Origin of the sequence: Siphonobacter sp. BAB-5385 (assembly GCF_002261125.1) — a bacterium.
In the GTDB taxonomy this organism is placed as follows: Bacteria; Bacteroidota; Bacteroidia; order Cytophagales; family Spirosomataceae; genus Siphonobacter.
Genome location: NZ_NMPS01000172.1, coordinates 1 through 54,189, shown reverse-complemented (window position 1 = coordinate 54,189; position 54,189 = coordinate 1). Strand labels below are relative to the sequence as shown.

Below are 54,189 nucleotides of genomic sequence, written 5' to 3'. Positions count from 1 at the left end.
TCCAGAGGCAAAAAGGGAAAATTGACCTTTCAGAGTTTTACTCAACATAAAAGCACTTATACAACAGGGATTACAACCAATTAGTCATATTTAGAGTCATTAGCAGTAGTCAAGAAAAATTAACCTATTCGCTACAAAATCCATATTTCTATGAAAAACTATCCCTTTACTATACTGTTCTTTTTACTAACTCTGCTTTTAAGTTGCAAAAAAGAAGGCGTAGAGAAATCTCAGAAATGTGTTAAGGTTCTCTATAACAGAGAATATTGCCAAAAAGATCTTCACCAGGTACTTCTCCTTGAACCTAATGAAGATGCTACTGTATATGAACGTAGTGATACCACCAAAATATATTTGATGTCTTTAGTGAATCTTCCAGACAGTTTAATAAAATCAAAAACTCCTTTTTACCTAAAGTATCATGTTGATCAAAAAATTACTGATCGATATAAATCTTTGTTTTGTACCACCGATCTATATCCATCTACTATTAATGTGTTTAATGGAGCATCTTCAACATCTTGTCAGTGACTTTTAAACTCAATTGAAAGCATAAATTTAAAATACTGCTAACCGCATAGTCTCTTATAACCTTTTATAAACGACCCTTCAAGTTTTGTAATTTGAACTCAATCATCAGATTTTATTATATAAACATTAGCACCATCAATACATCTGATATAGCATTTCTCCCCCAAATCCTTTAAGCTTTGTAAGTATTAACTTATTTTGTAATTGTATACTTTCATTAGTACGGTCTATTCATGAATCAATGTTTTGTCGCTTATTATCGGGTCTCTACCGTTAAGCAGGGAAGATCGGGGCTGGGGCTCGAGGCCCAGCGACAGGCAGTCGAACGTTTCGTCGCGTCAAAAGGAGAAGTACTCCAGAGCTTCACCGACATCGAATCCGGAAAGAAGAACGAGCGGCCCGAGTTGCGGGCGGCCATCGCGTATTGCAAAACGCAGGGAGCTACCCTTCTCATTGCCAAACTCGATCGACTCACGCGTAACGTTGCCTTTGTCTTTACCCTTCGGGACTCGGGGGTAAACTTTATTTGCTGTGACATGCCCGAAGCCAATACCCTCACCATCGGCGTGATGGCTACCATGGCCCAGCACGAACGGGAGCTGATTTCTGAAAGGACTAAACGTGCCATGGCTCAGTTGAAGAAAAGAGGGGCTACGTTAGGTAATCCCGCCAATCTGACCGAGCAGGCCAGACGAAAAGGGACTCAGGCTAGCCAGATCAACGCCAGAGCTGATCAGAATAATCGGAGGGCGGGGGCTTTTGCCAGAAATCTTCGTAATTCCGGCTACAGCTGGGCCGAAATTGCCCGCCAGCTCAACGCCAACGGCTTTACGACACGAAACGGCGGAAACTTTCAGATTGTCCAGGTACAGCGAGTCGTTAAACTGCTGGATCACTTATAATATATTGGAGCAGAAACATTGGTCCAGCTCAAGCCACCGGTATATGGGACGGCATGAGCTGAACCGATTAAAGTATCATCTCTACCCGATAACTCAGCAAGAAAAGGCCCCTGTGCCTACGTTTATCGGACAAATGATTTGAGAAAATCCAGACTCGTCCTCCAGGTGAGATTGGGGTACCGTTCGTTCGCTAGTTGCGTATGCTGGGTCGTGAACATCGAATACATGTACTGCCCCTGTTGCCATTTGGCGTATAATTCCTGTTCGCCGGCCGGATAATCGGCTCGTTGCTTTTTGATAAAGGCGGCAAAATCTTCAAGACTGCCTAGCTGCTGCATTCTGAATTCCTGGCCCGTAAGCTGTTTGACCTCCTCCTGCAATAAGGAAGGGCTCACCTGAAAACTGGCAATCTGTAGGTTACGGGGGGCTTTTTCATCCAGAGCTACCTCGGCTGTGAAGGCGGCGGTATCATCCATCGTCGTGAAATCCAGTTTCCAGTCTGCCTTATCACCCCAGTACCCAATGCTTTTTTCTTTCAGGTTTAAAATCGGGGTATTGTATTGGAGAATATCCGCGAAAGCACCGTTGAAAACAGAAGAAGCCTGTATGGACGTGCGGTCCAGATACGTTCTGAATTCTCGCCGTAAATCAAAGTTTCTATTTTCCCCCGGCACCAGCTTTGTGTAATCGGTGCAAAAATCAGAAGGAATAAAGCGGGGCACACCGGCCTGAATCGCCCCATCCAGAATTCGGGCCTGTAAATCAACGATTACCTCGCGTAACCCGGCCAGAGCGATATGACACAATCGGCTCCCGTACTGGCCCTGGCCAGAGCATCCACGCTGTTCAGGTCTACTTCTTCAACCGTCGCTCCGCTTTCTTGCAACGCCTTTATTTTTTCCGGATCCGTAGCCGTACGAACGATCGCCTGTACGGCGGCCCCCTTTTGGATGAGTTCCCGCGTAATTCTGTTTCCCAGGTTGCCGGTAGCACCGAACACTACAATTTTCTTTTGCATGACTTTTTATAATAATACATTGGTAATGAGTTAATTTAGAAAACTAAAAACGGCATCCAGTACCTGCTCCGGTTGCTCTTCGAATAAATAATGACCACTATCCAGAATCCCAACCATTTCTAAATTCCTGGCCACGTGGGGTAAGCCCATCTTCATATACTGGTAACTTATATAACTACCAATTCCCAGTACCGGCATTTCAAGAGGACTATAGGTTTGGGCGTCCTGGATATCCTGACTAAACGTTTGGTACCAGGCATTCGAAGCCCGAATGCTCTCGGCATCGTTGTACGCCGCCGCGTAGTGATTTCTTTCCAAGGGCGTCATTTTGCTGTCGTCAATCATGACGTAGTGAAAAAGCCAGTCCAGCAGGTACTGAAACCGTCCGGCCAGTAGCTGTTCCGGCAAGCCTTTTACCTGATTGAATCCCATCCACCAGGCGTAGGGCCGGTTCGCATCCATTTTTTCCGTGAACGTGCCAACCGCAGGGATCAGACTCATCTGAAGCATTCCTTCGCTGGGGTGCGAACCGTCGAGCACAATAAGTTTTTCGGTGAACTGGGGGTAATTGAAGGCAAAGCTCATGGCGACCATCCCGCCAATGTCGTGCCCCATGATCTGCACTTTCGTCAACCCCAGTTGCTGTACCAGGGCCAGAATATCGGCTGCCATCGTTTTCTTATCGTAACCGGATTGCGGCTTTTCGGAACTACCCATCCCGCGGATATCTATAATCAACACCCGGTATTTTTGAGCCAGTGCTGCGGCAATGGGCTGGTACGAATACCAGGTTTGCGGCCAGCCGGGCAGACAAATCAGTGGGGTGCCGCTACCGCCTTCTACGTAGTGCAGGCGAACGCCGTTTACCGTTGCATACTGATTCGTAAAACCCGGGAGATGTTGAATTAAAGCTTCGTCAGCATATTGATCCTGAGAAGCTAAGGTATTTGGGTTCGCTTGAGTCATGGTTTCGTTTTTTAACGACTCAAAAGTACGGGGGCTGGAAAGGGTCAAAACTACCAAATGGTAGAGAATGACTACTATCGGATTTTTTTCCGAATCCGGCTCAGGGCATTGGGCGTGATACCCAGCACGGCGGCTACCTGCTTCACTGGTACTTTGTGAATGAGCTCCGAATGCGTCATGAAAGACAGATACCTTTCCTCGGCGGACATGGTTTGGAAATTCATGAGCTGGTCAATCATTCGTACCGTGGTTGCCTCCCAGATTTTTCTGCCAAACTCTTCCCAGGCGGCTACCTGCCCATACAGGAAATCCATATCCTTTTTATCGATCACAATCAACTTCGTCTCTTCGATGGCTTCAATATTAAACCGCGTGGGTTTTTGTGGGTGCAGGCTTGAAATTTCAGTGAAGAACTCATTCCTGAACATAACCCAGGTGGTATTTTCCTGATCATGAAGCTCATAGAAAAAGCGGATGCCCCCGGATACGATGAAGAAATACTGATTGGCGATTTGCCCCTTTCTTAAAATCAGCTTGTTTTTGGGAATCATCCGTTCTCTGCACCGGGAAAGGACCAGCTGTAGATCCACCTCATCAATCCAGACCATTTCCTTGATGAATTTTATGAATTCTTCCATGTGATTTTTGCAAGCAGGGCGTTGTGTAGCGGAGAATGTAGAAAACCTTTCTATGGACCGAGGCTCTAGGGTCGCACTTGGATAACTTCATTCGATGGACAGCATTAACCGATTCCATCGTAGCTAACGGGCGAGTAACAGGCTCGACTTAGTGATAACCTGATAACACGAAAAGACCCTTGGAATGTTTTCCGAAGGGTCTTTTCGTGTCAATGGTTCACCTGAAAAGTTATGGCTTCCCGGATGCTTTAAGCACTTAATTAATACGGATGAAACTCGTTTAATGAATCTTTACGCCGAAAGCTCTTCGATACCAAAGGCTGCTAATCCTTTGGTGTATTCAGCCTGCACGGCTTCATTCGCTGCTTTAACCAGTTGGCCTGTGGTTGGGTCAACTACGGTTCGTAGGGGACGTTGTCCCTGGGGTAAACGGATTAGATTCACCACGGCGTCTGCCACTTCCTGCGGATTCGGTTTTACCGTTTCAAACATCCGGCCAATGGCAGAGAATATTTTGTTTGGAATATGATCAATTGCCTGGTACCCCTCCAGAATGGATGCATCAGAGCCCGACTGCACTTTCTGGGACATTTCCGTAGGAAAAGAACCCGGTTCCAGAATGGCTACATCCACTCCCAGGGGTCGCAATTCGTAATGTAAGCCTTCGCTTAATCCTTCCAACCCAAACTTGGACGCAGAATAGACGGCTGAAAAAGGGAAGCCGAATCGTCCAAATCCGCTGCTAACGTTGACGATCAGGCCTTCGGACTGTTTACGCATATACGGCAGCACCTGCTTCATGAGTCGCCAGGGGGCAACGACATTGACATCAAACATTCGCTGTACATCCGCCGGGGTGCAGCTTTCCGCCACACCCATTATGGTATGAGCGGCATTATTCACCAGTACATCTATTGTACCTTCGGTAGCGATAATGGTGTCAATGGCCGTTTTTATACTGGTTTCATCGGTTAGTGTGACGTCCAGCACGGTTATGTTCTCTACCTGCGACAACGCGTGTGCCTGATCCGCGTTCTTTCCGGTAGTCTCTCGCATGGTCGCGTAAACTTTATGTCCTAGGGCGGCAACACTACGGGCCGTCAGCCAGCCAAAGCCGCTGTTTGTTCCGGTAATTAATACAATCTTTGGATTCATCATTTTCTTGTTTAAAGGAATGATGCAAAGGTTGCTCGCACCGGAAGCCGAACGTTTACCAATTGGTAAAAAGCGATTTTAACGAATGTTTTTTCGAATTCTGCTCAAGGATTGCTGCGTAATACCCAGATAGGAAGCCACATACGAAAGCGGGATGCGGTTGATAAGCTTCGGGAATTCTTCCATAAACGATAGATAGCGGGTGGTGGCATCTTCGGAAACCAGCGGGCTTCTGCGTTCAATCGCCTGAGTCATGCATTTCTGATAAATTTTGGCCTCGATCTTATCCCAACCTACAATGGTATTCAGAATATCTTCCCAATCTTTTCTTGAAAATGCCAGTATTTTGCAGTCAGTTACTGCCTGTATGTACTCCGAGGCGATTACCTGCGTGTGGAATTTTTGATAATCGACCACGAAGTTTCCCTCCTCCACAAAGTAATTAGTGATTTCTTCGCCTTTGTTATTGTAGTAGCAAAAACGAAAGACACCCTCCAGAATAAAACCCACCTGCTTCGGAATTTTCCCGGCTTCGGAAAAATAGTCGTCCTTGTGCAGGTCAAGTTTTTGGGCTTTGCTGGCAATAAGATCGGTTTGCTATTTGTTCAGATCACCAAATTGCAGGATATAATCAGTTAGTATTTCCATCGGCAAAAATTAACGCCAATCGTTAGCAGTTCATTTACCATATGGTAAAAACGAAGCGAATGGGTTTAACAGGGCCGAATCGCTGGTCTTATACGGAGGCTCACTGATCCGTTGAAGCTGAATCAACCCGGTTATTTCCTCAATCACCGGATTAAACCTGTAACTCCGTTTGTGAAGCAAACATTCATGAAATGGCTCCTGCAGAACGACCTCTTCCCCAACCTACGCTGTTCGGCTGGGGATACCTGAAAACCTAGTTTCTTACGGATTGGAGTCAGCATAACCTGCTTTCTGTTCTTTGTACTTCAGCTCCTGTTCATCTTCCTCACTGACATTGAAAAAATTTTCAGCCCGCAAACGTTTGCGGTAATGATGTCGCAAACGTTTGCATAAAAGTTTAACTAAAACGTGTTTTAATTACATTTTTCTTTTTATTTCTATTTGCTCCCCTTAGACAAATGAAATAAAAGATGAAAAAATTATTATTTGCTTTGTTGCTTCTAGGGGGATATACCAGCTTCGCACAATCAGTAGTAGCAACCTTGAAGGGACGAGTAGTAGGTTCCAAAAATGAACCCCTTCTGGGGGCCTCCATTGCCTTATTACCGGATAACAAATACTTCATTACCGATCAGGACGGAAACTTTACGCTGGAAGGTCTCCCTGCCGCGAGGGAGGTACGGCTTAAGTTTTCATATTCCGGCTATACCGCTACGGAACGCGTAGTGGATTTAAGTTCGGGAACGGCCCCGGATCTGGTGGTGGTTCTGCAGGATGACCCGCTGGAATTATCCGCCGTTGTGGTTACGGGAGTGGCGAATCCGGTTTCCAAGCTTACATCCAGCGTCTCGATTAGTACCATTAAAGTAGATGACATTCAAAAGTCATCGCCTCGTACTACGGCTGAAATCTTTCGGACCATTCCCGGTATCAAAGCCGAAGCTTCGGGGGGTGAAGGAAACACCAACATCACCGTTCGGGGAGTACCCATTTCTTCGGGCGGTTCCAAGTACCTGCAACTTCAGGAAGATGGTTTGCCTGTCTTACAATTCGGCGACATTGCTTTCGCTACGTCCGATATTTTTCTGCGGGCGGATCAGACCCTGGCTCGGGTGGAAGCCATCCGCGGGGGTTCTGCTTCGACGCTGGGTACCAACTCACCCGCCGGTATCATCAACTTCATTAGCAAAACGGGTCAGAAACAGGGCGGAAGCATCGGCATGAGTGCGGGTCTGGATTACGGCAATTTCCGCACGGATTTCAACTATGGAGCACCCATCGGCAATGGGTTTCATTTCAACGTGGGTGGTTTTTACCGACTCGGTGAAGGTCCACGGACGGCGGGTTTCACCGCGAACAACGGCGGTCAGCTTAAATTGAACCTGACTAAAAACTTCGCGAATGGGTACGTTCGTCTGTACGCCAAGTATCTTAATGACCGGGCGGCTTCGTACATGCCCACGCCCCTCCAGGTAACCGGAACGAACAGCCGCCCTACTTATTCTGCCGTAGAAGGGTTCGATCCCAAGCACGGAGCCCTGCAAAGCCCTTACCTGCTGCACGATCTGGGTTTGGGCGTTAACGGAGCTTTACGTCAGGCCAACGTAGCCGATGGGATGCACCCGGTTTCTTCTTCCATTGGTGCGGAATTTAACTTTGATTTGGGAGAAAACTGGTCCATCGAAAACCGGGCCCGTTATTCACTCAACAAGGGTCGTTTCATTTCTCCCTTTCCGGCTACAGCGGGTAGTACCTCGGCGATGTTGAGTGCGATTGCCGGTGCTCAGGGCTGGAATCTGACGAATGCACGCCTCACGGATGCCGCCACGGGAGCTGCTTTTACGGGTAGCCAGGCGATGCTTATTCACATGTTTGACGTGGAGCTGAACAACTTCAATAATTTCGTTAACGACTTTAAACTCAAGAAGGATTTTGGAGCGGGTTCGGTAACGTTTGGTTTCTACAAAGCGTACCAGAATATCGCCATGTCCTGGCTCTGGAATTCTTATCTGACGACTTTATCAGGCAAGGGATTACGGCCACTGGATATTACGAATGCCAGCGGTACGAGACTGACGCAAAACGGCCAGTTTGCCTACGGTGTTCCGTTGTGGGGCAATCTTCAGCGAGATTATAATACGGCTTACAATATGTCCGCTCCTTACGTGAGTACCTCCTGGGAAGTTACGCCAGCCCTCAACGTGGATGCCAGTGTACGCTGGGATTTTGGCCGGGTTAACGGTACCTATAGCGGCGGAACCACCGTACGCAAGGATATGAACAATGATGGCGTCATTCTTGCCTCGGAAGAAAAAGTAGCCGCCATTGACTACGCCAGCACCAAGCCCGTCAACTATCGATACAACTACGGTTCGTTCTCGCTCGGAGCCAATTACAAGCTTCAGGATAATCAGTCCGTATTTGCCCGCTACAGCAGCGGTGCCACGACGAAAGCAGACCGCATTCTTTTCACCAACAACGTATTAGCGGACGGTAGCATCCGGGGTGTCAAAGATCAGATTGATCAGGCGGAGCTGGGCTACAAGGGAAATCTGGGCTTCGGGGGCTTATTCGTAACGGCTTTCTACTCCCGCGTGAACGAACAGGGTGGTTTTGAAGCCACTACCCAGCGAGTAATTGCCAACCACTACCGCTCGTTTGGTCTGGAGATTGAAACCATCGTCAAGCTGTCTACAGCCTTTAGTATCAATGCCAGTGCTACGCTGACCGATGCTAAAATTACACAGGGTGACAATCGGGGTAACTTCCCCCGCCGTCAGTCGCCCTTGATCTTTACCTTCCTGCCCAGTTATACGGCGGGTCCGCTGTCCATCGGCGTAAGCACCATTGGAACGGCAGGTTCGTATACGCAGGATGTCAATCAACTGAAGATGAAAGGATACGTTCTTTTCAATCCGTACATCAACTACCGATTTAGCTCCTTCCTCACGGGAACGGTCAGTGCCAATAACATTACCAATACGCTGGGGCTGACGGAAGCCGAAGAAGCTTCCATTACGGATAACGCTACCAATATTATTCGGGCCCGATCCATCACAGGTCGTACGATCTCCGCCAGTTTACTGTTAACTTTCTAAGCATTTAACCGGGTGGGGGAGACGTCCTCCGCCTACTTTATTTTTCGTTTCATCCCCTTGCCTTCCAGCACGTATGGCATTCATTAAGCCCCCGCTCAGTTTCAGGTCCATCATCAATATGAATGTGGGCTTTTTTGGCATTCAGTACAGTTTTGGTTTACAGCAAACCAACATGACCCCACTGTATTCCTACCTGGGAGCCAATCCGGATGACATTCCCCTGTTAAATCTGGCGGGTCCCATGACGGGGCTGATCATCCAGCCCATTGTGGGGGCCATGAGTGACAAAACCATCAGCCGCTTTGGCCGACGGGTTCCCTACTTCATGATCGGGGCCGTTTTCTGTAGCATTTGCTTACTGCTGATGCCGTTTAGCCGAACGCTCTGGATGGCGGCGGGATTACTGTGGATTCTGGATGCGGCGAATAACATCACGATGGAACCGTACCGGGCGTTCGTCAGCGATAAACTTCCGCCTGAACAGCACGCCACGGGTTTCCTAACGCAAAGCTTTTTTACCGGCCTCGGCATTACCCTGGCCAACCTTACCCCTAGCCTGCTGGTCGCTTCAGGACTGATTCTGGAAAATAGCCGCAGCAGCAATCACATTACGTACACTACCTACGCGGCCTTTCTTATTGGAGCCGTAGCCTCGCTTACCTCAGTTTTTTACACAATTTTTACGACGAAAGAATACCCTCTGACTGAGCAGCAGATTCTGCACATCAAACAGGAAACCCGTCAGGGCATCGGTTACATTTTTCGGGACATTGCTCAGGCCTTTCAGGACATGCCTCCGCTAATGCGACGCCTGGGAGTGGTGTATCTTTTCAACTGGTACGCCATGTTTGTGTATTGGCAATTCATTACGCTATGTCTGGCCAGAACGATTTTCAATACGCAGGACCCCAATTCGCTGGCGTTTAGCTCCGCTCAGCTCCTCACGGGCAAGGTCAATGCCACCTATAATATTGTCACCTTCTGTACCGCTTTCCTGCTGGGCTGGCTGGCCAAGAAAATTAGTCCGGTGGGTATCCACGCGTTGAGTTTGCTGCTGGCGGGTTTGGGTTTGCTTGCATTACCGCTGATTTCCAACACCTCCCTGCTCTTTCTGCCAATGATCGGTTTCGGAATTGGCTGGGCCAGTATGATGGGAACGCCGTACGTGATTCTGGCCGGAAGCATTCCCGAAGAAAAAACGGGCATTTATATGGGTATCCTCAATATGTTCATTGTACTTCCAATGATGCTGGAAACCCTGACCTTTCGCTACATCTACCGGTATGTACTTCAGGCGAATCCGGTACACGCTATCTACTTTGCGGGTCTACTGATTACGATAGCGGCAGTGCTGACCCTCACGCTACGCATGGGCCGTACCCGTCAGCCGGAACCCGCGTATGCTTCACACTAACTGACTTCTTTCATGCTAGATACTTCCGCTTACGAACGTAGTTTGCACCTGTTGCAGCGAGCGGCGACTCCGGTCGGATTTACCGCTGCCGTGCACGAACACGACAACTACAAACGCGTCTGGACCCGCGATGGTGTTATCACGAGTCTGGCAGCCCTGGCCAGTCAGAACCCTACCCTGATCCAAACGGCCAAGGCGACGCTTCAGACGTTGTTCGATCACCAGCACCCGGTGGGTTTTATGCCCAGTAACGTCACTCCCGGCACGCACGCCGTTAGCTACGGCGGCACTGTCGGGCGGGCTGATAATCCTTCCTGGGCGGTGATTGGGCTGCTGTTTTATACCCTTCATACGGGCGATTCGGAATTAGCCGACCAATACCACACTCAGGTACAAAAGTGTCTGGCGGTACTGGAAGCCTGGGAATTTAACGGGAAAGGGCTGATCTACGTCCCCCAAAGTGGCGACTGGGCCGACGAATACATGCAGCACGGCTACATTTTGTACGACCAATTGCTGCGACTCTGGGCTTTGGAACTGGCGGCGGCTTATTACCGGGATGAAGCCTACCGCGAGAAGGCTCAGCAGATTCGCTCGCTTCTACAAGTCAACTTCTGGTATAGTGAGCGAACCTCCGGCCTGTATGCCGCCAACCTGGTACACCAAATGCCGATGGTACAGAAACCGTACTGGTTGCTGGGCTTCAATCCCGCCCGGATCTATCCGCAATTCGATTTACAGGCGAATGCTCTGGCTCTTCTTTTAGGCTGGGTACGCCGGAGCAGCGGGTGACGCTGATTGACTTCATCCGAGCATCTTTACAGACCCAGCAGGACTTGCTGGCTTCTTTTTCCCCCGCTATTGAAGAGGATACGTTTTTCATGGAAGAACTCCGGCATAATCATGCTTATGGGTTCAGGAATTTTCCCCACGAATTTCATAACGGAGGTTTATGGCCCGTCTGGAATGGCTTTCTCGTAGCTGGTTTGATGGCCTCTCACGAAGTAGAGCTGGCCCGGCAGGTAACCGCCTACATTCACCGGGCAAATCAGAAATCTCCCGGTACAGAATCCGTTGGTTTCTACGAGAACCTGCACGGTTTAAGCAAAGATCCCATTGGTGTTCCCCTGTGTACCTGGAGTGCCGCCGGAGCCGTAATCGCTGAATTAAGCTTGTCCGGATTTTCCTTTTCGCTTACCTAATCCACTACATCATGCCATCCTACGTCCTTGTCATCGGGGAATTACTCATAGACGCCATTAGCTGTGAATACGTAGACCATTTGGGTCAGGCGGCTTCCCTGAGCCTTCATCCGGGCGGCAGTGCCGCAAACTTCTGCCGCTTCCTGCATACCTATCAGGTTCCGACGCGACTGGTGGCCGCAGTGGGTCAGGATGGACTGGGTCGTCAGCTGCTTGATCATTTACGAACCATCGGACTGGATACCTCGCACGTAGCGACGGTGGCTCAACACGCCACGACACTCATCGTGGTAGGTCGCACAAAGGGTACGCCCGACTTCATACCGTATCGGGATGCCGACGCTCAGATTGCTCCCATTGCCGACGATTTGATTGCCCCCGCAGGCCTGCTCCATACTTCCGCCTTTGCCCTGAGCCAGCAACCCGCCCGCGACGCCATTTTACAGGCCTTCGACCGAGCCGCCCAGCAAGGCATTCCGGTTTCGGTTGACTGGAATTACTCCGAGAAAATCTGGACGAAGCCCGCGGAAGCCCGCCACACGCTGGAAAAGCTACAGATGTTAAATCCTCTGCTCAAATTCAGTCTTGACGATGTCAATCGTATGAAGGGCGAATCTTTGAACATTGAACAGGCAAAGGCTTATTTGTCTACCTTACAATCAAGCGTGACGTGTCTGACCTGCGGCGGGGATGGGGTTTGGTACAAAGCAACTCAGGAAGACTGGCAATTCCGGCCCGCTCAGGTAATTACGGATATCAAAGATGCGACGGGGGCGGGCGATGCTTTCTGGTCAGGTTTCGTCCGGGCCTATTTGGGACAAAGTTCCCTGGCGGTCTGTGTCGAGCAGGGTATTCAGACCGCCTCCCAGCGATTAAAAGGTCTGCTTTAAGTAAAGTGAGCTAATGTATTATGCTAAAATTTATTTATTTTGCACTATTTTTCACTAATGAATTTCCTTTCGCTGGAAGCGGTTCTTACCCGTAAGTACGGGTAAAATAAGCCGTAGCTACCTGAGTCATGAAGGCTGAACCTACCACACTTCGCAAACTTTCCGAACTTTTAGGACTGAGTATCAGCACCGTATCCCGGGCCCTTAAAAACCACCCGGATATTTCCGAAGCTACCAAAAAGAAAGTCTGGGAATTGTCAGCCGAACTCGACTACGAACCCAATACCTACGCCGTTAACTTGAGGACCAATCAGAGCAAACTCTTTGGAGTGATGGTCCCTTCCATCTCCAGTTACTTTTATAATTTCTTTCTGGCTTCGCTGGAAGAAGAAGTAAAAAAACAGGGCTACTCGCTGCTGATTTTACAGTCCGGAGACGATCCGGTCATGGAGTTATTTAATCTAAAGGTATGCAAGGAAAACCGCGTAGCCGGAATCTTTGCTTCCCTGACGTCCGAAACTAAAGACATCAGTGCCTTTCTCAAACTGGCCGAACATTCCATTCCGGTACTCTTTTTCGACAAGGTTCCTACTTGGGAGCCTTGCCTGAAGGTTTGTCTGGCTGATGAACAGGCGGCTCGTCTGGCAGCCCAGGCATTGATTACCCAGAAAAACAGCAGGTGCTGGCCTTGTTTGGGCACCATAACATGTCCATTTCCGTGATTCGCCGACAGGCGTTTCTCGATGAACTGGAGAGCCACGGCGTAGCATATCAGGCTCTGGAAGTCACCAGTCCGACGCACGCCCATCAGCAAACGTATCAGGTGCTTACTTCGGACCCGTCTTTTGATGCGATTTTTTCCATGAGCGACGAAATTCTGCTGGGCGTACTGAAGGCCGTTCAGCAATCGGGTGTTCAGGTTCCGGCTCAGGTAGGGATCATTGCAATCAGCGACGGCACCATTCCCCAGAATTATTATCCCGAAGTTTCTTACGTAGAAACCAGTGGCCGCAAGCTGGGAAAACAGGCCATTACCGCCATGTTCGAATGCATGCATTATGGACTGTCCGCCCGGCAGTGGATGGTTGAATCCGTGTATGTACCCGGCGGAACGCTGTAACGGATCATCACTTCATCCAGTCCTGTTGCTTTAATAACGCTTCGTTGGCAGGCAGATCGTACTGGTCAGCCCAAAAGTATTCTCTGATCGCACAACCTGCACCTTGCCAAAGACACGACCATGGCCCAGTATAAAGCCATGGGTTTTTATCTGTACCACCATTACGGCTCCCGATACTAGGTCATTGGCTTTGATACGTACAGCGGCCGTGTACGTATGCTGAACGAGGGCACCTTTGAAAATCAGGCCTTTACGGGAGATGCTCATACGTTCTCGGCCTTTTCCATTCCGCCCGTTATCCCACCTTTTTTATTGATTTCCGTAAAACGCCCAATCCTCTGTTACGCCGCCGAAACCGGATTACTAATTTTTATTCTAACTGGCAAACGCTCAAACCTTTACCCATCGTAAGTGGGGTGGCTTTGATGGGCTTATTTTCATTCGCAATACAATAGCAGCAAAAATATATATAGGTGATTAAGCGGGAACGTTTTATTGGCGAATTGATATCCGCAACGGAGACAGTACAGGCCTTTTCCGCCATTATTGGTGTTTAACGTATCGTCACTGATTTCGTAAACCGTTGTTGGTATTACATGTAACAATACCAACAACGGCTTGGTCTATGCTTCTAACAGCGGTGGTTAGCAGATTATTGAAATATGCTTTAAATCAAACAATCCGCTTGTGAGCCTAAAGAAATCGTTACTCCGTTACCAGCACAAAACCACCATTGGCTTTCACTGTCACAACAGTTGCGTTGGAGGGAGTAACAGACTGCTGGGTAAACATGGGTTCGCCATCCGTTATCAGGGTTGCTTTGGCCTTTGAAAGAAAGGAAAGGTCCAGCTTGAGCTCTTTTTCTTTTGCTTCTCCGTTGATGCCTGCCACGTACCAACGATTGCCCGAACGGCGGGCCACTACGCAAAGTTTTCCGGGATACCCGTCGATGAACTTCACATCCTCCCACTGATTGGGTAGCTGGCGAAGCAGCTCCTGAGCAAAAGCGGGCACGTGAGCCATACCTTCGGGTGACTCGGCGTAGTGCTGAATGCCGGATAAGAACACGATGCTGGTGGCCAGTTCAAAAGCACTCGTGGTTTTACGTTTGACCGAGGTAGGAATTTTATAAAGATTCATGGGCGTAAAGTCCATGGGGTCAAAGGCATTCCGCGTGAAAGGCAACAGGGCTGCGTGCGTAGGCTGGTTATCAGCATCCTTCTGCTCAAAAGTAACCATCTCAAAACCCCTCACAGCCTCCGCCGTCATCAAATGCGGATACGTGCGTGCCCAGCCACGGGGCAGCGTGGCTCCGTGAAAATTTACCAGCAGGTGATAATCGGCCGCGTCGAGTAGAATGTCCTGATAATATTTGATAACCGACTGACCATCTCCACCGAAAAAGTCGATTTTGACGCCCTTGATGCCCATTTTCTCAATCCGTGCGAACTCATCGCGGCGGCCCTGTCTTTCGAGTAATTTCCCTTTGGGGGTGTACTTGACCGTGTTCCAGTCCCCCGCCGAGTTGTACCAGAGGATTAATCCCACGTTTTTGGTTTTGGCGTACTGTGCCAGCTCCGCTATTTTTTCGTAACCGATTTTCTGGTCCCAATTGACATCAATCAGGCAGTAAGGCCAGTGCATATTAGCCGCAAAATCAATGTATTTTTTCTGTTCTTCGTAGACGATAAAGTCATCCTTGGAGTTAATCCAGCTCCAGGAAGCACGGCCCGGTTTGATAAAATCCGCATCGACTTTCTGGGCGGGCAGGGCCAGATCGGTTCCGGCCGTAGATTCAATCAGCGTAGCTAGATTCCCAATCGTCAGTACTCGCCAGGGAGACTGGAAAGTACCCCGGGCTCTGGGTTTTAAATTTTTGTCTTTAATGACTTCACGGGCATCCGGAAAGCCAATGAAATATTCGCCCCGGGGGATTGATCCTGCAAACGCGTGGCACAATAGGTACTGTCCAGGCCAGCTTCCGTAAGTAAAATCCAGGTATCCTTTGTTTTAAAAAGGGCCGGATACACCCAGCCTGCTCCCTTGGTGGAAGGCGTCCCGACGGCTATATCTTGCTCATACGTTTCTTCGTAGGACGGATTCGTGGCCTCCCAGCCCGATTTGGCAACGGCCATGGGTTGCAGCCAGGCCCGGCTTTCGGCAAGAAAAGCAAAACTGGTCGGTTCGGATTCGACCTTGGAAATCGCCTCTTTCGGTCGCTTGACCCGATAGCGGAAAGCCACAGCATCATTGCTAACCTGAAAAATTATTTCGAGTGATTGTGCCGTAGGCGTTGCCAATGTCCAGCTGCGTTGCTTGGCCTGGTAGCGAAGATTGGCTTTTTTCGCATTACACATCGCATAAGTCTGCGTGATGGTCTTCTCCGGACTTTTGCTTACCTCTTTTAAGTTTTTGCTCAAGTCTACATCCGTCAGTACCAGGCCTAAAGCCGAAGGTGCTAACAAAGGCTGATTGTTTTTAAATACCTGATAACCAGCTAATCCATCTTTCAACGTCAGTTGCACTGAAAGGTGTTTATCGGGACTTGTAACAAATGCCCCAGGTACCTGAGCGGAGGCTGCCCATGAAAACAGGCCCAATAAAATGATTAAAGAAGTAATTTTCATAGAAAGTAAAAGGGATTAAAATGCCTATTGTGTTCAAGTGACACAATATGGATTATACACGATGAAACGTGTGAAGATATTCATAATCTGACGCACATGAAAGCTCTGGGTAAGGGGGGATCAAAGGAAATAGTCGGTGGGCGTAGCAGGAATTCATTCATTCAGTGCGGCTTCATCGCCTGAACCGCTCCACCGCCGTTGTTGGTGACGCTAGGCTAAACATCAGCAATCGCGGCGGAGCGAACTCAAACACTCATGTACTTTTAACAATAACGTGAAACTTCAAGCTGGCAGGATAAATAGAAGTCACTATACTATTTATCCTGCCAGCTTTTAAACCTTATTTATTTGGACACAGGCAATGTTGGCAACAAGGCTAAGTTCTCCGGTGATGGTTCATACACAGTAAAGGTAAGCTTCCCTTTTTTAGCCAGCTTATGACGATACATTATATATAACGTATCATAGTAGGAATCAAACCAGTCTTGTTTTACCCAAACTGAATCGGGCGGAAGCTTATAATGAACTTTATCATCTTTATAAAGTTGCAAGAATGATTCATTAAGTGGTCCACTTCCATAAAGAATAAATCCCGAGGAGTCATCCTGATACCCTTTCACGGTTACCGCTGCTCGGCCCGAGCCATTGCCGTTTCTGCAGAAACCGATTGCCAATATCGTATCTTTTGAGGCGTCAATCGTTACTTCTACCTGGTATGGGCAATTAGAACTACAGGAAATGAACCCGATCATTAACCCTGCCATTATGATTAATACTATCCATTTCAAACTCATCGCATTATTGATTAAAGGTTCGTTTGGCAACGGTTGAACGCGTTTGTCCTTTCACTATCCAAACATACAGTTCTCCATTTTGAGCTTTCGGCAAAAAAATATTAAAAAGTTCAGTAGATGCAAAATTACCGTCTCCAGGAGAATACTGTAATACCTGAGTTAAGCCCATTTCATTGTTTTGTAAATCCATTAATCAGTAGTATATTAATAAGGATTACTTTAAAAAAAAGATTAACGGAAAAGCTAATAACTGTGTCATGAATCTGAATTGACCGTGCTACGGATCGTTTGAAAACAGATGGTTTTTCGAGTAAGCCGTTTCACACGAATTAGAAGGATAAGGTGTTTACGTTCCAGTGATTGCATGAGCGACTTGTATTGGATTCGTTTTGATGGATCTAGACAGTCATCATAGGCCCACCGTAGCGACGGTCGCCATACGTCCGTGATTCATGATTTAATGGCAATCTCTCACTCAATTAACAAATCTTGTAACCGCCTGAAAGTTCGATTAGTACGACGTCCTAATACAAAAGCAACTACCTGATGAGTAAGTGCGTCTTCTACCTACGGCAACGGCCGACCACCAAAGCCAGCGTTGTTGTTAGTTTCTATTTATTTTAGGACTGCTCCGGCGGCCCGGCAATTCTCGTCGACGTTGAGACTGATGGTCAAATGTTTATGACAATATTTAGGATTCAAATAAGTAACGTCTTTACCTTTTTTGAAATGAGCCGTAACGCTATTCGGACCAATGCCTAACACATGATGGGACCGCCCATCCAGCGGTATCTTGCACTGCATTACCTTTCAATACCAATGAAGTCAGAGTCCTGAGCTTCATTGGTATAATTTCTGATGAACGTTTTACCGTGCGACGGTCGCCATAAATAACAGTTTGCCTGTGCGGGTTATTCCAAATTTTAAATGGAATCAACATTACCGTTGCCACGGTGGCCACAAAACTTGCAACTCACTGCTTCTTGGATCATTCACAACTATATAAATCAATCTCTTTGCGATACTACCGAAGTATGTATAATACATATGTCTATTTAGGTAATTTTTCTAAAACCTCATAATTCTTACTATTAGCGTAGTATAAGGTAAACGTAAGGGTTCCTTTAGTTACTTGTTTACTTTTATAGAAAATATAGGTTGTATCAGCAAAGGCATCAAACCAGCCACTATTATTCCAAGCAGAATCTTTAGTTATCCTGTAAGGAGGATTGTCCGTATTGAATTGCTTCAAGGCCTGCAAAGTAAGCGGGCCACAATAGATATTATACATAGACTCATTATCCTGATAGCCTTTTACAGTGACTGCATTATGATTAAATTTAAGACCACTGCAGTCCGGAAATACTAGGGTGGTATCTTTTGATGCGTCTACAGTAGCAGTAATAATATCAGGACAATCTGTATGTTCAGTTGTACCACATGACTGAATTCCAGCAATTAGTAAGGCAAGCATAAGCAATAACAAAACGATTTTTTTCATATTCTATTTATTAGAGCTTATTGATTAAAAGTACGCTTAGCAACGCTACTTCTTTGGTGTCCCTGTACTATCCATACAAACATTTCTCCAGCCTGAGCTTTTTGCACAAAGGTTTCACGTATAGTTCTAGCACCAAATAAACCATAAAAATTAATGGATGTAGCTCCATAACCATACCCTATTCTATTATTTTGCAAATCCATTAAGACGTTCAGCCCAGTTATATCATCATTGTTAGGATTAAAATTTACAGTTTGTAGGGTAGCACCGAGTTCATGAGCGTACCTAACTTTCTAGCTAATACTTCACCAAAAACTTGTGTATCTAAAGTTGCTCTTATAGCATGTTTGATTGCATTAGGGTGATCCCCGTTTCCAATTCCTCTTCTGTTATAACCATACGTAGTTAACCAATCTACGTCTTCTTCTACCACATAATGAGCACTTGCTGCATTCGCTACATAAACACCTATTTGGATAACACTCATAGAATTAACCATGATTTGATTTTCCTGTGGAGTGAAGCTTGATTTGGCAATAGCATAGTTATCTAAACAGTCTATTACTTTGAATGAATTTTTTAGTACGCTTTCCTCGGGCGGCTTTAGCCTGCGTTTGAATTTCGCTTTGCACCTGCTGAAAACGCTTCTTGGCTTGTTGAATAGAAAGCTCATTTGCTTTTTTTTCAGTAGTGCTCTCTGTTAGATCTTTACTGCAGGCTAAGACTAAAACTACCAATAGTATAGTAATTAAATATCGATAATGCTTTAGCATTCTAAAAAGTGATTAAGATTAAAGAAAGGAATTAAAATTATAATACATAGATATATACATTATCAATTCCAATTAGATAATATCCCAGGCATTTATTTAACGATCCTGGTTTCCTTTACTAGTAGCTACTCTGAGTACTGATTATTTAAGGTTTTCTAGAATCTTATTGTATTATTAAACCACCTTTGTATAGCGAAATGTTGTCAACTTTCCTATAAGCAAAACTGGATGTAACTGCTACGTTTTAGATGAATAGTGTTTCTTCTATAAAGGTTACAATGACGTTCCTATTAAACCCCAAAAACGGCTTGCGTTCTCCCATATATAAAATGAATATCAACCATCGGGGAGAGCACTAATTGGTATTCGATGCGGAGTCACGGTGGGTTTCTCTACCCTTACTGATCGGATTACGTATGACAGTTGGTGACGCTACACAGCAATAAAAAGCCTGGAGGGCAATTCCTGTTAAGAAATGCCCTCCAAGCCTTCATCCATGGATCGATTATAGTTCCTGCATCATCAGCGTAAAGCCGCCCCGGGGTAAACACTTCACGTCCAGGGTATCTCCGGCTTTTATGGTAAGGTATTTTACGTTGAAACCTGAGTCGTAATCAGCATCAGCCATAAGTTCAGCCCGATAGGTTTTGCCTTTTTCAAGCACATGGAAAGGAATCGATACATTCTTCGATCGATCTTCTCCGTTAATGCCTGCCACGTACCAGCGGGCTGCTTTCCTTCGGGCAATCACGACTTCTTTTCCGGGATAGCCGGCCAGGAATCGCGTTTCATCCCAGGCCGTCGGCAGCTCGCTGAGCATAAATTTCGCGGGATCCGGTAACTGATCAAAGCCCGCCGGGCGGTCCGCCAAATGCTGGATGCCTGATTCAAAGACCACCGCCAGGGCTAATTCGTGGGCGTAAGTGGTCGTATGCGAATGCTGGGAGTTGGTAAAAGCCACGGGCGTATAATCCATCGGACCGATAACGTTACGGGTGAAGGGCAACAGGGTATTATGCCAGGCTCCTTTCGAGGTCATGTACTCCTGATTATTATATTGCTCACCGCCGTACACGGCTTCCATACTCATCAAATGCGGGTAGGTGCGGCTCCAGCCCCTCGGAACCGTACTCCCGTGAAAATTGACCATCAGTTCATAGCGAACGGCGTCTTCCAGAATGTCCAGATAGTACCGCATCATCTCCTGCTTGTCACTTTCAAAAAAATCTACTTTGACACCGTAGATTCCGATCTTTTTTAACCAGGCAAATTCTTTCGCTCTGGATTCCGGCGTCGTTAGCCGATCCCGGGGACCGGAGGAAACCTGATTATGGGCTCCCCCCGAATTATACCAAAGCAACGGTTTCACTCCCTTCGATTTAGCGTAGGCTACGGCATCTTCGAGCGTGCCTCCGTTCGTCATTTCGTCCCATTCCCAATCCATCAGCGTATAGGGCCAGCCCATCCGGGCGGCTAAATCAACGTATTCACAGAGTTTTTTATAATCTTTCGTTCCGTGATTATACGCCCAGTACACCCAGGACGAAACTCCCGGTTTGATCCAGTCGGTTTTTGTGAGTTGGGAAGGTTTACTGACATCTTCAACCAGCGTAGACTCAACAATGTCAGCCAGTTGACCAATAATCGCTACTCGCCAGGGCGAGCTCCAGGGTAAAGTCAGGGTAGGGTTTACCGGTCCAGTATTGTTTCCATCCGTAGCGGCCGGGTATTCCAGTTGGTAACTGGACTTGTTCTGTCGGTTGCTCAGCTTCGTCGCACAGTAGTTACGATCTACGTTGGCTTCGGTCAGTAAGGTCCAGCAGGGGTTCTGATCTCCAGTTTTGAACAAAGCCGGATAGCCCCATTCGCCGGTTTGGATCGTTTCTTTTTGAGCGGGGTAAAAGCCCTCGTAACTGGTAACGAATGCCTGTAACCAGCGTTCCGCCTTTTCCTCCACCACAAATGCGGTTGCTTCGCGTTTCATGACCCAGGTGCCCTCGCTTTTTTCGGGAAACTCATATTTGAAAGCGATGCCATTGTTGTAAGCCCGGGCCACCACGTTCAGCGTACTGCCCTTCGCATTTGTGAACGTAAAGGTGATTTCCTGGGCTTCATTCGCCCGTTCCAAGCGTTTGCCGTGAAGGGTTGTGTACTGCTCGTGAATGGGGACGGGCTTACTACTTTTCTTCAGCGAAAGTTGGTCCGTAAATGATTGATCCTGTGTTTCCAGCCCGAGCTTGATTTGAGAAAAAACGGGGGTTTTCGTTGCCCCGTGATAATAAACGGACAAAAACCAATTACCTGGTTTTTCAGTGGATTGGGATAAGCTCAGTTCTATTTTTTTGTTGGGGGAATACAGTCGCTGTGCGTGAACAGAGACCGCCATCGCGACCAGAAAGACAAGAAACGTGTACCGAAAAGTATTCATACATCCGTTAAGTTTTGGGGTAAGCAGAATCACGCTTTCATTAATTCTGCCTGTTTTAATAAAGTCTTACAGATTAACGATTAATAATATACGTTAATTCATAGGGCGTTTATCCAGGCTACTTGGCAATCGTATGGTGGAGGTAGTCAATATCTACGGACCCTTCTTCTCCTTCGTTATTGAAGGAATAAATACCGATGCGGTCACCGCGGTAATAACTCCAGACCAGAGTATGAGACTCGCCGAAAGGTGTGTATTGCTTGCCATCCAGACTGTACGAAAAGGTCGACTGACCATCCAGGCCCCAGACGGACCGAAGCCAGATGAGTGATCCGGTGATGGTTTCGCCCTTCAGGGTTTTCCCGTTTTTCTGGTATTCGATCCGGCGGTTTGTGCCTTCCTGCGTCACGCCAATGGTTGCGTATTTCTCCGATAAATGACACAAGCCGCTTCGCTGACCAGGTGCCATCCGCGAAACATCCATTTTTACAATCACTTCGTTGGAAGAAGTTCGGAAACAACGTTGCGTCAGGGTATTGCCAGCCGTCAATAATTCATTGTTCTTTAAGGGCTTATAGGCTTTGAGTCGTAGCCAGCCCTTTCGTTCGCGAAGCGAATACTTTTCTTCCCGGGGTTGATAGTTCCACTCCCACTGCGGGCCTAGTACGGACGTACTGAACTCGTCGCTTCGGGCCAGGGTATAACCGCCGGAAGTAGCGGAGGGCATTTTTCCCTCCCAGGCCATCGTGCCAATCGAATCTCCGATAACCTTACCTATGATCGGCCAATCCTTGATCCAGGTAACGGGCAGTAAACTCACGATTCTGCCTGACCAGTCCCCCGAACCGTGGTGGGTGAGAAAATACCATTTCCCATCTTTGCCTAATACGATTCCGCCCTGATTGGGTTCCATGGCTTCCTGACTGGTCAGGGCGAGCTGCTTTTCTTCCGTGTACGGGCCGTTTATGTTTCTGGACCGTTTCGCCATTACGTACCGCCCTTTATCAGATTTGTGTTCGCTGAAGACGAGGTAATACCAGTCCTTCACTTTGATCAATTTACTCGCTTCCCGTCCGGACCCGGCGTTTACGAGAACGGCCGATTTCCGGTCAATGGATTTTCCGTCGGCGGACAGGTCGAACAGATAGGTTTTGTAGCCATCGGCGAAGTGAGTCCCTACGAAATAACCTTTCCCTTTTTCGTCCCAGATCGCCGAGCAGTCATCCCAGCCCGACTCCTTCAATACGGGTGTCAACGGTTCCCAGGGTCCTTCGGCTTTGGCGGCGGAGGTCATGAAATACCCTTCGTCAGGCGTGCCGAAATACAGATAAAAGCGACCTTTATGATGCCGCAAAGACCCCGCCCAAATACCTTTCCCGTACCGATTCATTTTTTCCAGGATAATTCATCGGAAATCTGGGTAAGGTCCGTCACGGCATGACCGCAGATTTTCCAGTTCACCAGGTCCTTGGATTCCAGAATGATCATCCCCGGCGAGTACTGAAAGGTGGAAGAAATGGCGTAATACGTGTCGCCCACCCGAATGCAGTCCAGGTCACTGTAATCACTGGGAATGATGGGATTTCGGTACGTGCCATTTTTCTGATCGCCCCAGTGCTTCCAAGCTCCCCATTGAACGGGATTCTGGGCAATCCCTGTGCAGTGAGCCAGCATGACGCTCATGGTCAGGCAAAGCATTTTTCTTAAGATGTGTCTCATGCCGTTCACTAGCTCAAATCAATTAGTGCTTTGATTACTTTGTTTTCAGGCTTTAAAAAATCTTCAAAGCGATCTTTTACCTGGTTAAAGTCTACACGGTGCGTAATGTAATTCGCGGGCGAGACCAAGCCTTTTCGCAGGCAGTCCATGACGTGCACAAAATCGGCTCGGGTGGCATTTCGGCTGCTCATCAACGTCGCTTCCCGCTTATGAAATTCGGGATGACTCAACGTTATAGCTTCCTTTTGCAGGCCTATCAATACGTACCTGCCGCCATGAGCCAGGTACGAAAAGCCCGAGTTAATGGCGTTGAGATTGCCGGTGGCATCGATCACTACGGTAGGCATCTCTCCATTCGTGATGCGGTTCAGTTGATCCAGCGGATTCTCTCGTTTCGGATTTAGGGTGTAATCGACGTGTAAGGTCTGACGGCAGAACGAAAGTCTATCGTCGTTCACATCCATGGCAATGACTTTCGCACCCGCAATCCTGGCAAATTCCATCGTACCCAAGCCAATAGGTCCAGCACCGATCACCAGTACAAATTCCTCCGGGGTGACGTTAGCCCGGCGAATGCCATGGGCTCCGATCGCTAGCGGCTCGACCAGGGCAAGTTCATCGTAGCTAAGTCCTTCGCTTTTGACCAGTGCGTACGAGGGAACCAGCAGTTGTTCCGTCATACCCCCATCGATGTGCACTCCACTGACCTGCATCTGTTTACAACAGTTGGTTTTGTCCTTTCTACAGGCAATGCAGGTTCCACAGTGGAAGTAAGGAATAATCGTTACCGCATCACCGGGTTTAAAGTCAGGATGATCCGTCGTTAAGACATCGGCTGAAAGCTCATGCCCCAGAATACGCGGATAGCTAAAGAAGGGTTGATTGCCCTGGTAGGCGTGTAAATCCGTACCACAAATTCCGATGCGTTTAATACGAAGCAGGGAAAAGCCCGGCTGAGTGCTAGGCGTTTCAACGGACTGATACTCAAATTGCCCCGGTGAAAGGCACACTAATGTTTTCATACGCTAGTTAATAACTCTAAACATCTAAAGAACCCAGGCTCCATCGTTCAAGAGGATGTACTATTGCCAACCCATTACTTCCTGAATTTCAATATTTTATTACTCCTCCCCTGACTGACTCCAGGTGAGTAGATGAGAGGGTCGTTAAAACTGATGATGCCCCCTGAAAAAGGGCATCATCTGGGCTTATATCTGTTGGAAAGGCCCTGGATCATACTGTCCATGAGGCCTAATCAACCACTTATGCTATAGAGTTCATCGTCGCCACAAATCTATTGTTAAATAAAATATTCAAATTATACAAAATGGCTTTTAATTTTAACAAATCGGGTTTTAACGTCTTTGTAAAACTTTTACTATCTCTACTCTTAAAAGCTATTTATCAGTGGTTTACGTATGCTAATTGGAGTAGAAACGTTTTTTTTAAGTATCTAGGGCTTAGGAGGAGTTGAACAAACCGTGGAATAAGCCGAATGGAAAGTCCTTTTTGCAGGAATTTATTCCAGCAAACAATCCGCTCATCGTTCCGGGCACTTTTATAAAAAAGCACCAGGTATGGCCTCTGATTGAGGCCATACCTGGTGCTTTACTTTCTGTTATTCAAACGCTTGATTACTTCTTGATAATCGTCAACCCGTACTTTTCGGTCGGGTGCGTAATGACTACCCGGTACACACCTACGGGCAGGTTACCCATCTGAAGCTGTACGTTACCGTTTACGGGAGCGTACGCTTTATCTTCATGAACGATCTGACCGATGGTGTTCAGCACGCGGAGATGCACGGAAGAAAGATCACGGTCGGGTAACTCTATCGTCAGTTGTGCGGATACCGGGTTGGGGAAGGCATTCAGAGGGCGTAAGGTCCGATTGTCAACCGCAATGGCTCGACTCGGCTCCGTTTTCCCATCCGTATCTACCTGTACCAGTCGGTAATACGCCAGGCGTCCCTTTGCCTGCGGATCGAGGAACTGATAATTACTCGGCAGACGAGTGGTACCGTTTCCTTTCACCTGAGCAATGGCTTTGAAGTTAGCCGGCGTGTTCAGGGACCGCTCCAGAACGAAATGATCGTTGTTTAACTCCTGAGCCGTCTTCCAGGTCAAAAGGTTTCCCTCATTGGTTGCTTTTCCTTCGAAGGAAATCAACTGTACCGGTAAGGCACTGGCATTAGCAGCGTAGCTACATTCTCATTGGAAAAAGCGTAATTGTAGATGCGGAAATCACCAAAGGTGAGGTCGGCATACGGATCGCTGTCCCACATCGAACGTCCCAGGTAGTTTTGCGTCGTTACCCCCAAATCCAAAGGTTTCACAGTAGCCTTATTGTCGGTAGTAATCAGCTGACCGTTCACAAAGAACTTGAACGTAGTATCTTTTTGTGAAATAGCCACGTGAATCCACTGATCGGTTGGCAGAGTATAGGGAATAGTAACGCGATAATTTACTCCGGGACGCTTAATCTCGTAGTACAGATTCTGACCAACTTTGGGTGACAGGGCCATGTAGGTACCCGTACCCGTACCAAAGTCGAAGATACGCGAATTGTCACCTATTCCCTGGGGTATCTTCACCCAGGTTGCCAGCGTAAAATCGGATAAGGTGCTAATCACACCCGAAGGCAGTTCCAGGTACGAGGAAGTGGCTTGGGAAAGAGCAACAGCACCATCAGTAGCAGCGGCAGTTGCCGTAGTGGCCATCTCCGACAGGATTGCTACATCGGAAGGGGCGGTCATACCCGCCGTCCAGGCTGCACCATTTTTCAACTGAGCGTGGTACCCCCCCCAGTCATCGTGAGCAATCGTTCCGCTGGTCTCATCGAAGGCCAGGTGCAGGTGCTGCCCTTTGACCGGTTTACCAGCCAGGCTGACCGACGCCGGACCACTGCCGAGCTCATTGTAAGCTACCATCTTGTAATAGTACTGCTTCCCGTTTGATGCGGTAAGGTCTTCATAACGGCCAGAAGATAACTCTTTAACCAGACTGGTGTACGTACCATTTTCTGATTCTGAACGCAACACTTCGTAAAGCGTACCGAAGGCCGGATCCCAGGTGATCGTGGTCTTATTATCACCCGAAGCGATATACATGTTTTTTACTGCCGCCGGAGCCACCATCAGGGAGTCAAATGATTTTACCTGGTCCTGCGTAAAGATCAACCAGCGTTGAGCGGTAGCGGCGTCCGTAAAGTCGAAAGGTACTGTACTGATTGATTCAGGGGAACTGGCCGCCAGCGTAGGCGAGGAATAACTCTTCTGCGGTACGGTAATCCAGTACGCTTTCGCCATGAAATTCTTTTCGTCCGTGCCGACCTTTGTATTATAACGGGCTCCCAGGAGCTGCAACGATTCCATTCCAGTGGCTGACAGCCCAATGCTGTTGTTCTGATAAGTAAAATACTTACCCGTAGCGGCATTACGGAGTTGATATAACGCCGTAGCAGGATCGAACTCAACGTACCAGGCCGCACGATCATCGGACAGCACACTGGCCCCGGAGGCTTTCTTGTTTACGAGTTGTCCGGATTCGTTTTCGGCCAGGAACGAGGTGCTGAGTCCCACTTTACTACCTTCTACCTTGAGGTAATACTTCTGGGAAGGCGTATGCTCGAAGGTGTACGCAGGGGTCGTAAAGCCCCGTGAGGGATTCGCCAGACCATCTTCACCCAGGGCCTGCGTAACCAGGGCGTGACCGGTATACAGAAACTCGTCGCCGCTGTCTTCGTGTGCACCATTGATGCCGAAGGGCCACATGTGTACGGCATCACCCGTCATGAACCCATCCGTATTGTTTTGCAGGAACTGTACTACTTTATTGGCTCGTTCACCCAACCATTTGCCCCGGCTGCCTTCTGCCCGCAGGGGAGAGTTCCCGCCATACCAGATCCAGTGCTGTCCGACCCCAATGGTGTGATTCATTTCGTGCAGGGCCGTTCCCGTTCGCTGATAGCTCGGGTTGGCACCAAACTGCATGTATCCACCATAACTGGCTTCTGCGGTTGGCGTGCCGGCATTGTAATTCACCGACAAATGATGATCCTTAACGCTGGTCAGGTTGTTGTAATAATACACGCCTGATTTCACCGCCTGATCGATGCGATCACGGTTATCCGCTCCCCCATTTATCACACTTTCCCGCAATTCGTACGTGACCGTACCCATCGGAATCGTGATCACTTTCAGTACTTTACCGTAACCTACCGCGAAATTCGGCCCGATGGCGTAGGCCCGCATGTAGTAAATAGTTGCGGGTTGCAGGTTTTCGAGTCGGTAAATGGCCCCATTGCTCGAGAAGAATTTGGTCGTCCGGTTATCAAAAATTTTCGGATCCGGCGTGGTACTCCAGCAGAAACCCTGTTCGACAATATCCTTTTGAGCAACGCCGGAAACGGTACTACGTCCGAAGGCCATCGTAGCTCCGCGAGCAAACCGTGGATCCGTAACTACTACCGGAGCGGAGCCAGTTGCGTTGGCAACTCTGAACATGAGCATAGCTTCATAGAGCTCACGGGGAGTTTTCTGCACATTGCTCAATTCGGCGTCAAGGTTGTTGACCAGCGTTGTACTCTGGTCAATCACTGCTTTGAACGCAGCCGCTCCACTACCTGTACCATCCCCGTATACGCCAAGGGCCGAATCCACAGCGATTTGTAATTTTCCATACGCGTCAACGGAGATCCGGGCCGTTTTCAGATCCCTTTCCAGTTGAGCAATTCGCCCCGCTACATCCGTTCCATTCTGATCCAGCGTCGCTTTACCGGCGGCCACGGACGCTTCGAGGGCTGAGCGATTGCTATTCCGCATTTTGTTAGCCAGCACGCTTGTTGCTGAATCAATCACAACCTGTAGTCGTGCTCTCATTTCTTCGAGAGCCGCACCCTTGTAGTAAAGCCGGAAATTATCGCAGGCCATCCAGTTGCCTTTGGAGTTTTCCGTTTTAAAACCCACCACAGCGGTGCCATCCACGACCAGGAAATCGACTGAATATTCACCTTTGGCTTTTACTTCTGACTGGGAAATGTTACCAAATACAAAACCGCCCGGTTGCCCCGTCGTGGGACTCTGAGAAATGTTCTGTCCTCCAATGGTTAAGGTATACTTTCCGGTGGGCAGGTCCGTTACCCGCTGGGAAATGCTTACGTTGGGCAAGGGCGGGCGGCTCACCCACCGTTCGGCATAGGTATTGCCCGCTTTCTGAGGACTGAAATCATTGTTTCCCTGCGTATATAGTCCATTGTTGGTCCAGCCCGTAAAACCCGATTCAAAACTGGGATTGACGATTCGTTGCGTCAAATCCAGCGGCGTAGTATTCGACGCGTTTGCGTAGCGGTACGCTAAAATGGCCGCCTTAATTTCATCGGGAGCCTTTTGTAGGTCAGTCAGTGAGGCATCAAGATTCGTGGATAAAGCCTTCTTTTGATCAATCACCGCCCGTAATGTAGCGGCTTCCTTCCCACTGCCATTGCCGTACTCAGCCTCAGCGGCGTCAATAGCTGTTTGTAGTTGGCTATACGCATCGATGGATGTCACGGCTCCCTTTAGGCCTGCCTGCACTTGCTTGATGCGATCATACAATTCACTCCCTGCATTACTGTCAGACAAACTTTGCTTGGCAGCGGCAACGGCACCTTCGAGGGTTGCCCGACTCGTGTTCTGCATTTTTTTACCCAGCAGAATCGTAGCCGAATCTACCAGGGCCTGCAACTTTTCTTTCACCGCTTGCTGAGCAATACCCTTGTACTGAAGCCGGAAGTTATCACAACCCGCCCAGTTACCTTTGGAGTTTTGGGTTTTGAAGCCAAGAGTCAGCGTACTGTCCACAACCAGAATGTCAACCGAATAATCGCCCCTTCCGGTTACTTCCTTCTGGTTGTCATTGCCGTAGATAAAGGCACCGGGTTGTCCAACCTCCGGATTCTGGGAAAGATTCTGTGCACCAACGGTTAGCGTGTATTTACCGTTTGGTAAGCCCGTTATAGTCTGGGATATGCTTACGTTCGGCAGCGGCGGCACGCCTTGCCAACGCTCAACGTAGGTATTCCCCTGTTTGTACGGATTCAGGCCGTCATTGGACTGCGTATACATGTCGTTGTTAGCCCAACCGTTAAAACCCGACTCAAAACTGGGGTTAACGATCTGCTGCGTAACGTCCAGTGGATTGGCGTCCGAAGCATCCGCCAGTATAGCTTTTGAAATGGTTTTCGCTCGTGAAGAACTCTTGGTTACCTGGTTTGTCCTGGCCTTACTTACTGATGTAATACCAGGAAAGCTTCTGCCGAACGGACGGGTGTTTGGTCCGTATTGCATGGTCTGGGCTGTCGCCTGAAAGCTGCAAAAGCCGACAAGCCAGGTAAAAAGAAAGAAAAAAAGAGGTCTAGAATGTATCATACATAGAGAGGTTTGTGAAAAAAAGCAGCGTACGTACGAAGAAGAGCCGTACAGGTGATCCATAAACTAGGAGCGTAGAACTAGCCGTCAGGGAGTAGTTTCATAAAGAATAGAGGTTTGGCGAATTATATTGAAATGGTTAAATAATTACTTCCCATTGTACAAAACAAGGAGTTTTAGAAGAGAAGCAGGAGGTCCTTTTCGGTCAAAAGAGGGACTCATTTTCGGAAAAGGCTGCTAAATGTCAGTCAGAAAGGGGTTTCCGCTGAGATCGCGAGTAAAGCAGGCACTAGATAATTGATGAGAAGATGAGAAAAGTAATAGTCCAGCAGGTCAGTGACTCATTACTTTGAAACTATGAATGAAAAGCAAAATCGAAGTGTTTATAATTTAACGTATTTATATATACGTAAATTCATAAATGAAAGAGTGCTTTACTCTAGCGATTCATGGCAGGATCCGTTTGTACCATTGAAGCTACCCCTTAATGACTTACTTCCATAATAAGAGAAGGCTACTCCTGTTACGGATGTAGCCTTTCCCTGATTCATAGTTTTGGGGTGCACTAATTTTTAACTCAGATAATTTAATTAATAGCCTTTAGTTCCTGCGTTTAAATCCCACTGGTCCGTCCATCGAATGATTGGCTGATCCTTTTCGAAGGATACAGGCAACCACAGGTATCGACTGTCTTTCAAATCCTTGGGATTCCATCGATCCGCCATAAACAGAAAAGTGTCAGGTTTCCCCTGAATCGGCTGCACGTACGTGGACTGTCCACCGAATGTGGTCTTGGCGGAAGGTCCCTGCATGGGATCGCCCAGTAACTTCCAGGGGCCAAAGACGGAAGAAGCTTCGTGAACGGTCGCCTCATTCGGGTCCCATCCGGTACAGCCACTGGTAATCAGATAATACCGGTTATTTCGCTTGAAAAGAGCCGGAGCTTCCCGGTGTGAACTAAACAACAGGGAATCCTGCGTCGTAGCAGTGAGGTAATCATGGCTCAGTTTCACCACCCGCAAATCGTAATTGTCACGCGAAGAATACATCTGGTACGCCGAGCCATCCTCATCCACAAACAGCGTCATATCCCGGGACATGTTTCCGTTCGGCCGAAAGCTGGATACAAATCGGTACGGTCCCGCAGGCGTCGCACTCACGGCCACTCCCGCCCGGGCGGCGTCGTATCCTTTTCCCGCCAGTTCCAGGTGAAACCACATGACGTACTGCTTCGTTTGGGGGTTATAAATGACCTTGGGTCTTTCCATGAGGCAACCTACCGTGATGTCGCTGGCAGGTTCCTGGGACTGAGCCAGGGCTAGTCCTTCGTTTTTCCAGTGAATGAGGTCTTTTGATGCATAGACGTTCACTCCCTCCGACGCAACTTTCCCGCGTTTTTCACCGAACCAGTAATACGTATCGTTGACAAACAGCAGGCCTCCGCCGTGAGCATTGATGATTTCGCCGTGATTATCCAGCCAACGCTCGCCCGGCTTAATGACCGACGGACCCGTTTGTGCCTTTGCTACCGGAGCAGCCAGACCGAACAGCATGGCCAGTACAAGCAATCTCTTGTGTCGCATCATATTACAAATGTTTAGGGTACGAATAAAGGTGTACAGCTTTCGTTTTGAATCCCTGCTGATCCTGCACATAGTTGACCACAACGCCCACCGTTACCTGCGTGGTAGCGGTCAGTTTGAACGTAACCCTTGGCTTATCGAAAGTGGCCGATAAGACCGATGTGCTGCTGGCGATATTGGCATAGTCCGGCAAGGTGCTGGCGTTAGGTGCTACGACCACGTACGACACATCTTTCGTTCCCTGCCAGATCCAGGGCGAAGGATCGAACGCGTAGGTACCGGCGGGCAGGGTGATGGTCTGGTAAATCTTTCCATTCTTAATAGCTGGCGAGCCCCAACCGGACTCCATATTCATGGAAGGACCATCTCCATCCTTAGAGAAGCCGCCTATGCCGTTGTGACTCATGGCCCCACTGTTGGCTACCCAATCGGCCAGCGTACCCCAGCGTCCTCCCGCATCCATGGTTGACGCGACAAAGGGATTACCCGAGTTCTTAAGGTATTTGCTGGTGATTTCAATGGCTGGTCCAATCACCAGTGCATCGACGTCCACAATCACAATCGTTTTACTGGCCGTTGCACTTAGCCCGTAGGGCGAAGGATTCGCCAGACCGACCGCCAGAGCCAGCTTTTTACCCGCATACTCTGCCTTTTTTAACTCATTGATGTTCAGCGTCAGGTAAAAAGTCTTGGACACACTATCTGCCGCCACCCGGATGTTTTTCGGTAGGGTGTACATGGAAGCGGGCATGAGCATCGTGTTGGCATCCAGCGTCTTGTTGGCAATGAGTCGCTGAATGGTATCCGTATCGACCTGCAGGTCAACCGAATAGCTTGCAGGTTTCATGCCTGAGAGACTGACTCCGAGAATGACATTGAGTCGCTGCCGCTCAATCTCCAGGGTGTAGTTGAAGGTGGAGGAATCCGTTCCAACCGGAACCGTGTAATTGATATTGACACCACCGGATTGATTTACGGCCTGAGGCATGTAAATTTTTGAAATCCCATAGTCATACAGGTTCTCTTTTTCACAGGAGCAGAGCATGCTCATCAGAAAGAGAAGCACCCCGAGGCGAATGGAGGAGAGTAGTTTCATACGTTATTGAATGAATGGCTTCCGGCGTCTTACCAGCCCGGATTTTGATTCAAAACACCATTGGATTTATTGATCTCGACTTGCGGGATAGGATACAGATACATTTTGCTGGCATCGAATACCCGATTTTCAACGGTAATGGGCGTATAGATAAAGGTTCCGCCCGTTTTACTTACCGATACGCCTTTAACGGAACTATTGAGCACCGTAGCGGCCTGTTTCCAGCGAAGCAAGTCCCAGTAGCGGTGGTTTTCAAAGGCTAATTCCACCCGACGCTCCCGCCGAACAGCGGCACGAAAATCGACCGGGCTGGTTACGGTCACGTCAGGCATGCCCACACCGGAACGACTTCGCACCCGATTCAGAGCCTGGCGGGCGGTGAGCGTATAGCCATTGGCATTGTCCGGCCCGTAGGCCTCGTTCATGGCTTCCGCGTACATCAGCAATACATCGGCAAACCTGAATACCGGCCAGTTATGTACAACCGTCTGGTTTTGTACCAGATTCAATCCATCGGCCAGAAACTTTTTGAGGTAATAGCCCGTCCGGCTCGCGTTGGTTTTTCGCCGATCATCGGTTCCGCCAGCCGACTGATCGATGGTTCGACCATTCCAGCTGCTGTTGTTGGTGACGATACTAAGTCCCAGCCGGGGATCCCGGTTAGCGTACGGATTGAGGGAGTCGGGCTTGCCTTTGTATTCATAGGCCTCTACCAGATCCTGGGTGGGCGTAAGGCCACTGGCACCTCCGGCAGTGGCAATCGGATAGTTTCTGCGTTCCGGATCACTGCTTGCCGGATAACGAATCGCCCAAATCGTCTCGCCACTGGTTAGGGTGTTATTTCGCAGAAAGTAATCGCGGTAGTTATTATCCAAAGTGTACTGCCCCGCTCCGGCGGCAAAAACGAGCATCTCGTTGGCTGCTGCTGCCGCAGCTCTCCACCGGGCTACGTCACCCGACGGATTATTCAGCGGGCTGGCGGCGTAGAGTAACGTACGGGCTTTGAGTGCCAGAGCCATCCCTTTGCTGACCCGGCCATCGTTGTTAGTAAACGAAGACGTTTTCCAGTTTACCTGCAGGCTGTCTTTGTAGCGGTCCAGGTCACCGACGATGAATGAAACGACTTCATCATAACTGGCTCGGGGCAGGTTGATATTGTCCTGCAGACCCAGCGTACGCGTCACCAGCGGCACACCTCCGTAGCGTTTAATCAGCTCTGCGTAATACCAGGCTCTGAGCACGCGGGCTTCGGCCCGGTACCAGCCAATATTCAGCACGTCGTTTCGGTAATTGGTTTTGCCACTCACCGAAATGGTATCGCGGTTGATTGCCAGCTGGGCTCTGTAATTGGCGGAGTTTTCCAGAAAGAAATTAGCTGCCCGGATGCCCGAGTAATAGCCCGCGTAGTAATTATCCGGATTCGAGATCGCATTCCAGCTCCCGTTATTGAAGAACAGGACATTCGAGTTTCCTGGAGTAGTCTGCACGGTTTCATCGGAAACCGGTGAAAACAGATTGTTATCCAGCATGGTAAACTCGTTTCTCAAAAAAGTATACGGAGCATTGGCGTAGGAAAACAGCGTAGCGTAGTTAGACGAAAGCGTTTCCTCGGTCTGGTTCGTATCGATGCGGGTGTCGAGAAATTCTTTCTGACAACCCGTCAATAGCCCCAGTACTCCCATTGAAAGAAGGATAGATAAGATCTTCATGCGTTCCTTAAAAGCTTAATGTAAGGCCAGTATTGTACGTTTTCAGGCCCGGATAACCATTGATCGTTTCGGGGTCCATGTTATAGTGTTTGCTCAGCTGAGACCACGTAAAGGGGTTCGTCGCGTTTACGAACACGCGTACGTTTTCCAGGTGGATCTTCCGCAGCAGGGTATTTGGTAGCGTATAGCCGATCTCGATGTTACGAACCCGGAGGAAATCCCCGTTTTTCATCCAGAATGTTGAATTCTGGTAGTTGTTCGGATTGGCTCGCGTGGTGAGTCGGGGATACGTAGCGGTAGCTCTCGTGTCAATACCCTGATCCGGGTAATAAGCCCAGGCCTCTCCGGCGATGGGATATACGTTCGTATTGTTAACGAAAGCAATGGACTGAGCGGAAGCCGAAAGTAAATTGATCGTACGATGAGCCGCTCCCTGAAACAGAATGAAAAAGTCGAGGTTTTTATACGAAAGTCCGGCTTCAAACGCGTAGGTCCATTCCGGAAGAGCGGTAAACCCGATCGGTGCAGCATCGTTCTGATCGACCCGACCATTGCCGTCCCGATCCTGATAACGCAAATCGCCGGGTTGCACGTTGCCAAAGGCGGGCTGAGCAATGCCTGATTTTAACGTACCATCGGCATTGAAATCCGTTACATCGTAAAAACCATCGGCCTTTAATCCAAAGGGCGTTCCGATCTGCTGCCCCGTTCTCCGATTGAAGGCATTCACGGGAGGAACTTCTCCCATTTCCCTGATTCGGTTGCGGGCGTACAGGGCCATCGCCTTGACGTTGTATTTCACTTCGCCAGCCTGATCAGCGAAACCGAGTGAAAGTTCAATACCCCGATTGGAAACTTTGCCCAGGTTACGGTAGGGAGAACTGGCTCCGAACAACGCCGGTAAGGTATTGTCCTGCGTAACGATTCCGCTTCGGTTGTTGATAAATCCATCTACGGTAAAGGAAAGATTATTCCATACTTGCAGATCCACTCCCAGGTTATACCCCGTGTTGCGTTCGGCACCGATCATGGCATTGGCGGCATACGAAGGAACCAGCCCACCATTGCCGTTCAGGCCATTGTTGCCCGTATAGTAGGTTCCGCTACCCGTAAAGTATTGTTGATACAGGAAGCGACCCTGGTTGGAATCGTCGAAACCCGACTGTCCTGCCGAAGCCCGAACTTTGAGAAAGGAAATGTTCTTGTTTTCGGCCAGGAATGATTCCTTCGATACCACCCAGCCCAAGGCAATGGCTGGGTACAGAGCCCAGCGATTACCGGGAGCGTAGTTATCCGAACCACTGTATCCCGCCGCCAAAGCCAGCAGGTATTTGGAATCGTACGCGTACTGGAATTGAGCCCCTACGTTCTTGAAGTGATAGAAAATGTTATTGCCCGTATTGGGTCCACTTTGATTCAAATTCCAGTCTACGATATAGTCGCTCAGGAAATAATTGAGGGAGCCATTCAGGGCGTGTTTACCAAAGGACCGTTTGTAGCCAGCCGTCAGATTGATCTGCTGCCAGCTGTACTGATTGGTTGGCGACGAGCCAATCGACACAATATCCGTTGCTACGTCCGTTGTGGTTCGCTCACCGTTGAAAAAGCGGGCGTAGGTGGCGGTTCTTCCCAGCGTGTTCCGGGTCCAGGTATTGAAGGACACGGATTGGCTCAGGGAAAGTCCGGGCGTAATGAAATCCAGGTTTTCCTTCAGATTAAAGTTGGCCTGCAACGTACGGTCATGCGTGGCAATGCGGCCCAGAGCCAGCAGAGAAGCCACGGGGTTATTGGGATACAAAGCCGTACCCGACCAGTTCTGGCTGTTTCCGTCCATTACCCGGTAAATGTTGGAGGGATACGTAGCTATATTCTGCCATAAATCGGGCCCGTTGAAATTCGGGTACCGACGGCTCTCGATCCGCCCCCCCAGGTCTACCCTGGCTTCGAAAATCTTGAAGAATTTGAAATCAAGGTTGGTACGAAGGTTAAATCGCTGAATCTGGGCGTTTGACGTAGACGGCGAGCTGGGTATGTCGTACAGTCCCGTTTGTTTCATGTAATCCAGGATGATCGCATATTTCGACACCTGATCACCTCCCGTAAACGACAGGTTGGCGTTCTGGTAACGTCCGTACTTCCGGAGCGTTTCGCCGTACCAGTCTACCGAAGGGGCCGTTCCATTCTGGTACGCCTGCAATTCCGTATTGGAGTACCGGGGCGACCATACAAACTGATTGTTGTTCAGTGTATAGCCGTCGTTGCTAATGGCCTGGTTGTAAAGCCGGGCGAGTTGTAGGAATCGTAAGGTTTATTGATTCGCAGAGCCTGCTGCAGGCCAGCCACGTAATTCACCTGAATACGTGGTTTGCTAACCATTCCCCGCTTGGTCACCACCCACAATACTCCGTTTCCTCCTTTCATGCCGAAAGCCGCCAGTGAGACCGGATCTTTCAGGACGGTAATACTCTCAATTTCGGAGGGAGACAGGTACTGAAAATAAGATGATGTCGTCAGGAATCCATCCACGCAGATGGTCAGATCCGAATTGTCATACGTACCCAGTCCCCGAATGTTCAGGGCGGCAGCATCATAACCCGGCTCGCCGGAACGCTGTTGAACGACCAGGCCCTGCAACCGGCCGTAGAGAGCGTTGGTTACGTTGGGCACGGGCGTCTGGAAAAGAGCGGCCCCTGATAGCGACGAAGAAGTAATTACTGATTCCAGGCGTGAACTACTGAAAAACGGAGTGGGGTAATGATCAACTGGTGTGACTTTCAGACTGTCCGTCTGTTGAGCATTTATCTGGAAACAGGAACTCCCGAGCAGTAATGCCAACAGCCAGGCGGTCCGTTTATAGACGTATAGGGGATTTTTCATCGAAAGTAAATACGTTACGTTGGTTAGGCCTTAATACCCTGGGTTTTGAACAATGATGGCTTTGTTAACCTCGGTCTGGGGGAAGGGATTCAGAAACTGGCGGGGAGCCCAGAAACCCTGGTATTCGATCTTGCTCTGGTAATTGGTATTGCCCGTCAGCTTGGCACCGTTTCCATTATTGTAGGCAAAAGTCCGGATGGATCCACCAATGATGCCAGAGCCGATGTTTTCGAGTTTCCAGTGTTTGATATCCTGAAGGCGATAATTTTCCGAGAAAAATTCAGCCGCCCATTCGCGTTGGATGATTTTGCGTAAGGCCGTCTGACTGGTTACCGTAACGGCGGGCAGGCCGGCACGCTGGTGAACTTTATTGAGTCGTTCCAGGCTTTCGCCGTCTGACCGGATTCGTTATACGCTTCAGCCGCACTCAGATACAGGGAAGCAACCCGGAAAAGAGGAAACTCAAACCAGTTCCGGGAACCAGCCTTGTAGTAAAACTTGGTTGACCGGGCACAACCCGTCATTTCCCACTGAAACGTATTCTGGTTGCTCCACTGGTTATCACCCGGGTTGTTCCAGGCGTCCATCTGCCAGGGCTGAAAACAGGCCTTAAACCGGGCTTCCATGTCTTTCATCTTGCTCAGGTAGTCCGAGAAAGGTAATTGTTCGGTACCGGTAGGCCAGGTTTGGTCGTACCATCCTGCTTGTAATAGGTTTCCAGCTGCGTGGTCAACAGGACGTTCCCGTAAGCCTGCCAGTTGTGCAGGTTGTAGAACATGTTCATTTGCCAGCTGTTGTTCGACTTGTACGCCAGAATCACCTCGGCATTTCCGGGCGTAGAAGTAGCCGTGCCGTAATCATCCAGGGGATTACCCGTATTGATCAGGCGAAAGCCCCCGTTGTTTTCTGCTTCAGTCAATGCCGCCTCGGCCGCCTGAGCAGCGGTGGTCCAGCGGGCAGGGTCGGTATTTCCCAGACAAATCAAAGCATTGTTGCTACCAAAATCCAGGTAAGGCGTTCCGGTATTGAACAACGGTCTGGCGGCGTACATCAGGGCTTTGGTTTTAATCGATAGAGCCGCCGCTTTGGTCATACGACCCGAAAACGTGTCCGGCCATTTCGCGGGCAACACTGCCGCGGCCTGATCACACCAGGCTACTACGGAATCGAGTACGGCTTTCACCGAATTTCGGGGAACAGCCAGTTCTTCCGTAGCCTGGAAGCTTCTGGAAACCAGGGGTACACCCCCCCAGATGGTCAGCATTTGTCCGTAACGGTACGCCAGCAAAGCCTTCATTTCGGCTTTCACCACCGCTTTGTCGGTAGTAGACATATCCCGAACCCGGTCAATGTTTTCTCTCACCAGACAGGCCTGACGAATGGCCGTATAGTTGTAGTTGAAGCCGTCCATGTCCTGGCTGCTGCCATTGGCGTTCATCCCGGTGATGATGATGCCCTGCGAAATGGTCCAGGCGAAACCGTAGTTCAGGCCTCCCGTCAGGTTTTCGTGAATCATGGAATTCCAGGTTCCCTGATACGGTAAGCCCTGCGAAAGATTCTTCTGGTACGCTTCTGCAATAGCCGACTGTGCTTTGATGGTCGTGGAAAATACGGAATCGACCGTCGTAGCACTCGAAATAGGCAGCTGTAAGAATTCGTCCTGACAGGCACTGAAGAGCAAGCCAAACAGGGCTAATAGTATGATATTGAGTTTCATATGCTTCTGAAATGAACTTAGAACTGGATACTTGCCCCGATGTTGAACGTACGGGTCAGGGGATAGAGATAGCCCATGGAGTTTTTGCCCGTATCGGCCTGTTCGGGATCAATTCCATCAATCAGGTGGGAACCCCAAGTGAAGAGGTTGTTGCCGTTTACGTACAAGCGTACCCCCTGCAAATGCGTGGCTTTCAGGAAAGAATTATTCTGCTGGAACGTATACCCCATTTCCAGGTTTTTCAGGCGGGTGAAATCATTGGGTTTGAGCCAGAAATCACTTAACTGGTTGTTGTTCGCCTGTCCGCCACTGAACGAAATGGTAGGATACGAAATGGGTTGACCGGCAGCGTATTTCTCAGGCGTCCAGCGGCCGTCGTAGGCGTACTGCATTACGGCTCCTACGTTCTTGGCAAAGGGCGTGCTGAGGATATACCCTGACTGCGGGAACGATCCCTGTCTGGTACCGATGACCAGGGCATTGATATCGAATCCTTTGTAAGAGAAACCTACTGAAAAGTTATAGGCTACGCGTGGCAGGTTGGAATAGCCGATGGGAACCAGATCCTGATTGTTGAGGATGCCGTCTCCGTTGATATCCCGGAATTTAAGGTCGCCCAGTTTAGCCTGATTGCCACCGAAGGTATTGTAGGGGCGATTGCTGAGTTCTTCCTGTGTGTTGTAGAAACCATCCGTCCGCAGCCCTTTATACTGTCCGATGGAATACCCGGTTGAGTTCATCCAGGGATAGGCATAAGGAGCTTCTGCCTGATAGTCAATTCGGTTGCGGGCATACGAGAAGGTTCCCCGGACGAAGTATTGAATCGGACCTACTTTGTCATTCCATTCGCCAAAGATTTCATAGCCCCGGTTACTAACCCGTCCGACGTTGGCCGGAGGAACGTTCCAGTCGGGTACACCGTACGTACCGGGAATTGTTCCCAGCGACACCAGAATGTTGTTTCGCTTTTCCCAGAATACGGCTGTAGTTACCGACAGACGATCTTTCAGGAACCGGAATTCTCCGGCAAGGTTCGTTTTCCGGGCCCGTTCCCAGGTAATTTCCGGATTACCCAGAGCCGTTTCCTGAGCTCCGCTGAAATAAGGGTTGGCACTGGAGCCATCACTTCTGCCGAAGAAATAGCCCCGACCGTTGTAAGCCCACGTATTCGGCAGGTAGAGGTAGCGGCGGCCTCCCAATTGGTCGTTTCCTACTTCGCCGTACGAACCGCGGAATTTTACCCAGGTAACAACATCGTTTTTCGGGAAAAACGATTCATTGGACAGAATCCATCCGGGCGAAACGGAGGGGAAATAGCCGAATCGTCTACCCGGAGCAAACTGCTCACTACCGTTGTAACCCATGTTGAATTCGAACAGGTAACGTTCCTTGAAATCATACGTAACCCGTCCGACCAGACCCATCAGACCGGAAGGCGTATTATAGCCCTGTCCGTTGGCGGTAAATCGCTGGGCATTGCCGAGTAATAAACCCGTAACGGTATGATTGCCAAAACTGCGACTGTAATTAAGCGAAGCTTCCAGATACAGTTTATTCCAGGAACCGTTCCCTACGTTATCAGCCGTAGTCGTCGGACTGATCTGTCCACCAATGAAAACCAGATTGGCCGGGTCCATGGCGTTTCGCATGGCACTGAACTGCGGAATACTGACCGTCTTGGCAAAGCCTTTCGTATAGCTGTCATCATACGCAATCGACACCCGCGAACTCAGACCCGGCGTCAGGTAATCCATCGTATGCTTCAGCACGAGGTTACTCGTCAGGGTGGTGGTGTACATGGTACGCGTTCCGGCCGTCAGAAGTTGGGTCAATGGCGTGTAGCTCCCCCACCCCGGTTGCCAATGGGATTGGTGGGATCGCCCGGCAAACCGACGAAGCCGGTGACCAGATGTCCGTTTACGATACCAGGGCCGGAAAAGGGGCTGTTTTCCAGGATACTCTGAATGATGTTCTGATAGCGGTTGCCAAAGTCTCCGGAAGAGTTACCGGCTCCGGGTACCCGGGCGATGGACGTTTGACCCGCCAGGTTGAACGACACCTGAAAATTCTTGAAGACGTCTACATCAATATTAGACCGGAAGTTATACCGATTGAAGTTAGGGTTGGTATTAGCTCCCCCGTATTGGGTATTGTTCAGAATACCCGCCTGCTGAAAGTTTCCCAGCGACACGAAGTACTTTACCCGGTTGGTGCCCCCTGATACGTTCAGGTTATACTGCTGCTGCCGACCTACGCCACCGAATTGTTCCTTGTAATAGTTGTTGCTCGTGTAGTACAGAGCCGGGCTATTGAGCAAAGCCTGCTTCTGGGCAGCAGTCAGGTTCATGGCTTCTACCTCCGCCGGGGTGTAATCCCGGTTGTTCTGAAACTTCCAGAGTTCATCGTTCGAAAACAGAATCTGGTTGTAGCTATTGTCACCGGAAGTCTGGGCATTCCGAACGGCTTCGTTGCGAAGCAGGGCAAACTCATAGGAATTGAGCGTTTCGAATAAGGACGAAGCCTTCGTAAAGGCCTGATTCGTCGAAAAGCTGAATTGAGGACGATTGGCCCGACCGCGTTTGGTCGTAACGATGATTACGCCCGTTTGCCCCCCGAATCCCGAATACGGCCGTGGCAGAAGCGTCTTTCAGGATACTGATGTTGTCGATCTCGTTGGGATCCATGGCGTTCAGTACCGTATAGGGCTGTTCGGTCGGTTGTTGAATTCCGTCGATTACGATGAGCGGATCCGATCCGTTTAGCGTAGAGATCCCCCGAATCCGGATCGTCGTGGCGTTTTGTCCGGGCTCACCACTGTTCTGAATTCCACTGATACCCGCCGCCCGTCCAATCAGCATGTTGGTAATGTTGGCCACGGGGGTTTGCAAAAGAGCTTTGCTATCGACCACACTGATTTCACCCGTTACGGTCGGAAGCTTCTGCTGGCCGAAGCCAACGACGACGACTTCATTCAGTGCTTTGTTGTCCGACTCCAGTTGAACGGTAATACTGGTTCGCTTTCCGATAGCTATCGCCTGTGATTGAAAACCAACGTAGGAAATAACCAGTACCGGATCATTAACGTTATCTGATATACGTAAACTGAACCGACCGTTACCGTCGGTTGTAGTTCCCAGGTTGGGATACCCTTTCACGGAGACTGTTGCCCCAGCCAGTACATTGCCTTTTTCATCCTGCACGGTACCTGAGATAACGGTGACGACTTGTACAGGGGTAGCAGGATTTTCATGGGCATGTAACGGCAGGTGCATTGCCAAAACCGGTCGGTTTCCTGGCAATGCACCTGACAAAAGCGTTACTCCGGTAAAAAGTAGCCCTTTTAATAGTAAACGTTTTTGAACCATAAGTTTCACTGTTTCGGACCTGATTCTTAAGTGAACGGCCTAGGAGGAATATAAAAAATTAGAATAGTACAAAAGTAAAAGGGCGATTTCAGAGCGGAGGTGCCTTTTTTCGGCAAAATGAAGGCTCGATTTGGTCATGCCTTCCTATAGGGTTCTAGTACCCTTTCTTTTTTTAGGCTGAAGTATTTTAAAAACCTTCAATTACCCTTCTTATTATTTCATAATTCTATGATTAAATAGTATAATTGAATCTGAAAAAGTCCAAGATTGGCGAGTATTCTACCTCATTCAGCCGCTTATCTGATTGAAGCTTTTATCGGTTTTGCGGGACTATCCCGTTTCATCACCCCTTGTCTTAAACGTATCCTGATGCTTTCCATAAATCGATCCATTCGATCCATGTGGTTTTTTCTATACCTGTTCCTGGCCTTGCTTCTGCTTTTACCGCGAATCAGCCACGCACAGCGAGAACCCACGCAATTGAGATTTGATCATATCACGTTAATGATGGCCTGTCGCACAGCGATGCTCTTTGCATTGCCCAGGATCGCAGGGGTTTCATCTGGATTGGTACCCACAAGGGTGTGAATCGCTATGATGGCTACCGGCTAAAAACATACGACTTGCCCATCAATAACCGAAATGGTATGATCAGCAATCGGGTTCGGGCTCTGCACGTAGACGCTCAGGGTACGCTTTGGGTAGGTATTGATGGAGCCGGGCTGTTCTGGTACAACCCGAACCGGGATCGTTTCGAAAGCATTCTCGAACGGCCCGTAGCGGCCTCGTGCCAATCCCTGGTTCAGAAAATTGCTGACTCGGATATTTCCGTACTCACATCCGATGCTGTCGGAAAACTCTGGATCGGCACCAATCAGCATGGCTTGTTTATGCTTCAGTTTGATCAGCAGAACACCATCCATCGTGCGGCTCACTTCAAACTACAGCCTACCAACGCCTCCCAGCCCCTGATTAGTAAGCTTACGGCAGATCCGTATAGTCGGGTGTGGATTGGCACGCTGGGAAGCGGGCTATGGGTACTCGAGCCACAAAGCCGACAAGCTCAGTCGGTGCCTTTGATGGGTGAGGTGAATATCCGGGCCCTGCACGCCGATCAGCAGGGGAATTTATGGATTGGTACAGACAGTCAGATTTACTGGGGCAATTACCGGAATGGCACGCAACCAGCTTCCCTTTCCTTTCAATCGCTGGGACGGGGGTTTGCCGAGATTGAGTATCTCTTTCGCGACTCTTCCAAACGTCTGTGGATCAGCACAAAATCAGGATTACTCCTTTTGAACCTTCGTACGCCGGGTCCAGTCCTTCCCATCCGGAACGAAGACATTCAGAGTTTTCTTCCCTCCGATACGGATCCTTTCAGCATCAACTCCTTTCGGGTTCATGACATTATCGAGGACTCTTTCCATAATATCTGGATGGCTAGTTCGGCGGGTGGACTGAATATCCTGAAACCCTATACCAAACCTTTCGGACTCATTCGCAGACAGGTAGCGGGCCAAACCAATCCTGCTACTAATTATATCAATGCCATCTCCAAGGACGAATCCCGCAATCGGGTGTGGATTGGTACACGCAATGGCCTGGCGAGTTATGATTTAAAAACAAAAACGTACGTAAACTTTCTGGAGCATTCCTATTACGGCAGTGTCAACAGTACGGACGTATCCGCCCTGCATCAGACCGCCGACGGTACGTTGTGGATCGGCACTCGTTACGGGGGCTTGTTTACGCTCGATCCACAAACGAATAAAATCCAGTCCGTTCCCAGTTTACCGGGAGAACTCAACTGGTACAGTCTGAGTATCGAAAGCATTACGGAGGATCAGTATGGATTTATCTGGCTGGCTACGTTTACGGGCGGCCTGTACCGGCTGAACCGCACGAGCAAGCAAGGCGTTGTTTATTCCCATGTAAAGCGTACGCTGCCTACCAGCGATTTTACTTATCTGCACTACGATCCCCGGCGTTCCATCCTGTGGGCAAGTACCCACAATGCCGGGTTATTGAAAATTGCCGTCACGCCCCAGTCCATTCGCCTGGTGAAACAGTTTAAACACGAAGCCCATAATCCAAACAGCCTGAGCACAAACTATACCTGGCCTTTGCTACAGGATCATCAGGGTCAGCTCTGGATTGGTACTATTGGTGGTGGACTGCATCGCCTGTATACCGCTCCCAACGGAGCGGAACGCCTGGAACGCTGGATTTCATGGATTCCGGAAACCGACGTGGAAAGTCTGTTGCTGGATGAATCCGGTAATCTCTGGATTGGTGGCTCCGGTATTTATCAGCTGAATCCGCAAACCCGAAAGTTTCTGCATTATGACGTAACGGACGGTCTACAAAGCAACTCCTTTAAAATCGGGGCTGCGTACCGGGCTGCCGACCGTACCCTCTTTTTTGGCGGCACCAACGGAATTACGTATTTCCGACCGCAGTCCATTCAGGTTAACACCTCCCTGCCCAAAGTCCAGATTACAGAACTGCGTATTCATAATCAGCCTATTGCTGCGGGAGACACGGTCAATGGCCGGCTTTTACTTGCGGCTCCCCTTACCAATCATTCCTCGATTGAGCTGCATTCTAACGAAAATGATTTTTCCATCGAATTCGTCGGACTGCATTATGCCAACCCTCATAAGCAACAGTATGCCTATCAGCTGGTCGGGTATAATCCGGATTGGGTACGGGTGAATGCCCAACAGCGAACCGCCACTTTTTCAAACCTTCCCGCCGGGTCGTATACCTTTCAGGTTAAAGCCAGCAACGACGATGGCGTCTGGTCCGAGCAACCCCTGACCCTGCATCTGACCATTTTACCACCCTGGTGGAAAACCTGGTGGGCTTACGTACTTTACCTGACCGGTATCGGTGTGGCCTTTCTGTTGTATCACCGCAATGGTCTTGTTCAGCAACGGCTAAAAAGTGAATTAACCCTGGAGCATTACAAGGTTGAAAAAGAGAAAGAACTGACCAATAGCAAGTTACAGTTTTTCACGAACGTTTCTCATGAGCTGCGTACTCCCCTTACCCTGATTCTTGGCCCGGTCGAAGAGCTGGCCGCCATGAGTCATGAGCCGATTCATCAGGTCAAGGACAAGATTATGCTCATGCACCAGCAAACCCACAAGTTACTGGATCTGGTGAATGAACTTATGAATTTCAGAAAAGCAGAATCAGGCCCCATTCAACTGAAAATTACACCGACGAATATCGTACCGTTTTTAACGGAAATATTTTTGATTTTCAAACAGAAGGCGGAAGCTCTGCATCTGGAATATACCATTGATGTTCCCCAGCAGAATATTTCCCTGTACATCGACCGGGCCAAACTGGAATCCGTAGTGGTTAACTTACTTTCCAATGCGTTTAAGTATTCCTCGGCAGGTGGTTCCGTTCAGATAAGGGTTACCGTCGTCGGCTCCTCCGATTCTTCGGCCGTGTATGAACAGCAGCATCTGACGAATCATTACCTCCAGCTTGCCATACAGGACCACGGCGTGGGCATGGACACGGCTGAGATGAATCGAATTTTTGACCCGTACTATCAGGCCACGCATACTGAATCCATGCAGGTCATGGGAACGGGCATTGGCCTGTCGCTGGTTAAAACATACGTGGACGCCCACCAGGGTGAAGTGCTCGTGACTAGCCAACCGGGGGCTGGTACCACTTTCCTGTTGCGGTTACCGTTCGGCACTGCCCACCTCGATGCAAATACGCTCCACCGAATGACCGTAGGGGACGAGCCCATGCCCGTAGCAGCGACGCTCTCCGCCCCGACTGCCGATTCGGAAAAGGGCTTTCTGGAGGCTCCCCTCCCCCACTCGGCTCATTTGCTGATTATCGAAGACAATGACGAACTGCGGCAGTATCTGTACGATTCGTTTGCCAAAACCTATCAGGTCAGTACCGCAACGGATGGCGTAGAAGGCTGGGCGAAAACCCTGGAACTCCTGCCCGATCTGGTAATTAGCGACGTGATGATACCCCATAGTAGTGGTCTGGACTTGTGTCAGAAAATCAAAAAGCACCCCAAAACGCTGCATATACCCGTATTTCTGTTGACCGCCCGTGCAACGGCCATGCATCAGCTGGAAGGTCTGGAAACCGGAGCGGATGAATACATGACGAAACCCTTTAACCTGACCCTGCTACGTACCAAAGTAGCGGTTCTGTTACGGAATCGTTTTCTGCTGAAAGAGTACTATCATCGCCAGCTTTTACTCAAGCCAACGGATTTGGTCATTCCTAATGAACAGAAATGTCTGCTGGAAAAAGCGATTGCCATCGTTGAAGCTCACCTGACCGAAATGGATTTCACGATTCCGGTTCTGGTTCGTCAGATGGGAATGAGCCAGTCCTCGTTTTACCGTCAAATCAAGACGATTACTGGAAAAACTGCCGTTGAATTTGTCCGGGATATTCGTCTGAAAAAAGCAGCTCAGTTGTTGCAGGGTGACGATATGAGAGTCGGAGAAGTCATGACCGAGGTTGGATTCGAAAGCCCGAAATATTTCCGGAAAGCTTTTCATCAAACCTATGGCATGTCGCCGCTGGAATACGCCAAACTTCATCGCTCACAGGCCCCAAGTGAGGAATTTGAAGATGCATAACTGCCCTTAAACGTACTACCGAACGCGGTTTTGTCACAACAAACGCCTGGTGAGCAAACGGCACCGTGGTTTCTGGTCTTCTGCTCACCTTCTTACCGATACCAAAGTAAGTTTCGGCTAAAAAAGTGGAATGAAAGATACTGCATAAGTTCACCATTTGTGACTTATGCAGTATCTTTACGTTACTTATGAAAGTTCACTTGATAAGAAAGGAAACCATTCAGGCGTACACTCTAAAAAACGCCCGGAGCAAAAGTTCCTTCAGGCTCTGGCTCACTGCCATCAGGTTTGCGGACTGGCAGGCTCCGGAAGACATTCAGGATACGTTTGGTGCGGCTGATCTACTGGGAAACGGAAGCAATCGGGTTGTTTTTGACATCGGCGGCAATAACTACCGGATGATCTGTAAGTACGCTTTTGGAGAAAAGCAGGTTCATCTCTTTGTATGCTGGATAGGTACGCACGCAGCGTACGATAAGCTTTGTAAGCATAATGAACAGTATACCGTAAATCTTTACTAGAATGGAAGCGTTGAAATATAAAGTAATTAAAACAGAACAGCAGTATCAGGCGTATTGCCAGGCGTTGGAAGTATTGGTGACTAGTCCCGATCAGGGCCCTGCCACGCAGGATGAAATGGAGCTGCTCACGTATCTGATCGAGAAATGGGATGACGAACATACTTCCTTTTCGGATGCCGACCCGATCGAACTACTTACCTCGCTCATGAGTGAAAAATCGCTGAAGGCAAAAGACCTCACGGAGATTTTAGGTGTGAGTAAAGGGCTGGTTTCCGACATTTTAAACTATAAAAAAGGGTTGTCCAAAGAGATCATCCGTAGTCTTTCCCAGTATTTTAAAGTCTCGCAGGAAGCATTCAATCGGCCCTATAAACTAAAGGTTCCGGAAAACAATCACCTGAAAAATGCCAGTGTGATGAATACACCAAAGGAGTTGCAGGTAGCTTAGGTCTTTTAAAAGCTTTTGAGCATTAAGAATGAGGCAGCCAAGAATTCAATGTATTTACTTGCTGGTAATGTCTTACAATGTATCGGCCAGGAATAACGCATGCTCTAAAATCAAATCTCGATTTGACAAGCTCTCATTGCTGATAACATGGTTTGGCATGATACCAACGCCTTCCACCGGCTGTTTATTCGGTAAGCTTTCCAGCTTGCTGGAGATTCCACACAACCAGCCATTACTTAACTCCCGAAACGTAGGTCCCGCTACGCCATCTCCCGTGGGCTGTCCGATCTGAATGACATTCGGAAGGGCCCGCATCATCATGACAAAACTATTACCCGCACTGAACACGTATCGATTCGTTAATAAATAAACGGGCCTGGTAAACTGCCACTTCCCCCGACTGGCTAGATAAAGTGCTTCGTGCGGCGTAAAATCAGTGTAGCCGGGGCCATTTCGCCATTGAACGTAGCCAAACAAAACGGAATTCGTGGTAAAACGACCGGCTACCGCTAAACCGTTGGCATCATTGCCGCCGTTGTTATCACGAATGTCAATAATGATTGCCTTGTCATTTTTCATGGACTCTAATACCTGATCGATCTGAGCAAAGCCGGGATCATTGGCAAAGGTGCCCAGGTGAATATAGCCAACTTCAGGCGTAAGAGCCGCATAATGGATTTGATAACTTAGGGCCTGTAAGGAGGGAGCATATGTTTGCCGAATAACCTCAAGACCTGGGAAATCAACGTTTGGGGTCGCCGTAAAACTTTGTACAAACCCGACCTTTTTTGAGCCGACTAACACATGATTATCGTGCAGAGGCTGTATGGTTTTTTCGATGATGGCCAGTAACTGGCGATCACTCATTTGATCCGACACCTGGGGTCGGTAAAGGGTGTATAATGAATCCCAATTGACGTGTCTGGCCTGAAAGCCGCTGTAGTTTTGAGCGAACATCTGCCAGAACTCATCATAGATCGCCGTTGGTGATTCCAGCTTGGTATCTTTTCCCAAATAAAGTTCTCCGCAACCTGTTAGTGTTACAGGTATCACGAACAGGATAAACCTTATTAATCCTTGGATTTGCATGATTTTGTTAAAATTGATACGCCAGGGAAGTAAGAAATTGATTGGTTAGCATGCCGGTATAGCGAGGCGTTTTCGCCCGTCCGTACTGCCATTGGTAGTCAAGTCGTAGGCGGAAATGAGGAGAGAGGTATCCATCGTAGGCAATTCGGGCATTCAGTTGTCCGAAGAGTGGCCAGGTTTCAATAGCACCCGAGCTGACCCATTCGCTAAAGCTATTCACATTTGTATAGGCGTAAGCATAGTTTGGGCGGATATTGTACCCCAATGCATGCATCCAAACCTGGCCCTCCAGTCGCCCCTGACCTGCGTTACGGCTAACCAAAGCGGAGATACTGAGCGAATTGAGCAAAGCCGGACCAGAGCTATTTCGATAGTGGGTATTGCCTACCCGGGCTGCAAACGAGGGAAGGCTAGCCTGTAGGTTGACCACTGGTCCCACCCATATGAACCATTGTTTGAGTTCACCTACACACCGATGATACGCATACTGCAAATGTCCGGTAGACAACTCCGTTGTACTTTCTTCGTACCGGGAGGTCAATCCCCCGGCATAGGTGGCCGTTTGTAGCTGGACAAAATGCCGATTGTGGTGTCCCTGGCTCAGAAAATAAAGTTGTAGCGGAAAGGCTTTCCCTCGTTGAACGAGTTGAGACATCCCTTCATAGCGAGCCGCACCCAGCGAAAGTCCCGTTCCTAGCCCTAGCTGCCGTACCGATGAAGCGGGTGTCTGAGCCAGACAAACATTTGTCACCAATAGGCTTACGAGTAAACTTCTGATCATAGTTATTTTTCTAAATCAACCCCTCGTATTAGCGAGTAAAGCTCTGGCAAGATAGTAGATAATCACTGGATCAAACTGGCCGTGGATTAGTAGTTAACAATTAATTAAACAAGTCGGAAAGGGAAAAGACATGTTTAGTTGCGAAGGCTTGGAATAATTGAAAGCAAGCAGACATCGCAGGGACCCAGTTAGTAAACGGGGGACTACAACAAACCTGCCGTTCGTATCCTTCAGACCGCAGAGCTACTCAGGCAAATCCTTGACTTGCCTGAACAACTAGCGTTAATCCAGGCTTCGCCGCATACGGTTAAAGCCCCGACTGGCGAAAGTGTAAGAAAGATGATCTGTTTTTTAGAAGAACTTACGAGACGTCACGAAGTCGGGATTGTGGCGGTATCACGCACACCGTGGCCATTGAATGCTGCCTGGGAGGACCTCTGAACCACTCCCCCGCTTTTACGTATCAGCGACCTATCCTATAACGCTAATGTATAGCTTCTCCCCTACCCTAGGGAACCTCATTAGCGTGTAAAGCTGTATACGTGCCTGGAATCTACAATACGCGTAAATCTTTTATGTGGACATTTCTCTTACTTCTTCTTCGAATCCCGCTGAATTTTTTCTTCCAGTGCCTGGATAATATAGGCGTGACGGGAAGGCCGCTGTCGCTTGGGGATTTTCGCTAACACCTCCTCGATCTCCGTCAGCTGACTTTGATATAGCCGAAGTAACACTGTTTTAATAGCATCTTCATCCGGCTGATCGATAACCTCAGGTTTTACTTTCGTAGATGAGCCGCCTTTATTAATTAAGGCTTCAATTTTCTTCTCATCCATTGCAGATTCTACATTAGACTTCGCTACAGACGGTTTTTTTGCAATGGCCATATTTTTAAACAGTTGTGATGATTTAATATATCATTTTATATATCAATTATGATATGTAGTCTAGTATGGTATATATATCAAAAAGATATATAGATTAGATTTTACGATGCTTGCTGATTCAATACGTTTAGCATGGCTTCGTACAGGGCGAGAAACTCGGCCGATGCTTTTTCATCTGCGGGCTTTAATTCCAGAATTCCAAGTCCGTAAGAGATGGCATTTGCAAAAGCTTTGCGATTAATCAGGGGAGCATCCAGATAGGTCAATACCTGCGATTCTCTTAGCATTTCTCCCACTTCCCGGTTGTCGACTCCTTTGGGATCAGCCCGGTTTACGAAAGACATAGCCTTCAGTTTGGGATTCACAATCTGCATCTCTGAAATGAGCTGCTCAACTTTTTCAAGTGTCCAGATGTCCAGAGAACGGGGATAAAACGGTACCATATATACATCCGTAATCGATAGTGCAGCCCGCTGACTTGCCGTATCACGTCCCCCCGTATCAATGACCACGTCGTCAAATTTGCTAGCCAATTTGAGCACTTCGGATCGCACTTCTTTATCCGACTGACGAATGGCAGTGTAGCCTTTGTTACCCTCCAGTGCCATTTCCCGTTGTACAGAAAATTCGTGAGCAGACTCCTGATCATCGGCATCAACGAACAACACATCTCTTCCCTGATTACTGAGATATACAGCCAAGTTGGTTGCTAAAGTCGTCTTTCCACTCCCTCCCTTAATACCGCCTGTAGTGAAAATCATAGTGTGATGGGGTTTTCTTTGAAAGGCGAAGATACGACTAGTTTTGATATACTTGTAATATACAATTTATATAAAAATAGAATCAGATAGTATATAGTAAATAATATAATATTGATATCTTTTATATATCATTGTAAGAGACATTTATCTAGTAATGAACAAGTTAATATTAAATGAATGGATCGACTCTTTCATAAGTCGATCTAGTATCTATATTTATCCGTATAGCCATATAATTACAAAATTGCATTGTGAATGGTAGAACCAGAAGGCACAAGAGCTAGTATTGGCCGATGGGAAGAAAGCTTACTGAATCTTAAGCAAATTCAAAGCTGATTTGATTGAAAAAAGTAGGTTGTAAGGTAACGTATTATTAAACCTTATGAGTATATCATAAATAGTCTTCCGATAATTAACTCATTATATGGTAATAGATATACTAAATATATGCATATGATATCATAAAACATATCTTTTAATATAAGGTATATATATCTTTTACGATTACAAAACCCTGTGTGTAAGTTTATTACATTGCATTAAAAATAAGTTATAGTTTGTGAAATAGTGATTACATTTCTACTACTAAATATCAGCTTTTAGCCATTTGGAATATTTAGAGTATGTTCAAAAATTACGGAACTGTACGCAGGCGTTTAGGTAGACAGTCGAGTAGGGTGTTCAATTCTGGTAACCTTTCGCTACATTTTGGTCAGCGAGATGATGGGCTACGCTTGTTCTGTCCACTTCGTATGAAAGCTTCGTAGAACTTTCTAAGAAGATTCGGTAATGAGTACCTGCTTCTGGAAGAAAAATGGTTCCGCTTTGTTTAAGCCAGTGTTGATCGGTGTCTGGTTATAGCCTCCTGACACGTTAAAAAAAACAGCCGACATCAATCAAAGGTATTTCTTCCCTGAACTCAAGTAGCAATTGGCTCAACTAATTACGACAGGCGAAGCGTTCGCAATAGGATGACAAAAATAAATGACCTCTTTGCTGTTTGAAAAGACTAACTTACTACGGATATAATCTATGTGAAACAGTATAATAAGTATATCAATTATGTAATAATGATTTATATATAAATTCATATAGTTTATGTATAACAATTTATATCAAATTTAAGTATTAATTATCTGATAATCAGTACATTAAATGAGAATAATAAAAATATATATTAATATAACTATTAAAAAATGTCTTTCAATTGCATCAAATTGCATAAGCTATGCTTTTGGCATAGCGGATATTTATAAATCACTGTATATCAGGTATTTACAAATATGATATCTAAGTGATTAGGAGTCTAATTGCATCAAATTGCATAACGTATACACTTTACTATTTATAAAATCGGGGTTAGTTAAGAGAACATTCCTGTCAATTATACACTGATTTTCAGAAGTTTAAAACTTGGACAAGCTTTCTAGACATGACTAATTGCATCAAATTGCATAAGGTGTCCAAGGCACGGAATATCCTTCCAGAAAAATATTGCATCAAATTGCATGATCTATACGTTAAGGGTTATATTAATGGATAAATGACTGATAATCAGAACTAAAATTAATTTGATGGATTCACTATTGCATCAAATTGCATAAAGTAAAAGCGAATAATATATTGATTTTCAGTGATTTAATATTTCGCAGTGTGGATTGAGTCGCAGGATGAAGCTAAAAATGTGTTTGACTAACCGCTATAAACTAATTTTTTAGTTCATGTTCTCCTTTTCATTTTATTGATTTAAAACTTTTTTCGCCCTCAGAAAATCAGCGTGCGGCGAAGCCGACGCAAGCCAAAAAAGCGGGCTGGAGATTAATTGATAAAATGTTGTATTAATTAATTGATTAATTGCTGGAGTGTGGATAAGTAAGATAAACTTATGATTATCAGATATTTAAAAATTGCTATTGCATCAAATTGCATAGGGTATTGCATCAAATTGCATAAGGTATTGCATCAAATTGCATAAACCGCTCAATAAATAAATCAGGTAAAAGAATCATGATGCAATTAGGTGATGTATATTTACCTGTGATCCTATACAGGCTTGACATATGAAAGAAAAGAGTTTGGTTCGAATCAGTAACACAATGAATTTCACGCGGCAGGAATTTCTGGCTGTCGAAAAACATATTGTTTTACTTACTTTGCTAAGTCTAAAAGGAAAGCAGGGGATGAAGGCCGACTTTGGTGGTAAGAACGAAGCTCTGGAGATTACTTTCAACGCATCGGAATTGAAAGAAACCAACCGGGAACGGATCAAGGAATCGCTGGAGCGATTGACAACTCGCAAAATACACTTTGATTACTCCAAACCTGGTCACGATTACTTTGGGTTTATTGTTCCCATCATATCAGCCAAATACGAAGGCAAGAAGGGCGTCAATTCAGAGATTACGGTGTTGATTAACCCCGACGCCAAAAAATTGTTTCTGGAGCTTTCTAACGGGTATTCTACGCTGGATTTGCAGGCCATTCTAAGCTTGAAAAGCAATTACTCCATTCGGTTGTACGAATTGCTGAGTATGAAAGCCCGCAATGAGCCCTGGACCATAGAAGTAGATGCTCTTAAAAATCTCCTTGATATTGAGTTGGGAGCATACAAGAATTTTAATCTTTTTGAAACTCGTATTCTCAAATACACTCAGAACGAACTAGCCGAACATTGTGGCGTTTTCTTTGATTGGGAGGTAGCGGCCAAGGATCGGAAGAAAATTACGGCCCTAACATTCACAATCCGGGATCGTGAAAAATTGAACCGTGAGTTTTTGACTGAAGAAACGAGTAAAACGATTGATTACGTGACCTCGCTAGGGGATGTTCAGGTGGCGAATAAAGTGCGATCGGCCTGTCAGAAATATACACTTACAGAAAAGCAAATT

45 protein-coding genes and 3 pseudogenes are annotated in these 54,189 nt (G+C 48.0%); 13 read left to right on the top strand and 35 right to left on the bottom strand.

The genetic code is table 11. The features are described from left to right. Positions 1-150: 150 nt before the first annotated feature. Positions 151-531 (top strand): hypothetical protein, encoded by a 381-nt coding sequence (locus BWI93_RS27485; RefSeq protein WP_141217497.1) that lies wholly within the window; start codon positions 151-153, stop codon positions 529-531. A 233-nt stretch (positions 532-764) separates the two neighbouring features. After that, complete coding sequence (locus BWI93_RS16910; RefSeq protein WP_094813375.1) at positions 765-1,433, top strand: recombinase family protein; 669 nt, start codon at positions 765-767, stop codon at positions 1,431-1,433. Positions 1,434-1,555: 122 nt separating this feature from the next. Here the strand turns inward: BWI93_RS16910 and BWI93_RS16905 are convergent, their stop codons facing one another. The 6 genes from BWI93_RS16905 to BWI93_RS16885 all read right to left on the bottom strand — a co-directional run bounded on the left by BWI93_RS16905 (position 1,556) and on the right by BWI93_RS16885 (position 5,768). Beyond that, positions 1,556-2,239 (bottom strand): NmrA family NAD(P)-binding protein, encoded by a 684-nt coding sequence (locus tag BWI93_RS16905; RefSeq protein WP_255157925.1) that lies wholly within the window; start codon positions 2,237-2,239, stop codon positions 1,556-1,558. Further along, positions 2,203-2,451, bottom strand: a complete 249-nt coding sequence (locus BWI93_RS28945) for an SDR family oxidoreductase (RefSeq protein ID WP_255157924.1) — start codon at positions 2,449-2,451, stop codon at positions 2,203-2,205. The genes BWI93_RS16905 and BWI93_RS28945 overlap by 37 nt, the downstream gene beginning before the upstream one ends. A 30-nt stretch (positions 2,452-2,481) precedes the next feature. Continuing rightward, a complete protein-coding gene (locus BWI93_RS16900) occupies positions 2,482-3,417 on the bottom strand; it encodes an alpha/beta fold hydrolase (RefSeq protein ID WP_094813379.1) in 936 nt (311 codons plus the stop codon). Between the two features lie 74 nt (positions 3,418-3,491). After that, positions 3,492-4,055 carry a Crp/Fnr family transcriptional regulator gene (locus BWI93_RS16895; protein ID WP_094813373.1) on the bottom strand — a complete coding sequence of 188 codons (564 nt, stop codon included), beginning with the start codon at positions 4,053-4,055 and terminating at the stop codon, positions 3,492-3,494. A gap of 291 nt (positions 4,056-4,346) precedes the next feature. After that, a complete protein-coding gene (locus tag BWI93_RS16890; protein ID WP_094813371.1) occupies positions 4,347-5,210 on the bottom strand; it encodes an SDR family oxidoreductase in 864 nt (287 codons plus the stop codon). Between the two features lie 78 nt (positions 5,211-5,288). Next, entirely contained in the window at positions 5,289-5,768 is a 480-nt protein-coding gene (locus BWI93_RS16885; protein WP_369679176.1) for a Crp/Fnr family transcriptional regulator, read from the bottom strand. A 560-nt stretch (positions 5,769-6,328) separates the two neighbouring features. Here BWI93_RS16885 and BWI93_RS16880 point away from each other — a divergent pair. The 6 genes and pseudogenes from BWI93_RS16880 (at position 6,329) to BWI93_RS29670 (ending at position 13,582) form a co-directional block, all read left to right on the top strand. Further along, a complete protein-coding gene (locus BWI93_RS16880) occupies positions 6,329-8,956 on the top strand; it encodes a TonB-dependent receptor (protein ID WP_094813369.1) in 2,628 nt (875 codons plus the stop codon). Positions 8,957-9,029: 73 nt separating this feature from the next. Continuing rightward, positions 9,030-10,370 (top strand): MFS transporter, encoded by a 1,341-nt coding sequence (locus tag BWI93_RS16875; protein ID WP_094813367.1) that lies wholly within the window; start codon positions 9,030-9,032, stop codon positions 10,368-10,370. A gap of 12 nt (positions 10,371-10,382) precedes the next feature. Further along, on the top strand, positions 10,383-11,162 hold the full coding sequence (locus BWI93_RS16870) for a hypothetical protein (RefSeq protein ID WP_094813365.1): 780 nt from the start codon (positions 10,383-10,385) through the stop codon (positions 11,160-11,162). Continuing rightward, positions 11,159-11,572: a hypothetical protein gene (locus BWI93_RS16865; RefSeq protein WP_094813363.1), complete on the top strand. Its 414-nt coding sequence runs from the start codon at positions 11,159-11,161 to the stop codon at positions 11,570-11,572. Before BWI93_RS16870 ends, BWI93_RS16865 begins: the two co-directional genes overlap by 4 nt. Before the next feature lie 11 nt (positions 11,573-11,583). Then, positions 11,584-12,462, top strand: a complete 879-nt coding sequence (locus tag BWI93_RS16860) for a carbohydrate kinase family protein (protein ID WP_094813361.1) — start codon at positions 11,584-11,586, stop codon at positions 12,460-12,462. 128 nt (positions 12,463-12,590) lie between these two features. Further along, a pseudogene (locus BWI93_RS29670) lies at positions 12,591-13,582 on the top strand (LacI family DNA-binding transcriptional regulator). Positions 13,583-13,612: 30 nt separating this feature from the next. On the opposite strand, the gene BWI93_RS16845 reads toward BWI93_RS29670, so the two are convergent. The 25 genes and pseudogenes from BWI93_RS16845 to BWI93_RS16735 form a co-directional block, all read right to left on the bottom strand. Continuing rightward, positions 13,613-13,849 carry a hypothetical protein gene (locus tag BWI93_RS16845; protein WP_094813355.1) on the bottom strand — a complete coding sequence of 79 codons (237 nt, stop codon included), beginning with the start codon at positions 13,847-13,849 and terminating at the stop codon, positions 13,613-13,615. A gap of 438 nt (positions 13,850-14,287) precedes the next feature. Continuing rightward, entirely contained in the window at positions 14,288-15,541 is a 1,254-nt protein-coding gene (locus BWI93_RS16840; protein ID WP_217902298.1) for a glycoside hydrolase family 97 catalytic domain-containing protein, read from the bottom strand. Beyond that, positions 15,451-16,209 (bottom strand): glycoside hydrolase family 97 N-terminal domain-containing protein, encoded by a 759-nt coding sequence (locus BWI93_RS28280; protein WP_217902297.1) that lies wholly within the window; start codon positions 16,207-16,209, stop codon positions 15,451-15,453. The genes BWI93_RS16840 and BWI93_RS28280 overlap by 91 nt, the downstream gene beginning before the upstream one ends. 344 nt (positions 16,210-16,553) lie before the next feature. Then, positions 16,554-17,033, bottom strand: coding sequence for a hypothetical protein (locus tag BWI93_RS16835; protein ID WP_141217495.1), 480 nt, complete (start codon positions 17,031-17,033; stop codon positions 16,554-16,556). Continuing rightward, on the bottom strand, positions 17,008-17,193 hold the full coding sequence (locus tag BWI93_RS16830) for a hypothetical protein (protein ID WP_094813351.1): 186 nt from the start codon (positions 17,191-17,193) through the stop codon (positions 17,008-17,010). Before BWI93_RS16830 ends, BWI93_RS16835 begins: the two co-directional genes overlap by 26 nt. 65 nt (positions 17,194-17,258) lie before the next feature. Further along, entirely contained in the window at positions 17,259-17,453 is a 195-nt protein-coding gene (locus BWI93_RS29665) for an IS1 family transposase (RefSeq protein ID WP_094813349.1), read from the bottom strand. A gap of 601 nt (positions 17,454-18,054) precedes the next feature. Continuing rightward, positions 18,055-18,504, bottom strand: coding sequence for a hypothetical protein (locus tag BWI93_RS16820; RefSeq protein WP_094813347.1), 450 nt, complete (start codon positions 18,502-18,504; stop codon positions 18,055-18,057). A gap of 17 nt (positions 18,505-18,521) precedes the next feature. Beyond that, positions 18,522-18,707: a hypothetical protein gene (locus tag BWI93_RS27870; protein ID WP_176454247.1), complete on the bottom strand. Its 186-nt coding sequence runs from the start codon at positions 18,705-18,707 to the stop codon at positions 18,522-18,524. Between the two features lie 44 nt (positions 18,708-18,751). Next, complete coding sequence (locus BWI93_RS16815; protein WP_094813345.1) at positions 18,752-19,177, bottom strand: hypothetical protein; 426 nt, start codon at positions 19,175-19,177, stop codon at positions 18,752-18,754. Positions 19,178-19,782: 605 nt separating this feature from the next. Beyond that, positions 19,783-21,705, bottom strand: a complete 1,923-nt coding sequence (locus BWI93_RS16810) for a glycoside hydrolase family 97 protein (protein WP_094813343.1) — start codon at positions 21,703-21,705, stop codon at positions 19,783-19,785. A gap of 118 nt (positions 21,706-21,823) precedes the next feature. Further along, positions 21,824-23,095 (bottom strand): family 43 glycosylhydrolase, encoded by a 1,272-nt coding sequence (locus BWI93_RS16805; RefSeq protein ID WP_217902296.1) that lies wholly within the window; start codon positions 23,093-23,095, stop codon positions 21,824-21,826. Further along, the gene (locus BWI93_RS28275; RefSeq protein ID WP_217902295.1) at positions 23,092-23,424 is read right to left on the bottom strand and encodes a family 43 glycosylhydrolase; all 333 of its coding nucleotides are present in this window, start codon (positions 23,422-23,424) and stop codon (positions 23,092-23,094) included. The genes BWI93_RS16805 and BWI93_RS28275 overlap by 4 nt, the downstream gene beginning before the upstream one ends. 8 nt (positions 23,425-23,432) lie before the next feature. After that, entirely contained in the window at positions 23,433-24,446 is a 1,014-nt protein-coding gene (locus BWI93_RS16800) for a zinc-binding alcohol dehydrogenase family protein (RefSeq protein ID WP_094813341.1), read from the bottom strand. Positions 24,447-25,058: 612 nt separating this feature from the next. Next, on the bottom strand, positions 25,059-25,550 hold the full coding sequence (locus BWI93_RS16795; RefSeq protein WP_141217494.1) for a T9SS type A sorting domain-containing protein: 492 nt from the start codon (positions 25,548-25,550) through the stop codon (positions 25,059-25,061). Between the two features lie 38 nt (positions 25,551-25,588). Next, a complete protein-coding gene (locus BWI93_RS16790; RefSeq protein ID WP_176454246.1) occupies positions 25,589-29,830 on the bottom strand; it encodes a LamG-like jellyroll fold domain-containing protein in 4,242 nt (1,413 codons plus the stop codon). A gap of 590 nt (positions 29,831-30,420) precedes the next feature. Beyond that, the gene (locus tag BWI93_RS16785) at positions 30,421-31,413 is read right to left on the bottom strand and encodes a glycoside hydrolase family 43 protein (protein ID WP_255157923.1); all 993 of its coding nucleotides are present in this window, start codon (positions 31,411-31,413) and stop codon (positions 30,421-30,423) included. 4 nt (positions 31,414-31,417) lie between these two features. Next, positions 31,418-32,509, bottom strand: a complete 1,092-nt coding sequence (locus BWI93_RS16780; RefSeq protein WP_094813333.1) for a DUF5013 domain-containing protein — start codon at positions 32,507-32,509, stop codon at positions 31,418-31,420. A 29-nt stretch (positions 32,510-32,538) separates the two neighbouring features. Beyond that, positions 32,539-34,218 (bottom strand): RagB/SusD family nutrient uptake outer membrane protein, encoded by a 1,680-nt coding sequence (locus tag BWI93_RS16775; RefSeq protein ID WP_094813331.1) that lies wholly within the window; start codon positions 34,216-34,218, stop codon positions 32,539-32,541. Positions 34,219-34,225: 7 nt separating this feature from the next. Continuing rightward, positions 34,226-36,463, bottom strand: a complete 2,238-nt coding sequence (locus BWI93_RS16770; RefSeq protein ID WP_255157926.1) for a SusC/RagA family TonB-linked outer membrane protein — start codon at positions 36,461-36,463, stop codon at positions 34,226-34,228. Next, a complete protein-coding gene (locus BWI93_RS16765) occupies positions 36,460-37,095 on the bottom strand; it encodes a TonB-dependent receptor plug domain-containing protein (RefSeq protein ID WP_094813327.1) in 636 nt (211 codons plus the stop codon). Before BWI93_RS16765 ends, BWI93_RS16770 begins: the two co-directional genes overlap by 4 nt. 30 nt (positions 37,096-37,125) lie before the next feature. After that, positions 37,126-37,619: pseudogene (locus BWI93_RS29660) on the bottom strand (RagB/SusD family nutrient uptake outer membrane protein). Positions 37,620-37,735: 116 nt separating this feature from the next. After that, positions 37,736-38,812, bottom strand: a complete 1,077-nt coding sequence (locus BWI93_RS16750) for a RagB/SusD family nutrient uptake outer membrane protein (protein ID WP_094813323.1) — start codon at positions 38,810-38,812, stop codon at positions 37,736-37,738. Between the two features lie 17 nt (positions 38,813-38,829). After that, positions 38,830-40,644, bottom strand: coding sequence for a SusC/RagA family TonB-linked outer membrane protein (locus tag BWI93_RS16745; protein ID WP_094813321.1), 1,815 nt, complete (start codon positions 40,642-40,644; stop codon positions 38,830-38,832). After that, positions 40,641-41,159, bottom strand: coding sequence for a hypothetical protein (locus tag BWI93_RS16740; protein ID WP_094813319.1), 519 nt, complete (start codon positions 41,157-41,159; stop codon positions 40,641-40,643). Before BWI93_RS16740 ends, BWI93_RS16745 begins: the two co-directional genes overlap by 4 nt. Before the next feature lie 139 nt (positions 41,160-41,298). Beyond that, on the bottom strand, positions 41,299-42,084 hold the full coding sequence (locus BWI93_RS16735) for a carboxypeptidase-like regulatory domain-containing protein (RefSeq protein WP_176454245.1): 786 nt from the start codon (positions 42,082-42,084) through the stop codon (positions 41,299-41,301). 605 nt (positions 42,085-42,689) lie between these two features. On the opposite strand from BWI93_RS16735, the pseudogene BWI93_RS29655 reads away from it, so the two are divergent. The 4 genes and pseudogenes from BWI93_RS29655 to BWI93_RS16720 form a co-directional block, all read left to right on the top strand. Continuing rightward, a pseudogene (locus tag BWI93_RS29655) lies at positions 42,690-42,749 on the top strand (two-component regulator propeller domain-containing protein); the annotation flags it as partial. 12 nt (positions 42,750-42,761) lie between these two features. Next, positions 42,762-46,814 carry a hybrid sensor histidine kinase/response regulator transcription factor gene (locus tag BWI93_RS16730; protein WP_141217492.1) on the top strand — a complete coding sequence of 1,351 codons (4,053 nt, stop codon included), beginning with the start codon at positions 42,762-42,764 and terminating at the stop codon, positions 46,812-46,814. Positions 46,815-47,002: 188 nt separating this feature from the next. Then, positions 47,003-47,335: a type II toxin-antitoxin system HigB family toxin gene (locus tag BWI93_RS16725; RefSeq protein WP_094813313.1), complete on the top strand. Its 333-nt coding sequence runs from the start codon at positions 47,003-47,005 to the stop codon at positions 47,333-47,335. 1 nt (position 47,336) lies between these two features. Further along, positions 47,337-47,783: a type II toxin-antitoxin system HigA family antitoxin gene (locus tag BWI93_RS16720; protein WP_094813311.1), complete on the top strand. Its 447-nt coding sequence runs from the start codon at positions 47,337-47,339 to the stop codon at positions 47,781-47,783. A 72-nt stretch (positions 47,784-47,855) separates the two neighbouring features. On the opposite strand, the gene BWI93_RS16715 is transcribed toward BWI93_RS16720, so the two are convergent. The 4 genes from BWI93_RS16715 to BWI93_RS16700 all read right to left on the bottom strand — a co-directional run bounded on the left by BWI93_RS16715 (position 47,856) and on the right by BWI93_RS16700 (position 51,301). Then, the gene (locus BWI93_RS16715; RefSeq protein WP_176454244.1) at positions 47,856-48,797 is read right to left on the bottom strand and encodes a S41 family peptidase; all 942 of its coding nucleotides are present in this window, start codon (positions 48,795-48,797) and stop codon (positions 47,856-47,858) included. 82 nt (positions 48,798-48,879) lie between these two features. After that, the gene (locus BWI93_RS16710) at positions 48,880-49,653 is read right to left on the bottom strand and encodes a hypothetical protein (RefSeq protein WP_141217491.1); all 774 of its coding nucleotides are present in this window, start codon (positions 49,651-49,653) and stop codon (positions 48,880-48,882) included. A 590-nt stretch (positions 49,654-50,243) separates the two neighbouring features. Continuing rightward, positions 50,244-50,540, bottom strand: a complete 297-nt coding sequence (locus tag BWI93_RS16705; RefSeq protein WP_094813305.1) for a hypothetical protein — start codon at positions 50,538-50,540, stop codon at positions 50,244-50,246. Between the two features lie 101 nt (positions 50,541-50,641). Further along, positions 50,642-51,301: an AAA family ATPase gene (locus BWI93_RS16700; RefSeq protein WP_094813303.1), complete on the bottom strand. Its 660-nt coding sequence runs from the start codon at positions 51,299-51,301 to the stop codon at positions 50,642-50,644. A 2,060-nt stretch (positions 51,302-53,361) separates the two neighbouring features. Between BWI93_RS16700 and BWI93_RS16695 the strand changes: the two genes are divergently transcribed. Further along, the coding region (locus BWI93_RS16695; protein WP_141217490.1) for a replication initiation protein at positions 53,362-54,189 on the top strand (828 nt) is incomplete at its 3' end.

Bases quoted from the DNA above. Each gene is read 5' to 3' on its own strand.
- BWI93_RS27485 (WP_141217497.1), top strand. From the start codon at position 151: ATGAAAAACTATCCCTTTACTATACTGTTCTTTTTACTAACTCTGCTT.
- BWI93_RS16910 (WP_094813375.1), top strand. From the start codon at position 765: ATGAATCAATGTTTTGTCGCTTATTATCGGGTCTCTACCGTTAAGCAG.
- BWI93_RS28945 (WP_255157924.1), bottom strand. From the start codon at position 2,451: ATGCAAAAGAAAATTGTAGTGTTCGGTGCTACCGGCAACCTGGGAAAC.
- BWI93_RS16900 (WP_094813379.1), bottom strand. From the start codon at position 3,417: ATGACTCAAGCGAACCCAAATACCTTAGCTTCTCAGGATCAATATGCT.
- BWI93_RS16895 (WP_094813373.1), bottom strand. From the start codon at position 4,055: ATGGAAGAATTCATAAAATTCATCAAGGAAATGGTCTGGATTGATGAG.
- BWI93_RS16890 (WP_094813371.1), bottom strand. From the start codon at position 5,210: ATGAATCCAAAGATTGTATTAATTACCGGAACAAACAGCGGCTTTGGC.
- BWI93_RS16880 (WP_094813369.1), top strand. From the start codon at position 6,329: ATGAAAAAATTATTATTTGCTTTGTTGCTTCTAGGGGGATATACCAGC.
- BWI93_RS16875 (WP_094813367.1), top strand. From the start codon at position 9,030: ATGGCATTCATTAAGCCCCCGCTCAGTTTCAGGTCCATCATCAATATG.
- BWI93_RS16870 (WP_094813365.1), top strand. From the start codon at position 10,383: ATGCTAGATACTTCCGCTTACGAACGTAGTTTGCACCTGTTGCAGCGA.
- BWI93_RS16860 (WP_094813361.1), top strand. From the start codon at position 11,584: ATGCCATCCTACGTCCTTGTCATCGGGGAATTACTCATAGACGCCATT.
- BWI93_RS16845 (WP_094813355.1), bottom strand. From the start codon at position 13,849: ATGAGCATCTCCCGTAAAGGCCTGATTTTCAAAGGTGCCCTCGTTCAG.
- BWI93_RS28280 (WP_217902297.1), bottom strand. From the start codon at position 16,209: ATGAAAATTACTTCTTTAATCATTTTATTGGGCCTGTTTTCATGGGCA.
- BWI93_RS16830 (WP_094813351.1), bottom strand. From the start codon at position 17,193: ATGGATTTACAAAACAATGAAATGGGCTTAACTCAGGTATTACAGTAT.
- BWI93_RS16820 (WP_094813347.1), bottom strand. From the start codon at position 18,504: ATGAAAAAAATCGTTTTGTTATTGCTTATGCTTGCCTTACTAATTGCT.
- BWI93_RS27870 (WP_176454247.1), bottom strand. From the start codon at position 18,707: ATGGATTTGCAAAATAATAGAATAGGGTATGGTTATGGAGCTACATCC.
- BWI93_RS16815 (WP_094813345.1), bottom strand. From the start codon at position 19,177: ATGAGCTTTCTATTCAACAAGCCAAGAAGCGTTTTCAGCAGGTGCAAA.
- BWI93_RS16810 (WP_094813343.1), bottom strand. From the start codon at position 21,705: ATGAATACTTTTCGGTACACGTTTCTTGTCTTTCTGGTCGCGATGGCG.
- BWI93_RS16805 (WP_217902296.1), bottom strand. From the start codon at position 23,095: ATGAATCGGTACGGGAAAGGTATTTGGGCGGGGTCTTTGCGGCATCAT.
- BWI93_RS28275 (WP_217902295.1), bottom strand. From the start codon at position 23,424: ATGAGACACATCTTAAGAAAAATGCTTTGCCTGACCATGAGCGTCATG.
- BWI93_RS16800 (WP_094813341.1), bottom strand. From the start codon at position 24,446: ATGAAAACATTAGTGTGCCTTTCACCGGGGCAATTTGAGTATCAGTCC.
- BWI93_RS16790 (WP_176454246.1), bottom strand. From the start codon at position 29,830: ATGATACATTCTAGACCTCTTTTTTTCTTTCTTTTTACCTGGCTTGTC.
- BWI93_RS16785 (WP_255157923.1), bottom strand. From the start codon at position 31,413: ATGCGACACAAGAGATTGCTTGTACTGGCCATGCTGTTCGGTCTGGCT.
- BWI93_RS16780 (WP_094813333.1), bottom strand. From the start codon at position 32,509: ATGAAACTACTCTCCTCCATTCGCCTCGGGGTGCTTCTCTTTCTGATG.
- BWI93_RS16775 (WP_094813331.1), bottom strand. From the start codon at position 34,218: ATGAAGATCTTATCTATCCTTCTTTCAATGGGAGTACTGGGGCTATTG.
- BWI93_RS16765 (WP_094813327.1), bottom strand. From the start codon at position 37,095: ATGAAAAATCCCCTATACGTCTATAAACGGACCGCCTGGCTGTTGGCA.
- BWI93_RS16750 (WP_094813323.1), bottom strand. From the start codon at position 38,812: ATGAAACTCAATATCATACTATTAGCCCTGTTTGGCTTGCTCTTCAGT.
- BWI93_RS16740 (WP_094813319.1), bottom strand. From the start codon at position 41,159: ATGAACCTGACTGCTGCCCAGAAGCAGGCTTTGCTCAATAGCCCGGCT.
- BWI93_RS16735 (WP_176454245.1), bottom strand. From the start codon at position 42,084: ATGCACCTGCCGTTACATGCCCATGAAAATCCTGCTACCCCTGTACAA.
- BWI93_RS16725 (WP_094813313.1), top strand. From the start codon at position 47,003: ATGAAAGTTCACTTGATAAGAAAGGAAACCATTCAGGCGTACACTCTA.
- BWI93_RS16720 (WP_094813311.1), top strand. From the start codon at position 47,337: ATGGAAGCGTTGAAATATAAAGTAATTAAAACAGAACAGCAGTATCAG.
- BWI93_RS16710 (WP_141217491.1), bottom strand. From the start codon at position 49,653: ATGATCAGAAGTTTACTCGTAAGCCTATTGGTGACAAATGTTTGTCTG.
- BWI93_RS16705 (WP_094813305.1), bottom strand. From the start codon at position 50,540: ATGGCCATTGCAAAAAAACCGTCTGTAGCGAAGTCTAATGTAGAATCT.
- BWI93_RS16700 (WP_094813303.1), bottom strand. From the start codon at position 51,301: ATGATTTTCACTACAGGCGGTATTAAGGGAGGGAGTGGAAAGACGACT.